The 55,845-nt window shown below is 60.8% G+C and carries 59 protein-coding genes, 2 tRNA genes and 1 pseudogene (2 of these 62 running past the window's edge); 37 read left to right on the plus strand and 25 right to left on the minus strand.

What is annotated here, in order from left to right:
• Positions 1–43, plus strand: partial view of a TMEM165/GDT1 family protein gene (locus AC1RT4_RS28050; RefSeq protein ID WP_007956837.1) — the 3' end only. 542 nt of this gene lie to the left of the window's left edge; only the last 43 of its 585 coding nucleotides appear in the window; its start codon lies off the left edge, out of view; its stop codon occupies positions 41–43.
• A 44-nt stretch (positions 44–87) separates the two neighbouring features.
• Here AC1RT4_RS28050 and AC1RT4_RS28055 read toward each other — a convergent pair whose 3' ends face one another.
• Positions 88–906 carry a M48 family metallopeptidase gene (locus AC1RT4_RS28055; RefSeq protein ID WP_007956847.1) on the minus strand — a complete coding sequence of 273 codons (819 nt, stop codon included), beginning with the start codon at positions 904–906 and terminating at the stop codon, positions 88–90.
• 263 nt (positions 907–1,169) lie between these two features.
• Between AC1RT4_RS28055 and AC1RT4_RS28060 the strand changes: the two genes are divergently transcribed.
• Complete coding sequence (locus tag AC1RT4_RS28060; protein WP_493089355.1) at positions 1,170–3,311, plus strand: methyl-accepting chemotaxis protein; 2,142 nt, start codon at positions 1,170–1,172, stop codon at positions 3,309–3,311.
• A 4-nt stretch (positions 3,312–3,315) separates the two neighbouring features.
• Here AC1RT4_RS28060 and AC1RT4_RS28065 read toward each other — a convergent pair whose 3' ends face one another.
• From AC1RT4_RS28065 to AC1RT4_RS28075, 3 genes are read right to left on the minus strand one after another with little or no spacing between them, the layout of a single operon-like run.
• Positions 3,316–3,939: an SOS response-associated peptidase gene (locus AC1RT4_RS28065; RefSeq protein ID WP_493089357.1), complete on the minus strand. Its 624-nt coding sequence runs from the start codon at positions 3,937–3,939 to the stop codon at positions 3,316–3,318.
• A gap of 36 nt (positions 3,940–3,975) precedes the next feature.
• Complete coding sequence (locus AC1RT4_RS28070; protein ID WP_011335895.1) at positions 3,976–4,236, minus strand: putative signal transducing protein; 261 nt, start codon at positions 4,234–4,236, stop codon at positions 3,976–3,978.
• Between the two features lie 9 nt (positions 4,237–4,245).
• Positions 4,246–4,428 carry a CPXCG motif-containing cysteine-rich protein gene (locus AC1RT4_RS28075; RefSeq protein ID WP_493089359.1) on the minus strand — a complete coding sequence of 61 codons (183 nt, stop codon included), beginning with the start codon at positions 4,426–4,428 and terminating at the stop codon, positions 4,246–4,248.
• Positions 4,429–4,570: 142 nt separating this feature from the next.
• Between AC1RT4_RS28075 and AC1RT4_RS28080 the strand changes: the two genes are divergently transcribed.
• Complete coding sequence (locus tag AC1RT4_RS28080; protein ID WP_170929378.1) at positions 4,571–5,734, plus strand: 1-acyl-sn-glycerol-3-phosphate acyltransferase; 1,164 nt, start codon at positions 4,571–4,573, stop codon at positions 5,732–5,734.
• A gap of 49 nt (positions 5,735–5,783) precedes the next feature.
• Here AC1RT4_RS28080 and AC1RT4_RS28085 read toward each other — a convergent pair whose 3' ends face one another.
• Entirely contained in the window at positions 5,784–6,062 is a 279-nt protein-coding gene (locus tag AC1RT4_RS28085) for a hypothetical protein (protein WP_007951673.1), read from the minus strand.
• A 193-nt stretch (positions 6,063–6,255) separates the two neighbouring features.
• On the opposite strand from AC1RT4_RS28085, the gene AC1RT4_RS28090 reads away from it, so the two are divergent.
• Entirely contained in the window at positions 6,256–6,462 is a 207-nt protein-coding gene (locus AC1RT4_RS28090) for a hypothetical protein (protein WP_039766399.1), read from the plus strand.
• A gap of 55 nt (positions 6,463–6,517) precedes the next feature.
• Here AC1RT4_RS28090 and AC1RT4_RS28095 read toward each other — a convergent pair whose 3' ends face one another.
• Complete coding sequence (locus tag AC1RT4_RS28095; protein WP_011335900.1) at positions 6,518–7,102, minus strand: YajG family lipoprotein; 585 nt, start codon at positions 7,100–7,102, stop codon at positions 6,518–6,520.
• Positions 7,103–7,292: 190 nt separating this feature from the next.
• Between AC1RT4_RS28095 and AC1RT4_RS28100 the strand changes: the two genes are divergently transcribed.
• A complete protein-coding gene (locus AC1RT4_RS28100) occupies positions 7,293–7,526 on the plus strand; it encodes a hypothetical protein (RefSeq protein WP_039766297.1) in 234 nt (77 codons plus the stop codon).
• 700 nt (positions 7,527–8,226) lie between these two features.
• On the plus strand, positions 8,227–9,735 hold the full coding sequence (mqo, locus tag AC1RT4_RS28105) for a malate dehydrogenase (quinone) (RefSeq protein WP_115079176.1): 1,509 nt from the start codon (positions 8,227–8,229) through the stop codon (positions 9,733–9,735).
• Between the two features lie 75 nt (positions 9,736–9,810).
• Here mqo and AC1RT4_RS28110 read toward each other — a convergent pair whose 3' ends face one another.
• From AC1RT4_RS28110 to AC1RT4_RS28120, 3 genes are all read right to left on the minus strand, one after another.
• Positions 9,811–10,098, minus strand: a complete 288-nt coding sequence (locus AC1RT4_RS28110) for a PA4642 family protein (protein WP_007951679.1) — start codon at positions 10,096–10,098, stop codon at positions 9,811–9,813.
• A 63-nt stretch (positions 10,099–10,161) separates the two neighbouring features.
• Positions 10,162–10,641 carry a hypothetical protein gene (locus AC1RT4_RS28115; protein WP_493089363.1) on the minus strand — a complete coding sequence of 160 codons (480 nt, stop codon included), beginning with the start codon at positions 10,639–10,641 and terminating at the stop codon, positions 10,162–10,164.
• Between the two features lie 86 nt (positions 10,642–10,727).
• Complete coding sequence (locus AC1RT4_RS28120; RefSeq protein WP_007951681.1) at positions 10,728–11,285, minus strand: hypoxanthine-guanine phosphoribosyltransferase; 558 nt, start codon at positions 11,283–11,285, stop codon at positions 10,728–10,730.
• Between the two features lie 165 nt (positions 11,286–11,450).
• Here AC1RT4_RS28120 and upp point away from each other — a divergent pair, with 165 nt between their 5' ends.
• Together upp and AC1RT4_RS28130 are read left to right on the plus strand one after the other, a co-directional pair.
• Entirely contained in the window at positions 11,451–12,089 is a 639-nt protein-coding gene (gene upp, locus AC1RT4_RS28125; protein ID WP_007951682.1) for a uracil phosphoribosyltransferase, read from the plus strand.
• 2 nt (positions 12,090–12,091) lie between these two features.
• On the plus strand, positions 12,092–13,366 hold the full coding sequence (locus AC1RT4_RS28130) for a uracil-xanthine permease family protein (RefSeq protein WP_007951684.1): 1,275 nt from the start codon (positions 12,092–12,094) through the stop codon (positions 13,364–13,366).
• Positions 13,367–13,525: 159 nt separating this feature from the next.
• Here the strand turns inward: AC1RT4_RS28130 and hemH are convergent, their stop codons facing one another.
• Together hemH and AC1RT4_RS28140 are read right to left on the minus strand one after the other, a co-directional pair.
• The gene (gene hemH, locus AC1RT4_RS28135; RefSeq protein ID WP_493089366.1) at positions 13,526–14,548 is read right to left on the minus strand and encodes a ferrochelatase; all 1,023 of its coding nucleotides are present in this window, start codon (positions 14,546–14,548) and stop codon (positions 13,526–13,528) included.
• Positions 14,549–14,561: 13 nt separating this feature from the next.
• Positions 14,562–15,464, minus strand: a complete 903-nt coding sequence (locus AC1RT4_RS28140) for a TIGR01777 family oxidoreductase (RefSeq protein ID WP_493089368.1) — start codon at positions 15,462–15,464, stop codon at positions 14,562–14,564.
• Positions 15,465–15,661: 197 nt separating this feature from the next.
• On the opposite strand from AC1RT4_RS28140, the gene AC1RT4_RS28145 reads away from it, so the two are divergent.
• The 12 genes from AC1RT4_RS28145 to AC1RT4_RS28200 all read left to right on the plus strand — a co-directional run bounded on the left by AC1RT4_RS28145 (position 15,662) and on the right by AC1RT4_RS28200 (position 25,688).
• A complete protein-coding gene (locus tag AC1RT4_RS28145) occupies positions 15,662–16,648 on the plus strand; it encodes an NAD(P)/FAD-dependent oxidoreductase (RefSeq protein ID WP_493089370.1) in 987 nt (328 codons plus the stop codon).
• Positions 16,645–16,860 carry a TIGR02450 family Trp-rich protein gene (locus tag AC1RT4_RS28150; protein WP_493089372.1) on the plus strand — a complete coding sequence of 72 codons (216 nt, stop codon included), beginning with the start codon at positions 16,645–16,647 and terminating at the stop codon, positions 16,858–16,860. Before AC1RT4_RS28145 ends, AC1RT4_RS28150 begins: the two co-directional genes overlap by 4 nt.
• Positions 16,861–16,971: 111 nt before the next feature.
• A complete protein-coding gene (locus tag AC1RT4_RS28155) occupies positions 16,972–17,931 on the plus strand; it encodes a YbgA family protein (protein ID WP_493089374.1) in 960 nt (319 codons plus the stop codon).
• Positions 17,931–18,872, plus strand: a complete 942-nt coding sequence (locus AC1RT4_RS28160) for a MerR family transcriptional regulator (protein WP_493089376.1) — start codon at positions 17,931–17,933, stop codon at positions 18,870–18,872. Before AC1RT4_RS28155 ends, AC1RT4_RS28160 begins: the two co-directional genes overlap by 1 nt.
• Before the next feature lie 20 nt (positions 18,873–18,892).
• Positions 18,893–20,338 (plus strand): deoxyribodipyrimidine photo-lyase, encoded by a 1,446-nt coding sequence (phrB, locus tag AC1RT4_RS28165; protein ID WP_493089378.1) that lies wholly within the window; start codon positions 18,893–18,895, stop codon positions 20,336–20,338.
• Entirely contained in the window at positions 20,331–20,753 is a 423-nt protein-coding gene (locus tag AC1RT4_RS28170) for a nuclear transport factor 2 family protein (RefSeq protein WP_493089380.1), read from the plus strand. Before phrB ends, AC1RT4_RS28170 begins: the two co-directional genes overlap by 8 nt.
• Positions 20,750–21,532, plus strand: coding sequence for an SDR family NAD(P)-dependent oxidoreductase (locus AC1RT4_RS28175; RefSeq protein ID WP_493089382.1), 783 nt, complete (start codon positions 20,750–20,752; stop codon positions 21,530–21,532). The genes AC1RT4_RS28170 and AC1RT4_RS28175 overlap by 4 nt, the downstream gene beginning before the upstream one ends.
• A complete protein-coding gene (locus tag AC1RT4_RS28180) occupies positions 21,529–22,776 on the plus strand; it encodes an NAD(P)/FAD-dependent oxidoreductase (protein ID WP_493089384.1) in 1,248 nt (415 codons plus the stop codon). Before AC1RT4_RS28175 ends, AC1RT4_RS28180 begins: the two co-directional genes overlap by 4 nt.
• Complete coding sequence (locus AC1RT4_RS28185; RefSeq protein ID WP_493089386.1) at positions 22,773–23,588, plus strand: DUF1365 domain-containing protein; 816 nt, start codon at positions 22,773–22,775, stop codon at positions 23,586–23,588. The genes AC1RT4_RS28180 and AC1RT4_RS28185 overlap by 4 nt, the downstream gene beginning before the upstream one ends.
• Entirely contained in the window at positions 23,575–24,846 is a 1,272-nt protein-coding gene (locus AC1RT4_RS28190; protein WP_493089388.1) for a class I SAM-dependent methyltransferase, read from the plus strand. The genes AC1RT4_RS28185 and AC1RT4_RS28190 overlap by 14 nt, the downstream gene beginning before the upstream one ends.
• A complete protein-coding gene (locus AC1RT4_RS28195; protein ID WP_493089390.1) occupies positions 24,839–25,330 on the plus strand; it encodes a DUF2878 domain-containing protein in 492 nt (163 codons plus the stop codon). The genes AC1RT4_RS28190 and AC1RT4_RS28195 overlap by 8 nt, the downstream gene beginning before the upstream one ends.
• A 52-nt stretch (positions 25,331–25,382) precedes the next feature.
• Positions 25,383–25,688, plus strand: coding sequence for a YkgJ family cysteine cluster protein (locus tag AC1RT4_RS28200; RefSeq protein WP_007951707.1), 306 nt, complete (start codon positions 25,383–25,385; stop codon positions 25,686–25,688).
• Between the two features lie 41 nt (positions 25,689–25,729).
• Here the strand turns inward: AC1RT4_RS28200 and AC1RT4_RS28205 are convergent, their stop codons facing one another.
• The 6 genes from AC1RT4_RS28205 to hemA form a co-directional block, all read right to left on the minus strand.
• Positions 25,730–26,248: an acyloxyacyl hydrolase gene (locus AC1RT4_RS28205; protein WP_007951709.1), complete on the minus strand. Its 519-nt coding sequence runs from the start codon at positions 26,246–26,248 to the stop codon at positions 25,730–25,732.
• A gap of 112 nt (positions 26,249–26,360) precedes the next feature.
• Positions 26,361–27,152 carry a glutamate racemase gene (murI, locus tag AC1RT4_RS28210; protein ID WP_493089392.1) on the minus strand — a complete coding sequence of 264 codons (792 nt, stop codon included), beginning with the start codon at positions 27,150–27,152 and terminating at the stop codon, positions 26,361–26,363.
• Complete coding sequence (locus AC1RT4_RS28215) at positions 27,145–27,900, minus strand: molybdopterin-synthase adenylyltransferase MoeB (RefSeq protein ID WP_007951711.1); 756 nt, start codon at positions 27,898–27,900, stop codon at positions 27,145–27,147. The genes murI and AC1RT4_RS28215 overlap by 8 nt, the downstream gene beginning before the upstream one ends.
• A complete protein-coding gene (gene prmC / locus AC1RT4_RS28220) occupies positions 27,894–28,724 on the minus strand; it encodes a peptide chain release factor N(5)-glutamine methyltransferase (protein WP_273898659.1) in 831 nt (276 codons plus the stop codon). Before prmC ends, AC1RT4_RS28215 begins: the two co-directional genes overlap by 7 nt.
• Positions 28,725–29,807: a peptide chain release factor 1 gene (prfA, locus tag AC1RT4_RS28225; protein ID WP_007951714.1), complete on the minus strand. Its 1,083-nt coding sequence runs from the start codon at positions 29,805–29,807 to the stop codon at positions 28,725–28,727.
• Entirely contained in the window at positions 29,804–31,090 is a 1,287-nt protein-coding gene (gene hemA, locus AC1RT4_RS28230; RefSeq protein ID WP_007951716.1) for a glutamyl-tRNA reductase, read from the minus strand. Before hemA ends, prfA begins: the two co-directional genes overlap by 4 nt.
• Positions 31,091–31,272: 182 nt before the next feature.
• Between hemA and AC1RT4_RS28235 the strand changes: the two genes are divergently transcribed.
• From AC1RT4_RS28235 to ychF, 8 genes are all read left to right on the plus strand, one after another.
• A complete protein-coding gene (locus AC1RT4_RS28235) occupies positions 31,273–32,997 on the plus strand; it encodes a tetratricopeptide repeat protein (protein WP_085606997.1) in 1,725 nt (574 codons plus the stop codon).
• 3 nt (positions 32,998–33,000) lie between these two features.
• The gene (lolB, locus tag AC1RT4_RS28240) at positions 33,001–33,618 is read left to right on the plus strand and encodes a lipoprotein insertase outer membrane protein LolB (protein WP_007951721.1); all 618 of its coding nucleotides are present in this window, start codon (positions 33,001–33,003) and stop codon (positions 33,616–33,618) included.
• Between the two features lie 3 nt (positions 33,619–33,621).
• Positions 33,622–34,473, plus strand: coding sequence for a 4-(cytidine 5'-diphospho)-2-C-methyl-D-erythritol kinase (gene ispE, locus AC1RT4_RS28245; RefSeq protein ID WP_493089396.1), 852 nt, complete (start codon positions 33,622–33,624; stop codon positions 34,471–34,473).
• A gap of 37 nt (positions 34,474–34,510) precedes the next feature.
• Positions 34,511–34,585 (plus strand) — tRNA-Gln (locus tag AC1RT4_RS28250).
• A gap of 47 nt (positions 34,586–34,632) precedes the next feature.
• Positions 34,633–35,574 carry a ribose-phosphate pyrophosphokinase gene (locus tag AC1RT4_RS28255; protein ID WP_003171603.1) on the plus strand — a complete coding sequence of 314 codons (942 nt, stop codon included), beginning with the start codon at positions 34,633–34,635 and terminating at the stop codon, positions 35,572–35,574.
• A gap of 141 nt (positions 35,575–35,715) precedes the next feature.
• The gene (locus AC1RT4_RS28260; protein ID WP_230733491.1) at positions 35,716–36,318 is read left to right on the plus strand and encodes a 50S ribosomal protein L25/general stress protein Ctc; all 603 of its coding nucleotides are present in this window, start codon (positions 35,716–35,718) and stop codon (positions 36,316–36,318) included.
• A 171-nt stretch (positions 36,319–36,489) separates the two neighbouring features.
• Positions 36,490–37,074, plus strand: a complete 585-nt coding sequence (gene pth, locus AC1RT4_RS28265; protein WP_007951726.1) for an aminoacyl-tRNA hydrolase — start codon at positions 36,490–36,492, stop codon at positions 37,072–37,074.
• Positions 37,075–37,096: 22 nt separating this feature from the next.
• On the plus strand, positions 37,097–38,197 hold the full coding sequence (gene ychF, locus AC1RT4_RS28270) for a redox-regulated ATPase YchF (protein ID WP_007951727.1): 1,101 nt from the start codon (positions 37,097–37,099) through the stop codon (positions 38,195–38,197).
• A gap of 63 nt (positions 38,198–38,260) precedes the next feature.
• On the opposite strand, the gene AC1RT4_RS28275 is transcribed toward ychF, so the two are convergent.
• The gene (locus AC1RT4_RS28275; protein WP_493089398.1) at positions 38,261–39,478 is read right to left on the minus strand and encodes an MFS transporter; all 1,218 of its coding nucleotides are present in this window, start codon (positions 39,476–39,478) and stop codon (positions 38,261–38,263) included.
• 333 nt (positions 39,479–39,811) lie between these two features.
• Here AC1RT4_RS28275 and AC1RT4_RS28280 point away from each other — a divergent pair, with 333 nt between their 5' ends.
• The 4 genes from AC1RT4_RS28280 to AC1RT4_RS28295 all read left to right on the plus strand — a co-directional run bounded on the left by AC1RT4_RS28280 (position 39,812) and on the right by AC1RT4_RS28295 (position 43,812).
• Entirely contained in the window at positions 39,812–41,869 is a 2,058-nt protein-coding gene (locus tag AC1RT4_RS28280) for a methyl-accepting chemotaxis protein (protein ID WP_493089400.1), read from the plus strand.
• A 115-nt stretch (positions 41,870–41,984) separates the two neighbouring features.
• Positions 41,985–42,061, plus strand: a tRNA-Met gene (locus AC1RT4_RS28285).
• Between the two features lie 224 nt (positions 42,062–42,285).
• A complete protein-coding gene (locus AC1RT4_RS28290; protein WP_493089402.1) occupies positions 42,286–43,533 on the plus strand; it encodes an S-type pyocin domain-containing protein in 1,248 nt (415 codons plus the stop codon).
• Positions 43,534–43,542: 9 nt separating this feature from the next.
• A complete protein-coding gene (locus tag AC1RT4_RS28295; RefSeq protein WP_410239182.1) occupies positions 43,543–43,812 on the plus strand; it encodes a bacteriocin immunity protein in 270 nt (89 codons plus the stop codon).
• Between the two features lie 121 nt (positions 43,813–43,933).
• Here the strand turns inward: AC1RT4_RS28295 and AC1RT4_RS28300 are convergent, their stop codons facing one another.
• Positions 43,934–45,037, minus strand: a complete 1,104-nt coding sequence (locus AC1RT4_RS28300) for a M14 family metallopeptidase (RefSeq protein WP_493089403.1) — start codon at positions 45,035–45,037, stop codon at positions 43,934–43,936.
• 155 nt (positions 45,038–45,192) lie between these two features.
• Here AC1RT4_RS28300 and ggt point away from each other — a divergent pair, with 155 nt between their 5' ends.
• A complete protein-coding gene (gene ggt / locus AC1RT4_RS28305; protein WP_493089404.1) occupies positions 45,193–47,025 on the plus strand; it encodes a gamma-glutamyltransferase in 1,833 nt (610 codons plus the stop codon).
• Positions 47,026–47,212: 187 nt separating this feature from the next.
• The gene (locus tag AC1RT4_RS28310; protein WP_074692315.1) at positions 47,213–47,584 is read left to right on the plus strand and encodes a helix-turn-helix domain-containing protein; all 372 of its coding nucleotides are present in this window, start codon (positions 47,213–47,215) and stop codon (positions 47,582–47,584) included.
• Positions 47,585–47,718: 134 nt separating this feature from the next.
• Here the strand turns inward: AC1RT4_RS28310 and AC1RT4_RS28315 are convergent, their stop codons facing one another.
• From AC1RT4_RS28315 to AC1RT4_RS28340, 6 genes and pseudogenes are all read right to left on the minus strand, one after another.
• Positions 47,719–47,940, minus strand: a complete 222-nt coding sequence (locus AC1RT4_RS28315) for a helix-turn-helix domain-containing protein (RefSeq protein ID WP_007951734.1) — start codon at positions 47,938–47,940, stop codon at positions 47,719–47,721.
• Positions 47,941–47,947: 7 nt separating this feature from the next.
• Entirely contained in the window at positions 47,948–48,508 is a 561-nt protein-coding gene (locus tag AC1RT4_RS28320; RefSeq protein ID WP_493089406.1) for a DUF2975 domain-containing protein, read from the minus strand.
• A gap of 92 nt (positions 48,509–48,600) precedes the next feature.
• Positions 48,601–49,200 (minus strand): flavin reductase family protein, encoded by a 600-nt coding sequence (locus tag AC1RT4_RS28325; protein ID WP_493089408.1) that lies wholly within the window; start codon positions 49,198–49,200, stop codon positions 48,601–48,603.
• An 87-nt stretch (positions 49,201–49,287) separates the two neighbouring features.
• Positions 49,288–49,719, minus strand: a complete 432-nt coding sequence (locus AC1RT4_RS28330; protein WP_371857323.1) for a methyl-accepting chemotaxis protein — start codon at positions 49,717–49,719, stop codon at positions 49,288–49,290.
• Positions 49,720–49,875: 156 nt separating this feature from the next.
• Positions 49,876–50,604: pseudogene (locus AC1RT4_RS28335) on the minus strand (PAS domain-containing protein); the annotation flags it as partial.
• Positions 50,605–50,721: 117 nt separating this feature from the next.
• Positions 50,722–52,035, minus strand: a complete 1,314-nt coding sequence (locus AC1RT4_RS28340) for an MFS transporter (protein ID WP_493089410.1) — start codon at positions 52,033–52,035, stop codon at positions 50,722–50,724.
• Positions 52,036–52,234: 199 nt separating this feature from the next.
• Here AC1RT4_RS28340 and AC1RT4_RS28345 point away from each other — a divergent pair, with 199 nt between their 5' ends.
• The 3 genes from AC1RT4_RS28345 to AC1RT4_RS28355 all read left to right on the plus strand — a co-directional run.
• The gene (locus AC1RT4_RS28345; protein WP_007951749.1) at positions 52,235–53,653 is read left to right on the plus strand and encodes a short-chain fatty acid transporter; all 1,419 of its coding nucleotides are present in this window, start codon (positions 52,235–52,237) and stop codon (positions 53,651–53,653) included.
• A 211-nt stretch (positions 53,654–53,864) separates the two neighbouring features.
• Positions 53,865–55,562, plus strand: coding sequence for a molecular chaperone HscC (locus tag AC1RT4_RS28350; RefSeq protein WP_493089413.1), 1,698 nt, complete (start codon positions 53,865–53,867; stop codon positions 55,560–55,562).
• An 11-nt stretch (positions 55,563–55,573) separates the two neighbouring features.
• Positions 55,574–55,845, plus strand: the beginning of a protein-coding gene (locus AC1RT4_RS28355; protein ID WP_493089415.1) for a J domain-containing protein. Its footprint extends 1,456 nt past the window's final position; the window shows 272 of its 1,728 coding nt (coding positions 1–272); it begins with the start codon at positions 55,574–55,576; the stop codon falls past the right edge of the window.

The raw sequence follows: 55,845 nt of genomic DNA on the forward strand, positions 1-55,845 counted from the left end.
CGTCGCGGTGTACAAGGCGATGCAGAGCAGCGGCTGGGTTTGATCCGGCAGATCGCTCCCGCACTGAGTGCGGGAGCGATCATGGCTTCAGGACTTGGGCGCTTTCTCGTAAAGCGGCATGACCTTCGGAATCGCCGCCTGCAACGCAGCCGTACGGCTGCTGGAAGACGGGTGAGTGCTCATGAACTCCGGCGGTGCGCCTTCAGAGGCCTTGCTCATCTTCTCCCACAGAGTGATGGCGGCATTCGGGTTGTACCCGGCACGCGCGGCGAGTTCCAGACCGATCAGGTCGGCCTCGTTCTCGTTGGCGCGGCTGTTGGGCAGCGTCATGCCATAGTTGGCCACGGTGTCGGCCAGCGCCAGGCTGTCCTGACCCAGGCCGAGCAACGCACCGGCGCCCTGCTTGGCCATTTCGATGCCATAAGCCTTGGACATTGCTTCACGACCGTGCTCGCGCAGGGCGTGGGCGATTTCATGGCCCATGACCGCGGCGATTTCATCGTCGGTGAGCTTCAGGCTGTCGATCAGCCCGGTGTAGAAAATGATCTTGCCGCCAGGACCGCAGTTGGCGTTGAGCTCGTCGCTCTTGATCAGGTTCACTTCCCACTTCCACTGCGCCGAATCCGGACGGAAGTTCGGTGCCTGGGCGATCAGCCGGTTGGCGATGGCCTGAATGCGTTTGGCGTCATTGCTGGTCTTGTCCAGCACGCCTTTGCTGGACGCTTCGCCCACGGTCTTCTGATAGGACTGGGCATACATCTGGTCGACCTCTTGCGAGGACAGCATGCTGAACATGTACTGCTTGCGCTCCACGCCCACGGCACCGCCGCTGGTGGTGTTGACCGACTGACAGCCGGCCAGCAACAGCGCCGCGCTCAGTGCACTTACAACCAATGTCTTGTTCATTCAAAAGCTCCCTGAAAACCTGCCGCGTATCCTAGGCGGGTAATTGTATCGACGCCAGATACACCGGACGTGTTGCACACACTTTCAGAAGCCGCCCGCCAGACCTGTAGGAAAAAATTCACATCCGCCACCACGCCCGCTGCAACTGCGTCGCGCACTGATCCATTTGCGACATTCGGCGGCAATTACTCGCGCCGTGCCTCATGGCGCAATCGTGGCTGCCGATACAGCAGCGCAGACGTCCTCTCGCGTGCGGAGCTCCCATGAAGTTCAAGTCGATCCAGTTTTCCGTGGCCGCCCTGGCCGGCGCCATCGTACTCAGCGTAGTCGCCGCGCTGGTGCTGTATGCGCTGTTCTCCGGTGCCCGCACCCAGGAGATGGTCCAGCAACGGACCCAGGCCCAGTTCGAGCAAGTCATCGAACAGCGCCTGACGTCGCTGGCACAGACCCAGGTCAGCCAGATCCAGCGCGAACTGGAAGCGCCGCTGTTGATTGCCGGCGGACTGGTACGCGTCAACGCCCTCCTCGGCACGCCGGGCGCCGATGGTCAACCGCGACTGACCGTCAGCCGTGAGCAACTGATCAGCCTGATCAAGGAAAACGTCGAGAAGAACCCGAAGATTCTCGGCACCTACATCGGTTGGGAAAAGAACGCACTGGATCACAACGATGCGGCCTACGTCGGCACCAGTGTGGTCGGCATCGACGCCGCCAACGGGCGTTTCCTGCCGTGGTGGTTCCGCAACGACGACGGCACCCTCGGTCTGGACAAACTGGTGGACGTCGACGACCAGAAAGTCCTGTCCACCGGCGTGCGCGCCAGCGAGTACTACCTGTGCTCGAAAGAAACCAAAAAATCCTGCGTGATCGATCCCGCCCCGTACAAGGTCGGCGACAAGATCGTCATGCTCGCCTCCTTTATTGAACCGATCATGCTCAACGGCGCCTTCCAGGGCATCGTCGGCGCCGACCTGTCGGTGAACTTCATCCAGGAAATGCTCCTGGGCGCCAACCAGAAACTGTACAGCGGCGCCGGGCAAATGGCCCTGATCGGCGGCAACGGCCGGATCGTTGCCTACACCAAGGACCCGAGCAAATTCGGCGAGAAAGTCAGCGACATCCTCGACGCCCAGCAGATTGCCAACATGGCCAATCTCAAGCGCGGCGAAGTGACCTACACCGTCAATAAAGAGCAAGGCCGGATCGAGTTGTACCTGCCGTTCGGCATCGGCCAGACCGACGCGCGCTGGACGCTGATGCTGCAACTGCCGCTCGACGCCGTGATGGCAGATCTGCAAAAGCTGCAAGGCGACCTCGACGCCCAGCGTAAATCCGACACCTTCGGCATGGCCATGGTCGGCCTGATCATTGCCGGCCTCGGCCTGCTGGTGATCTGGCTGGTGGGCCATGGCATCGCCCGCCCGCTCAAACAGATGGTGACCATGCTCGATGACATCGCCCAGGGCGAAGGTGATCTGACCCGTCGCTTGAGCAGTGATCGCAAAGACGAACTCGGCTCCATCGCCAAAGGCTTCAATACCTTCCTCGCCAAGTTGCAGGGGATGATCACGCAGGTGGTGTCGTCGGTACAGAGCGTCAGCGATTCCTCGGAGCACACGGCGGACATCGCGATCCGGACCAATATCGGCATTCAGAAGCAGATGGCCGAGATCGATCAGGTCGCCACCGCCGTGCAGGAAATGACCGCCACCGCGCAAGACGTGGCGCGTAACGCGACCCAGGCCGCGCAAGCGGCCAGCCACGCCGATCAGGCCGCCAGCCAAGGCATGCAAATCGTGCGCGATACGTCGAATTCGATCGGCGTGCTGGCCGTGGAAATCGGCAAGGCCGTGGACGTGGTGCAGACCCTGGCCAAGGACAGCGAAAACATCAACGCGATCCTCATCGCCATTCGCGGGATCGCCGAGCAGACCAACCTGCTGGCCCTCAACGCGGCGATCGAAGCGGCCCGCGCTGGTGAACAAGGACGCGGTTTTGCGGTGGTGGCCGACGAGGTGCGCAACCTCGCGCAGAAAACCCAGAAGGCCACCGAAGAAATCCAGAGCATGATCCAGCAACTGCAACAGGGCACCCGCGATGTGGTGCGGGTCATGGAAGACAGCCAGAACCGCACCGACGAAAGCGTGCAACACGCGGCCAAGGCGGCCGAAGCGCTGGAGACCATTACTCAGGCGGTATCGGTGATCAACGACATGAACACCCAGATCGCCAGCGCCGCCGAAGAACAGAGCGCGGTGGCCGACGACATCAACCGCAACGTGATCAACATCGGTCAGGTGGCCAATGAGGTGGCCGGTGGTGCGGACGAATCGAGTTCGGCGAGTGCCGATCTGACCAAACTGGCGGAGCAGCAGCGGCGGTTGATCAACCAGTTCAAGGTCTGACAGATCAGGCCGGAGTCAGGCACTCCGGCCCATTGAGCTTCGGATCATTGACCAGGTTCGCCAGCACCCGCTCGCGCAAGGCGGCGGGTTCGCTGGCGAGCAAACCCTGCAGGACATGCAGCGGCGTCTCGGGATCAAGCCACGCCGCCTGCCCCGCCTCATCGAGAATCAACGGCCGACGCTGACTGGCTGCAGGCTGGGTAATCACCGCCGTGCTCAGCCAGACTTGTTCCTGCACCGGATACGCTTCCCAGATCGCCGCAAAAAACAACGAAGCACCTTCCCCCGGCGTCAGCCAGTACGGGCGTTTGCGCGTGGTGCCGCGCCATTCGTAGAAACCGTTGGCCGGCAGCAGACAACGGCGCAGGCGCAGGGCTTCGCGGAACATCGGCTGTTCGGCGACGGTTTCGGCCCGGGCATGGGCCGGCGTGCGCGACATGTCGGTCAGCCACGGCGGTGTCAGCCCCCAACGGGCACGGGCCAGCGTGCGCTGACCGTCGGGTTCGGCGCGCAGCATCAACACCGAATCGTTGGGGGAAATGTTCCACTGCGCCTGCTGATCGGCAGGAAAACCGGGCAGGCTCGCGAAATCGCGGTTCCAGCGAAACAGGGCATAACGTCCACACATGGGGCAGCACGACTCACAAATAAAACGAACGCCAGCCTAACAGACCAGCGTCCCGGGATAGCTGTCCGGTTCATCGCCGGGCAGCGGCAGCGCGGCATTGTACGCACTGATCAGCTCGCGGGCGTATTCGGCCTGGTCGTTATCGACCGACAGGCCCAGCAGTCCGAAGATCGGCAATTCCCCCGTGCCGCCCAGCAGATCGCGCCCGACCAGATGCGCCTCGATACCTTCGCTGGCGAGCATGCCCTTGAGCATCTCGCCTTCCATCAGGTTTTCCGGCTCGTAGATTCGCTGCATGGGCGCGCCTCACTCGTTTTCGCTATGAACATCGAGCATCCATTCATGGCCATCGGTTTGCAGTTTGAAGGTAATCGGCTTGCAACAGACTGGGCAGTCCTCTGTGTACTCCTGGTCTCCTGCGGAAAGATCCAGAACGGCTTCGCATTTTTCCCCACAATATGGACATTGATAATGCTCGGTTTCCAGCATCGCGGTCTCCCGGGTGACTTGTGCGTATAATCGCCGGTCTATTTGCAGGGCTATTTTTGTCTGGCTACTTTTTCAGACCGTGCCCCGTTGGTTTTCGATCAAAACCTTTACTTACCCTAGCCGTTTCCAACAAGAGAGCATGATGGGCGAATTCGATGCCATCCGACCTTACGACGACAGCGAAGTACCTGCGGTACTGGCGCGACTGCTCGGCGACAAGGCGTTTCTAGATATCCTCACCCACTTCCGCTTCCCGCGTTTTGCCGGTGCCTTCGGCTGGATGCTCAAACCACTTATAGCCCATCGGCTGCGTCGTGAGTTTGCCGACGTGACCTCCGTGGCCACTTTGCAGGACAAGGTCGAGTTCTACGTCGACCACACCATCGAGCGCGCCACCGACGGCGTGACCTACACCGGTGTCGAGCAATTCAAGTCCGGCAGCGCTTATCTGTTCATCGCCAACCACCGCGACATCGTGATGGACCCGGCCTTCGTCAACTACGCCGTGTACCACGCCGGCCTGCCGACGCCGCGCATCGCGATTGGCGACAACCTGCTGCAAAAGCCGTTCGTCAGCGACCTGATGCGTTTGAACAAGAGCTTCATCGTGCATCGCTCGATCACCGGGCGCCGCGAGAAAATGGCCGCTTACCAACTGCTGTCGGCCTACATCAACCACTCGATCCGCAATGACTGCGCCTCGATCTGGATCGCCCAGGCCGAAGGCCGCGCGAAGGACGGCGACGACCGTACCGAGTCGGCGATCCTCAAGATGTTCCACATGAGCCGCAAGGACGAGCCGTTCGGCGAAGTCATTCAGTCGCTGAACCTGACCCCGGTGTCGATCAGCTACGAATACGACCCGTGCGACCAGGCCAAGGCCCGCGAGTTGTACATCCGCGCCACCACCGGCACCTACAGCAAGGCGCCGGGCGAGGATGACGTGAGCATCGCCAAGGGCATCACCGGCTACAAGGGCCGGGTCCACGTGAACTTCGCCGCGCCGATCACCGAGCTGTTCGAGGACACCAAGCAATTGGCGGTCGAAATGGACAAGCAGATTCTCGGCGGCTACCGGTTGTTCCCGGTGCATTACCTGGCGTACGCGCAGTGGGCCGATGCCGATCCGCAACTGAACGTGCCGAAGGCTGCCGAGGTGTTTGGTGCCGAGGAACTGGCCAAGGCCCAGGAAGAATGGCAAAACCGTCTGGACGCCTGCCCCGAGGAGCATCGTCCGTATCTGGTGCTGCAATATGCGACGCCGGTACGCAATCAGTACCGGGTCAAGGCTGGACTGCCGCTGTAAGCGGTGTCGGCTGGATACAAGAACGGCGCCTTCGGGCGCCGTTTTTCGTTCAGAAGCGGGTACTGATCCAGGACACCAGCAACGCCAGGCCCAGGCAGGCAAAACCGAAGCGGTAGAAGAAGCGGTTCATGCGCAGGGTCGCCCAATCGAGCACCGGCTCCTGATTCGGCTGACTCTGACGCTGGGCCGCAATACTGGCCATCGCCCGTTGTTCACGGCGGCGGGTCGCGTGCAGCAGCCAACTGCCGGGGAAGGCCAACAGCAGGGCCAGCAGGTTGATCAGTTTGGCGGGATGGGCGGTAAACAGCGTCATCAAGTGCAGCGACATCACAGACCTCAATCTAGACCGGTATGGCGAACGCCAGACCGACGACCGCGGCGCGGATTCTACCGAAACCCTCCCCGACTGCCCTAGCCTTTGCGACAAATAACCCATCAATCGACCGATGGCTGTCCTGTGTCACGGCATCGTCATTTGTTTCAGTCACCCTGCGCGCCTCGAAACCGACACGGAACGCGACATGCTTCACGCTGAAAACCAGGATCGCCTGTACCTCATCTCCCCGTCCGACGAACAGCAGACCCTCGTCGGCAGCCTGGCCTTCAATGTTCAGGACCGTCACTGGCTGGTGTATTGCGCCCTCGGCGGGCACCAGCATGCGGACTTGCCCGAGACCGATCTGCTGACCGGCGTCAGCGTCCTCGACTTCTATTCGCAAGCCGCCTGAACGAAAAAGCCCGGAGCCATCACTGGCCCCGGGCTTTTTCACATCAACCGAACACTTACTCGGCGAGAACCTGACCCACGGTCGGATCCTTGAACAGACGGGTCAGTGCATCGCTCAGCACGTCGCTGACCAGTTTGGTGTTGGTTTCCTGGTTCGGCGCCATGCCGAAACGCTGGTCCAGCGAGGCACCGTAACGGCCGCTGTAGCGACGGTTGCCGCTCTGTACGTCGGAACGGAAGGTCGCGCCGATGGTGGCCTCGGTCACGTACATGCCTTCTTTCGGCGACTGGTATTTCAGCTCAGTCAGGGTCACGGTCAGTTGTGGAGCGTTCATCGCGCCGTTGGACGGAGTGAAGCCCAGCAGACGCACGGCCGCTTCGGCCTGGGCCTGCAACTTCGGCAGGATCTGCTCGCGCTGCACGGTGATGGCGCTGGTTTCCGGGTACAGGCCGCCACGGGTGCCGAGGGTTGGCGACGGACGACCGTCGACCACGCGGACCACGACAGGCTGGCCATGGCCGACCGGTGCCAGCTGAGTGGTCAGCTTCGGTTCCGGGCTCAGTTGTTGCGGGCTGTGGGCGCAGCCAACCAGGGTCAAACTGGTCACAGTGATCAAACCGAACAACAGGCGTTGCAACATGCTCTTCTCTCCAGAATCAGGCACAGACAGGCCGGCAGTATAGCGGTGGGCCACTGTGGGTCACCAGCACTGAAATGTCAGACAAACCCCGCCGCCAGCGGTTCCTGTCACACATTCTTCACCCCCCATACACGTTCGCTTCACGTTCCTTTGACAATCTTCGCCACAGATCCCCAAAAGGAACACTGCCATGCGCTATCTGATCTCGTTGTTCGCCCCACGCCCGCTGCACCGCAGCTTCGCCCTGCTCGACCGCAACGGCCATTGCCAGGCCTTCAAGCAATGCAGCCTGCAGCCAATGGGTGACGGCTGGGTGGAAATCGAGGAAATCCGCCTCAACTGGTTGCACCAGCCTCTGCCCGCCAGCGCCCGGGTCGAACAGCAACGCCCACGCGCACGTGCTCAGGCGATGTTGAGCATCTGACCGGATGCCTAATAAAAGTCATTAAACTCGACCAACTCCCCGCATTTCTTCGATACAATCTCCCCCCGATTATAAGGACGTCTCCTGATCGGGCCCCGCAACAGCGTCAATGCGCTTGCATTGGCATCCAAATCGCCCACAGAGAGCCGCCCACACAGATCGAGTGAAGCTGGCGTGCTTGCTGTTTCCCTGGCAAATCCCGCTTTTCGCGAATCTGCAGAGCTGTCATGACGCTCGGCCACTGAGTTGTTTGCCCCTTCGGGCACGGTGCCAGCCCCGGACAGCCCTTTTTGAGGTTCACGTCTTCAAAAGAGCGTGAAAAAAACGGGTTTTCACAACTTCACAAGAGTGTGGCGAGCAAATGAATAGTTTTGCGTCTGAACATGCACCATTAGCGTCTGAAACAGCCCAACGACACAGGAACGGGAACGCCTCGAATACCGGAGCCTGAAGCCTGTCCGCTACGGATTTGGTTGCACAAACGGATGTCTCGACCATAAGTCGAATTGCCAGCCCCGTGCCGAAATGAGTTCATGGGACTCTTGAAGCCAGGCCGCACGCATCCGTCGAAGTTGCGAAAAATTGCGAAGATTCGGACATGGCACACCTGACCAAGGATACCCGGGGCTCAACTGACCTGCCCTGGACGCCTGGCAGCCATGCCGACAATTTGGTGCTGCAGATTTTGGAGACGCGTTAAATGGCGCATAACGAAGCAGTCGACGTAGTTCTGGTTGGGGCCGGCATCATGAGTGCCACCCTCGCAGTACTGCTCAAAGAGCTCGACCCGGCGATCAAGCTGGAAGTCGTCGAGCTGATGGATTCCGGTGCCGCGGAGAGTTCCAACCCATGGAACAACGCCGGTACCGGCCACGCCGGCCTGTGCGAGCTGAACTACACGCCGCAGGCTGCCGACGGCACCGTCGACATCAAGAAAGCCGTGCACATCAACACCCAGTTCGAGGTGTCGAAGCAGTTCTGGTCGTACCTGACCAAGAAAGGCACGTTCGGCTCGTGCAAATCCTTCATCAGCCCGGTTCCACACCTGAGCTACGTCGAAGGCGAAAAAGGCGTTTCATTCCTCAAGGAACGCTTCAACGTGCTGCACAAGCACCACGCTTTCGCCGACATGGAATATACCGAAGACAAGGCGAAGATGGCCGAGTGGATGCCGCTGATGATGCCGGGTCGTCCAAAAGACCAGGTGCTCGCCGCCACCCGCGTGATCAACGGCACCGACGTCAACTTCGGCGCCCTGACCAATCAGCTGCTCAAGCACCTGACCAGCGCACCCGATGCCCAGGTCAAGTACTGCAAGCGCGTGACCGGCCTCAAGCGTAACGCCAACGGCTGGACCGTGAGCATCAAGGACGTCAACAGCGGCAGCAGCCGTGAAGTCGACGCCAAGTTCGTATTCCTCGGCGCCGGTGGCGCGGCCCTGCCGCTGCTGCAAGCTTCGGGCATCGAAGAAAGCAAAGGCTTCGGCGGCTTCCCGATCAGCGGCCAGTGGCTGCGTTGCGACAACCCGGAAGTGGTCAAGCATCACCAGGCCAAGGTTTACAGCCAGGCTGCCGTTGGTTCGCCACCGATGTCCGTGCCGCACCTGGACACCCGCGTGGTCGACGGCAAGAAATCCCTGCTGTTCGGGCCATACGCCGGTTTCACCACCAAGTTCCTCAAGCACGGCTCCTTCATGGACCTGCCGATGTCGGTTCGCGCCGGCAACATCGGGCCGATGCTGGCCGTGGCGAAAAACAACATGGACCTGACCAAGTACCTGGTCAGCGAAGTGATGCAGTCGATGGAACAGCGCCTGGAATCCCTGCGCCGTTTCTACCCCGAGGCGAAAGCCGAAGACTGGCGCCTGGAAGTGGCCGGCCAACGGGTGCAGATCATCAAGAAAGACCCGAAAAAAGGTGGCATCCTGCAGTTCGGTACCGAACTGGTCGCTGCGAAGGACGGCTCCCTCGCCGCCCTGCTCGGCGCTTCGCCAGGTGCTTCGGTGACCGTTTCAATCATGCTGGAACTGATCGAGAAGTGCTTCCCGGCCAAGGCCAAGGGTGAGTGGGCTGCCAAACTGGCGGAAATCTTCCCGGCCCGTGAAAAGGTCCTGGAAACCGACGCTGCGCTGTATCGCAAGATCAACACGCAGAACAACGTCGCGCTGGAACTGGTTGAAGCCAGCAACGAGACCGAAAGCTACGCCTGATTCGGCTCCATGAAAAACGCCCCGCACTCGGTGAGTGCGGGGCGTTTTTTTATGCCTGTGGAAAACTTCGGGCGATCAGCCGCGTGCTTTCTCGATCAGCTCGATGTATTCCGGGGCGTTGCGCTGATCGCGGATCTGGTCGACGAAGGTCTTGCCGTGCTCGTCCTTGCCGTCCACGTCATAACCGGCTGCCACGAAGAACGTCAGGAAACGCTCGAAATCGTCGATGCGCAGGCCACGGTAAGCCTTGACCAGTTTGTGCAGCGACGGCGAGGTGGCATCGACCGGCTCAAAATCGAGGAACAGCTTGATCTGCTCATCGCCGATCTCGTCACCAATCACTTGCTTCTTATCTTTACGCATTGCCGACTCCAGCTCGCAGACATTTCACGGGGCGGGCAGTTTACCCCCGCCCGGGCACAAGGCTCAACGCGAGCGCGTGCTGCCGGTGTGCAAATCGGCCCAGATATGGCCATTGGCGTAGGTCAGAAACTGCACGTACACCGTTTCGTTGCGCAACAGATCGATCACCACACGGTACTGGGCCAGCGGATAAAAGAGCGTCAGCGTCTTGCTCTTGTCGTCATACACCGGTTTTTTCAGGCTTTTGCTTTCGCCATCGAAGTTGACCAGCACCTGATTGATCGTCGCGCCCTTGTTCAGGGATTTGCCCTTGAGGCGGATCATCAATGGCGAGGTCACCGGGATCGGCTGCTGATTGGACTGGCGCTGGGCCCCCACGACGACAGAATAGTCGGTGACCTGCAGCAGTTGCTGCTGCTCGGGTTCGGCATCACGCAGGGTCAGGTCGTCCGGCGGCAGGAATTGACTGTGCATCGGGGCGGCGGCCAGGGGCAGGCTGAGGGTCAGCAACAGGGCGGCGCAGCTGCGGATCAAGAGGCTCATGACAGGCTCCGGGGGCAGGGCCGAGCACTTTAGCAGTCTTTAAAAGCAAAAGATCGCAGCCTGGGGCTGCGATCTTTCAGGGGGTCTTACATGCCTTTGACGGCGAAGATCCCGTTGGCGTTGCGCCAGTAGCCTTTGTAGTCCATGCCGTAACCGAAGATGTAACGGTCGATGCACGGCAGACCGACGAAGTCGGCTTTCAGGTCAGGACGGGCCTTGCGGTCGTGATCCTTGTCGATCAGCACGGCGGTGTGCACTTTACGTGCGCCGGCGTGACGGCAGAAGTCGATGATCGCGCCCAGGGTGTGACCTTCGTCGAGGATGTCGTCGATGATCAGCACGTCGCGGTCGATGAACGAGACTTCAGGCTTGGCTTTCCAGAACAGGTCGCCGCCGCTGGTTTCGTTGCGATAACGGGTGGCGTGCAGGTAGGACGCTTCCAGCGGGAACTGCAGATGAGTCAGCAGTTTGCCGGAGAAGATCAGGCCGCCGTTCATCACGCAGAACACCACCGGGTTGCTGTCGGCCAGTTGTTCGTTGATTTGTGCACCGACGCGGGCAATGGCAGCCTCGACTTCAGCTTCGGTGTACAGGCAGTCAGCCTCTCGCATGATTTGACGGATATGCTCGAGATCAGCGGACATGGCGCTCTCCAAGGGGGGTCTGTTTCGGAAAAGCGGGCAAAGGTACGCATCCCGCACGGCCGAATCAAGCATTTGTGGACTAACGTACTGTATGTCCTATAGGACATCACCCTCGGATAGATTAATCTAGGCCGGTTTTTTTGCCCGCCGCCGGAGCCTTTCCCCATGTCCATCCAAGAGATCCGCCATCCGCTGATCCGTCACAAACTTGGCCTTATGCGCCGTGCAGACATCAGCACCAAGAATTTCCGTGAGCTCGCTCAGGAAGTCGGTGCCCTGTTGACCTATGAAGCTACAAAAGACTTGCCGCTGGAAACCTACGACATCGAAGGTTGGTGCGGCACCGTGTCGGTCGAGAAAATCGCCGGCAAGAAGATTACCGTCGTGCCTATCCTGCGTGCCGGCATCGGCATGCTCGAAGGCGTGCTGAGCCTGATCCCGGGCGCGAAAGTCAGCGCCGTCGGCGTTGCCCGTAACGAAGAAACCCTGCAGGCCCACACCTATCTGGAAAAACTGGTTCCGGAAATCGACGAACGCCTGGCGATGATCATCGACCCGATGCTCGCCACCGGCAGCTCCATGGTTGCGACCATCGACCTGCTGAAGAAGGCCGGTTGCAAGGACATCCGCGCGATGGTGCTGGTTGCCGCGCCGGAAGGCATTGCCGCTGTCGAGAAAGCACACCCGGACGTGATCATCTACACCGCGTCCATCGATCAGAAACTCAACGAGCACGGTTACATCATTCCTGGGCTTGGCGATGCCGGTGACAAGATCTTCGGCACCAAGCAGAAGGACGCGTAAGCATGCAGCAAGAGTTCAACGATCCGCTCTGGCGCACGGTGCTGTCCGGCGCACAGATGCTGTTCGTGGCTTTCGGCGCCCTGGTGCTGATGCCACTGATCACGGGCCTGGACCCGAACGTGGCACTGTTCACCGCGGGTCTGGGCACGATTCTGTTCCAGATCGTCACCGGGCGTCAGGTGCCGGTGTTCCTGGCATCGAGCTTCGCCTTCATCACCCCGATCATTCTCGCCAAGGGCCAGTTCGGCCTGGCGGCGACCATGGGCGGCGTGATGGCGGCCGGTTTCGTCTACACCTTCCTCGGCCTGGCCGTGAAGATCAAAGGCACCGGCTTCATCGACCGTCTGCTGCCACCGGTGGTGATTGGTCCGGTGATCATCTCCATCGGCCTGGCCATGGCGCCGATTGCCGCGAACATGGCGATGGGCAAGGCCGGCGACGGTTCGGAGCTGATCCATTACCAGACCGCGATGATGATCTCGATGCCGGCGCTGCTGACCACGTTGATCGTGGCGGTGTTCGGAAAAGGCATTTTCCGTCTGGTGCCGATCATTTCCGGCGTGCTGGTGGGTTTCGCCATGTCCTTCTATTTCGGTGTCGTCGACACCGCGAAGATTGCGGCGGCCCCATGGTTTGCACTTCCTCATTTCACCGCGCCGGAGTTCAACTGGCAGGCGATCCTGTTCATCGTCCCGGTGGCGCTGGCCCCGGCCATCGAGCACATCGGCGGCGTGATTGCAGTCGGCAGCGTGACCGGTCGCGACTACTTGAAGAAGCCGGGCCTGCATCGCACCCTGCTCGGTGACGGTATCGCCACCACCGCAGCCGGCCTGTTCGGCGGTCCGCCCAACACGACCTACGCGGAAGTGACTGGCGCGGTGATGCTGACCAAGAACTACAACCCGAAAATCATGACCTGGGCGGCGATCTTCGCCATCACCCTGGCGTTCATCGGCAAGTTCGGCGCCCTGCTGCAAAGCATTCCGGTGCCGGTGATGGGCGGGATTCTGTGCCTGTTGTTCGGTTCGATCGCGGCGGTGGGGATGAACACCCTGATCCGTCACAAGATCGACCTGGGCGAGGCGCGCAATCTGGTGATCGTTTCGGTGACCCTGGTGTTCGGTATCGGTGGCGTGCTGGTCGGTACCGGCACAGGTCCCGACGACTTCGGCCTCAAAGGCATCGCGCTGTGCGCGGTGGTGGCGATTGCGCTGAACCTGATCCTGCCGGGCAATGACAGCTGGAAACACAAGAAGGCGGATGAGCCGCTGATCTAAGCCTTGGCTTCAAGATCGTTCCCACGCGGATCACCCCACACTGATCGTTCCCACGCTCTGCGTGGGAATGCCTCTGGGGACGCTCCGCGTCCAGTGACGCGGAGCGTCACGGGCTGCACTCCCACGCGGAGCGTGGGAACGATCAATCATCGACGATCATCAAAGGGCCAGTGGCGCCCGCTCACACAACGTTGCCAACGCCTTCGCCCATTGCGGGTCGTCATTCAGGCACGGCACCAGCACCAGCTCCTCTCCCCCCGCCTCGCGGAACTGTTCCTTGCCGCGATCGCCGATCTCCTCCAGGGTCTCGATGCAATCGGCGACAAACGCCGGGCACATCACCAGAATCTTTTTCACGCCGCTTTTGGCCAGTTCATCCAGCCGCGCTTCGGTGTAGGGTTCGATCCACTTCGCCCGGCCCAGTCTTGACTGAAACGACACCGACCATTTGCCGTCCGGGATGCCCATGCGCTTGGCAAACTCGGCCGCCGTGCGCAGGCACTGGCCGCGATAACAGGTCGCAACGACTTCCGGCGGCGCACCGGCGCAGCAATCGCCGCCGCCCTCAAAACTGTGCCCCGGATTGAGTTTTTTCAGGTGCCGCTCCGGCAAACCGTGGAAGCTCAGCAACAGGTGATCGTAATCCTGCTGCAAATGCGGTTTGGCGCTCGCCACCAGTGCGTCGAGGTATTCCGGCTGATCGTAGAACGGCTGCAACACCGACAGCTGCACATCGAGCTTCTTCTCGCGCAGCACCCGTTTGGCTTCTTCAATCACCGTGGTGGTGGTGCTGTCGGCGAACTGTGGATAAAGCGGCGCGAGGGTGATGCGTTTGTGCCCCGCCGCGACCAGCTTCAACAGGCTGGTCTCGATCGACGGCTCGCCGTAACGCATGGCCAGCTCCACCGGGCCGTGAGTCCACTGCGCCTTCATCTGCTGTTGCAGACGACGACTGAGCACCACCAGCGGCGAACCTTCGTCCCACCAGATCGAGGCGTAGGCATGGGCCGACTGCTCCGGACGCTTGATCAGGATCAGCGACACCAGCAGACGCCGTACCGGCCACGGCAGGTCGATCACGTACGGGTCCATCAGGAATTGATTGAGGTAGCTGCGCACGTCGGCCACCGAAGTGGAGGCCGGCGAACCCAGGTTGACCAGAAGCAAGGCGTGATCGGTCATGCAACGTCCTATTTCAGAGGCGGCTGGAGAGATCGTCCAGGGCCGCGCGTAAATCCGTGAACCGGAAAGTGAATCCCGCTTCCAGCAAGCGTTTCGGCGTGGCCCGTTGGCCACCCAGCAACAGCAATGACATCTCGCCGAGCCCGACCTTCAACGCGAGGGCCGGCATCGGCATGAACGCCGGGCGGTGCAGCACGCTGCCCAGCGTCTTGGCGAATTCGCGATTGCGCACAGGTTTCGGCGCGCACGCATTATAAGGACCGCTCGCCTGATTGCGGTGCAGAAGAAAATCAATCAGGGCGATTTGGTCATCGATATGAATCCACGGCATCCACTGCCGACCATTGCCCAAAGGCCCGCCCAGCCCGAGCTTGAACGGCAGCAGCAGGCGTGACAAAAAGCCGCCCTCGGCCGACAGCACCAGCCCGGTGCGCACCAGCACCACACGAATATCCATCGCTTCGGCGCGTTGCGCGGTTTCCTCCCAGGCGATGCACAACTGGCTGGCGAAATCGTCGATCACCGGCGGCGAGTCTTCGGTCAACTCGCGCTCGCCGCCGTCACCGTACCAACCCACGGCCGAACCCGAGATCAGCAGCGACGGTTTCTGCCCGCGTTTTTCCAGCCACGCCAGCAACGATTCGGTCAGCGTGATCCGGCTGCTCCACAACAGCGCCTTGCGCCGATGGGTCCACGGCCGGTCGGCAATCGGCGCGCCGGCGAGGTTGACGATCACGTCGACCGGCTCGTCGCCAAGGTCCTCCAGACGCGCGATTCCACGCACCTGGGCGCCACAGATTTTCGCGACCTTTTCCGGACGACGACTCCACACCGTCAGGCGATGCCCCTGCCCGGACCAGTGCCGGCAAAGCTGACGTCCGATCAATCCAGTACCGCCGGTCAGCAATATGTGCATGACTTCTACCTCGCGTGGCGTTTTACCCCGATCACTAGTCTATTTTTATAAACAGGGATCTTTTCTATCGGGCAGGCTCTATTGTTTAACCATAGGCCAAGCTGTCAGAACGAGAACGCTGGAAGTTATACCAAAAAACAAAATTGTACAGGTTTCATCCACGGCGTAGTCTGTACAGAAAGGTAAACGAGGCCCCTATGACTGTACCTATCGCAATCATTGGCACCGGCATCGCCGGACTCTCCGCCGCCCAGGCCCTGACGGATGCCGGGCATACCGTTCAGTTGTTCGATAAAAGCCGCGGCAGCGGCGGGCGCATGTCGAGCAAGCGCAGCGATGCCGGCTCGCTGGACATGGGCGCGCAATATTTCACCGCCCGTGACCGACGCTTCGTGACCGAAGTCCAGCGCTGGCAAAGCAAAGGCTGGGTCGCCGAATGGGCACCACAGCTCTACACCTATCATGGCGGGCAATTGAACCTGTCGCCGGACGAACAGACCCGCTGGGTCGGCACGCCACGCATGAGCGCCATCACCCGAGGCCTGCTCGACGGCCTGGAAGTGCACTTCGCCTGCCGCATCACCGAGGTCTATCGCGGTGAAGAACACTGGCACCTGCAGGACGCCGAAGGCTTCACCCACGGGCCCTTCAGCCATGTCGTGATCGCCACGCCAGCGCCCCAGGCCACCGCGTTGCTGGCCGCCGCGCCGAAACTTGCCGGTGCCGCCGCCGGGGTGAAAATGGACCCGACCTGGGCCGTCGCCCTCGCCTTCGACACCCCGCTGGATACGCCGATCGAAGGCTGCTTCGTCCAGGACAGCGCCCTCGACTGGCTGGCCCGCAACCGCAGCAAACCGGGACGTGACACCACTTGCGACACTTGGGTCCTGCATGCCACCAGTGCCTGGAGCCGGCAGCACATCGACCTGCCCAAGGAAGCGGTGATCGAACAATTGCACGGCGCCTTCGCGGAATTGCTGCACAGCGCCATGCCGGCCCCGACCTTCAGCCTCGCCCACCGCTGGCTCTATGCCCGCCCGGCCAGCAGCCATGAATGGGGCACCCTGGCCGACGCCGATCTGGGCCTGTATGCCTGTGGCGACTGGTGCCTGTCGGGTCGGGTCGAAGGGGCGTGGCTCAGTGGTCAGGAGGCTGCTCGCCGATTGCATGAGCATCTGCAGTGAACCGCATCAACCCGCGCAAATTGCTGCTGTCGAAATGGACAGCAGCCCAGCCGCAAAATCGTGAAAAACATTTTCTGGTGACCGAACTGTTCCGCAACGAGGACGGCACGGTGCTGACGATCGAATTGCAGGCGGTGCTGACCCGGCGTACCGAGCAATGCGACTGGCATGCCCTGCAGGATGATTTACGCTGGAAAATGGGCTGGCGCTGAAAACCTCAAAAAACTTGTACAAACAATTTGACTTGTACACCTTTGAATCTATGCTGAAAGAATGTTGTACAGATCTATTCCTCTGTACAGTTTCAGATTCGAGGTTGCTGCATGTCCGACTCATCGACGTCCCCTCCGAAAATCGCCATCAGCGCCTGCCTGATGGGCGCCGAAGTGCGTTACAACGGTGGGCACAAGGAGTCGCGGCTGTGCACCCGCACCCTCAGCGAACATTTCGAATTCGTCCCGGTGTGCCCGGAAGTCGCGATCGGCCTGGGCATTCCTCGCGAGCCAATCCGCCTGGTCGGTGACCCGGAACAGCCCGAAGCCCTCGGCACCGTCGACCGGGAGATCAATGTCACCACACCGCTGGCAGAATACGGCCAGAAAATGGCCACCGAACTGCACGACATCTGCGGCTACATCTTCATGCAGCAATCGCCGTCCTGCGGACTGGAGCGGGTCAAGGTCTACCACCCCAACGGCGCGCCACTGGGCAACGGTCGCGGGATCTACGCCCAGGCGTTCTGTGCAGCGCACCCCGAATTGCCGGTGGAAGAAGCCGGACGCCTGAACGATCCGGTGCTGCGGGAAAACTTCATCACCCGAGTGTTCGCCTACAGCGACTGGCAGCAAGTTCTGCGCAAAGGCCTGAGCCGCCGCGCCCTCACCGACTTCCACTCGCGCTACAAATACCTGCTGATGGCCCACAACCCGGTGCAATACAAGGCGCTGGGCAATCTGCTGGGCAACATGGGCCGGCTTGATCCCGAAGAACTCGGCCCGCGCTATTTCAGTGAACTGATGGCGGCGCTGAAAAAATGCGCCACCCGCCGCACCCACAGCAATGTCCTGCAGCACATCAGTGGTTACCTGAAACAGGTCATCACCCCCGAAGACAAACAGGAAGTGCAGCACATCATCGGCCAGTACCGGCACGGCATCGTGCCGCTGGTGGTACCGCTGACGCTGCTCAAGCATCACTTTCGCCTCCACCCGGATCCCTACATTGCGCAGCAGGTATACCTGCAACCGCATCCGGAAAACCTCAGCCTGCGAAACGCCATTTGATGAACGACTCACCCGACACCAGCGCCCGTGAAGACCTCGGCGCCGACTTCAAGAAAGCCCTCGACGAAGGCTGGCTGCCGATCCGCGAAGTCGCGCGCCAGACCGGCGTGAATGCCGTCACCCTGCGCGCCTGGGAACGCCGCTACGGGCTGATCGTTCCGCAGCGCACGCCCAAGGGCCATCGTCTTTACAGCGCCGAGCATGTGCAACGCATCCAGAACATCCTCACCTGGCTCAACCGCGGCGTTGCGGTGAGCCAGGTCAAACCGCTGCTCGACACGGCGCAGGCGCTCAACGAGCCGGTGGAAGACGAATGGCATCCGCTGCGCCAGGCCGCCCTGCTGGCGGTCACTCACCTGAACGAGCGCAGCCTCGACGACAGCATCAACCAGGCGATGGCGCTGTACCCGCCGCGCACACTCTGCGAGCAATTGCTGCTGCCGCTGCTGAGCGATCTCGAACAGCGCTGGCAAGGCCAGTTCGGCGCGCAGATGGAGCGGGTGTTTTTTCATGGTTGGTTACGCAGCAAATTCGGCGCGCGCATCTACCATAACAATCGTCAGCTGCGCACAGCGCCGCTGTTGCTGGTCAATCAGTCGGATTTGCCGCTGGAGCCGCACCTGTGGCTCTGCGCCTGGCTGATCAGCAGCGCCGATTGCCCGGTGCAGGTGTTCGACTGGCCGCTGCCGGCCGGAGAGCTGGCGCTGGCAACCGATACCCTGCAAGCTCGCGGCGTACTGCTGTATTCCAGCAAAGCCATGAACCTGTCGCAGCTGTCGAAACTTTTGAACAGCGTCAGCTGCCCAAAACTGATTGCCGGACCCACGGTGTGCATTCACCACGCCGAGTTGTCCGCAAGAACTTCCGAGATCGCTGATCTGCTCCTGGCCGAAGATCCTCTTTCGGCGCATCGGGTACTCGTTCAGCGTGGGTTGATTTAATGATTCAGACCGAGACCGACATGCAATTGATCTGGCTGCGCAGCGACCTGCGCCAACATGACAACACTGCCCTCGCGGCCGCCGCCGAGCGTGGCCCGACCGTGGCTGTGTACCTGTTGAGCCCGCTGCAATGGCAGGAACATGACGACGCGCCGTGCAAGATCGATTTCTGGTTGCGCAACCTGCGCGAATTGAGCAAAAGCCTTGGTGCCCTGAACATCCCGCTCTTGATCCGCACCGCGCCTCACTGGGATCAGGCACCCGCCGTGCTGCTCGAACTGTGCCGGCAACTGAAGATCGAGGTCGTGCACGTCAACGAGGAATACGGCATCAACGAAAGCCGTCGCGACGAGGCAGTTGCCGAGGCGCTGCAAGCCGACGGCATAACCTTCCACAGCTACCTCGACCAATTGCTGTTCAAGCCCGGTAGTGTGCTGACCAAAACCGACACTTACTTTCAGGTGTTCAGCCAGTTCCGCAAGGTCTGCTACGAACGCCTGCACCGCTCGATGCCGTCGCTGAAACAGGCGCCGGGCAAACAGCAAGCGCTGAACATCGCCAGCGATCCCGTTCCAGCCGCCATCGAAGGTTTTCCGACACCCGACGAATCCCTGCGCGCCCTGTGGCCCGCCGGTGAAACCGAGGCCCGGCGCCGCCTCGATACGTTCGCCGATGCACAGATCGACTACTACAAGAGCGAACGCGACTTCCCGGCCAAACCCGGCACCAGCCAGCTCTCGGCCTATCTGGCCGCCGGCGTGATCTCGCCGCGCCAATGCCTGCACGCCGCCTTGCAAAGCAATCAGGGCGAATTCGAAAGCGGCAAGGTCGGAGCCGTCACCTGGATCAACGAACTGCTGTGGCGCGAGTTCTACAAACACATCCTGGTCGGTTATCCACGGGTTTCACGGCATCGCGCATTCCGCCCGGAAACCGAAGCCCTGGCCTGGCGTGACGCCCCCGAGGACCTGGCCGCCTGGCAGGAAGCCCGTACCGGCTTGCCGATCATCGACGCGGCCATGCGCCAACTGCTGGAAACCGGCTGGATGCACAACCGTCTGCGGATGGTGGTGGCGATGTTTCTGACCAAAAACCTGTTGATCGACTGGCGCGAAGGCGAGCGTTTCTTCATGCGCCACCTGATCGACGGCGACCTGGCCGCGAACAACGGCGGCTGGCAGTGGAGTTCCTCGACCGGCACCGATTCGGCGCCGTACTTCCGGATCTTCAACCCGGTCAGCCAGTCGGAAAAATTCGACAGCGAAGGGCTGTTCATCAAGCACTGGCTGCCGGAACTGGCCGGACTGAACAAGAAAGAAGTCCACAACCCGGTCAGTGCCGGCGGGCTGTTCGGCGTGGCGGACTATCCGGCGCCGATCGTCAATCTGAGTGCATCACGGGAACGGGCGCTGGCAGCGTTCAAGAACCTGCCGTCGCGTTCGTCTCAAGGAATGAGCGATGAGTGAATTTCTGCGCGGTTTCGCCCAGCGGTTTGCACAGGTGAATAAAGACAACCTGCGCAATCTGGACGAACTGTACAGCGACGACATTCATTTCACCGATCCACTGCACGAGGTGCAGGGGCTGACGAACCTGCGCGCTTACTTCAGTGAGTTGTACGCCAACGTCAACGAACTGCGCTTCGATTTCCACGGCTTCGACCAGATCGGCGACGGCGAAGGCTATTTGCGTTGGGTCATGAGCTACCGCCACCCGCGTCTGAGCGGTGGACAAATGATCCGCGTCGCCGGCTGCTCGCACCTGCTCTGGCGCGACAAGGTTTACCGCCACCGGGACTACTTCGATGCCGGGGCGCTACTTTATGAACATTTACCCGTATTGGGCCGGGTGATCGCCTGGCTGAAAAGGAGATTGGGATGAGTCGTACAGCTCCACGGCGTTATTGGCTGACCGGTGCCAGCAGTGGCATTGGTGCAGCATTGGCAGAAGAGATCCTCAAGACCGGTGCACATCTGGCGGTCAGTTCCCGCCAGGTCGCACCGCTCAAGGTCCTGTCGCAACGTTATCCGGGACAAGTGCTGGTGGTGGCCGGCGATCTGACCAACAGCCAGACCGTGCGTGAAATCGGCGAACAAATCGCAGCGGACTGGGGGTCGCTGGATACGGTGATCCTCAACGCTGGCACCTGTGAGTACGTCGATGCACGGCAGTTCGACGCCACAATCGTCGAGCATGTGGTGCGCACCAACCTGCTCGCCAGCAGCTATTGCATCGAAGCCGCTCTACCCTTGCTACGCAAAGGGACTGCGCCGCATCTGGTGGGAATGGCCAGCTCCGTCACCTACGTGCCGCTGCCACGAGCCGAAGCTTATGGTGCGTCAAAAGCCGGCTTGCGCTACCTGTTCGAATCCCTGCGCATCGATCTGGCCGACGAAGGCATCGAAGTTACCGTGATCAGCCCAGGCTTTGTCGAGACGCCACTGACCGAGAAAAACGATTTCCCGATGCCATTGAGCTGGCCGGCAGATAAAGCCGCGCGGCACATTTTCACCAGGCTCAAGGAGCGACCGCTGGAAATCGCCTTCCCGGCGCTGTTCATGGCGGCGCTCTGGCCCTTGTCAATCATGCCGGCACGGGTGCAACTGGCAATCGGCAAACGCATGGTGCGCAGCAACCCGCCGCTCAGAGACGCGACATGAAAATCGCCATCGTCGGCGGCGGCATCGCGGGTTTGACCTGCGCGCATCTGCTCGCTCGCCGACATGACATCACCGTGTTCGAAGCCGACGCCCGGATCGGTGGCCACACGCACACCGTGCCGGTGACCGTGGACGGGCGCGAGTACGCGGTGGACACCGGGTTCATCGTGTTCAACAACTGGACGTATCCGAACTTCATTCGTTTGCTCGGCCAGTTGGGCGTGGCCTTCAAGCCCACCGAGATGAGTTTTTCGGTCAACGATCCGGACACCGGCCTGGAATACAACGGCAATAACCTCAACAGCCTGTTCGCCCAGCGCAGCAATCTGTTGTCGCCCGGATTCTGGGGCATGTTGCGCGACATCCTGCGGTTCAATAAAGAGGCCCGGCGCGACCTTGCCGAACAGCGAATCGCCGCCGACACCACCCTCGACGATTACTTGAAGGCCGGCGGTTACGGCGAGCGTTTCATCCTGCATTACATCGTGCCGATGGGCGCGGCGATCTGGTCGATGCCGATGGCCGAGATGCTCAATTTTCCGTTGCAGTTCTTCGTGCGTTTTTTCGAGAATCACGGGTTGCTGTCGATCAGCAATCGGCCGCAGTGGCAGGTGATCAAGGGCGGCTCCAGCGCCTACATCGCGCCGCTGACGGAGTCGTTCAAGGAGCGCATCCGCCTGAACTGCCCGGTGGGCCGGATCGATCGCAACGCGCACGGCGTGGTTATCCACAGCCCCGCCGGCATCGAACGTTTCGACAAAGTGGTGCTGGCCTGTCACAGCGATCAGGCCCTTCGATTGCTGGGCAATCCCGGTCATGCCGAACGGGAAATCCTCGGCGCCCTGCCCTACGCCGACAACGAAGTGGTGCTGCACACCGACACCCGCCTGCTGCCCGCACGCAAACGGGCCTGGGCCAGCTGGAATTATCGCCTCGGCGGCGCCGGACATACTCAGGCCGCCGTGACCTACGACATGAACATTCTGCAAGGCATCCAGAGCGACACCACGTTCTGCGTCAGCCTCAACCAGAGCGCCGGCATCAGCCCGTCCAAAGTGCTCGCGCGCTTCACCTACGCCCACCCGCAATTCAGCCTTGCGGCGGTGGCGGCGCAGCAGCGCTGGGCCGAACTCGACGGCGAGCAGCACACGCATTATTGCGGCGCCTATTGGGCCAACGGCTTCCATGAGGACGGCGTGGTCAGCGCTTTGCGCGTGGCCGCGTCCTTCGGGGAAAGCCTGTGAACAGCGCGCTCTACAGTGGCTGGATCGCCCACCGGCGATTTGCCCCGCGCCGTCATGAATTCCGTTACCGGATCGGCATGCTGTACCTCGATCTGGCTGAACAGGAGGCGGTGCTGGGCCTGTCCCGGCTGGCAGGCGCCAGTCGCTTTGCGCCATTTTCATTTCGCGAAACCGACTACCTGAAAACCTTCACCGGCCGCGGTGTGCGCCTGAGCGATGCGGTGCGCCAGTTGGTGGGCGAAGCCCTGGGCCATGCGCCGCAAGGTTCGATCTGCCTGCTGACCCAGCCGCGCAGCTGGGGCCTGGCGTTCAACCCGGTGAGTTTTTTCTATTGCCATGAGGCCGACGGCCAACTGGCGGCGATTCTCTGCGAAGTCAGCAACACCCCGTGGCGCGAGCGTTTTCACTACGTGTTGCCGGCCCGAGCGCCGACCAACCTGCAGGACTTTCACCAGCATTTTGCCGTGGCCAAGGCGTTTCATGTGTCGCCATTCCTGCCGCCGGATCTGGAATACCGCATGAGTTTCAGCCCTGCCGCGCAGATCCTCGGCGTGCACATGGCCGACTGGCAAGGCGAGCAAAAACTGTTCGACGCCACCCTCGACCTGCGACGCGAACCCCTTGATCGGCGCCACCTTCACCGGCACCTGCGGCGCTTTCCCTGGATGACCGCCAAGACCGCGCTGGCAATCTATTGGCAGGCGCTGCGCCTGTTGCTCAAGCGCACCCCGGTGTTTGCCCACCAGCGCGCCGACGACCGTTTTCGAACCGCCACCGTACCGCCCGAGGAACGCCATCATGAAATCCACTAGCGTCTCGGCAAAGCCCAGCCTGCTCAGCCCCCACGGCCTGAGCGGTTCGCTGCTGCGCCGGGGAGTACTGCGCCAGCTGGAGCAGCTCAAACAGGGCCAACTGATCGTCATCGAGGACGGCGAACGCCACGTCTTCGGTACGCCGGGCAGTGCTTTGGTGGGGGAAATTCAGGTCATGGATCCGGCCGCCTGGGGGCTGGTCGCCGGCAATGGTTCGATCGGTGCCGGTGAGGCTTTCATTCATGGCTACTGGCGTTCGCCGGATCTGACGGCGGTGGTGCGGGTCTTCGTCAGCAACCTTGAAGTGCTCGACGGAATGGAAGGTGGCCTGGCCAGGCTCGGTCGGCCATTGGTGCGCGGGCTGCACTGGCTCAACCGCAATACGCGCAAGGGCTCACAGAAAAACATCGCCGCGCATTACGACCTTGGCAATGACCTGTTTGAACAGTTTCTCGACCCGACCATGATGTATTCGGCCGCGCAGTTTCTAAGCCCCGATGACAGCCTGGAGCAGGCGCAACTGAACAAACTGGAACGGATCTGCCAGAAACTCGCGCTCAAGCCCGGCGACCACCTGCTGGAAATCGGCACCGGCTGGGGCAGCATGGCGCTTTACGCAGCGCAGCATTACGGCTGCAAAGTCACCACCACCACGCTGTCGAAGGAGCAGTTCGCCTTTACCGCCGCGCGCATCGAACGCCTCGGTTTGCAGGACCAGGTGACGCTGCTGCTCAAGGACTACCGCGACCTCACCGGCCAGTACGACAAACTGGTGTCGATCGAAATGATCGAGGCGGTCGGCCACCGTTTCCTGCCGACCTACTTCAAGCAATGCGCACACCTGCTCAAAAGCAACGGCCTGATGCTGCTGCAAGCAATCACCATCCGCGAACAGCGCTACGAGCAGGCGCGTCGTGGCGTGGACTTCATCCAGCGCTACATTTTCCCCGGCGGCGCCCTGCCCTGCGTGCAGAAAATGCTCGAGATCGTCAGCCGCGACACCGACATGAACCTGTTGCACATGGAAGATTTCGGCCTGCACTACGCCCGCACCCTGCGTTTGTGGCACGAGAACTTTCGGCATGCTCAGGGTCGCCTGACCGAACTGGGCTATGACGATTACTTCCTCAGGCTGTGGGAGTTCTACCTGTGTTATTGCGAGGGCGGATTCCTCGAACGCACCATCGGCACCGCACAACTGTTGCTGGCCAAACCGGCAGCGATGACTGCGCCTTTGCTGGGCCGGTTCGATGCTTGAGCGGTTGGCCAACGCGGTCCTGTTCCAGATCGGCTGGCTGGCCTGCGTACTCGGCGGCAACAGTTTGTGGTTGCTGCTGGCGCTGGCGGTGCTGGTGATTCATCTGCGCTGGATCAGCAGTTGGGCGCAGGAAGGCCGATTGATCCTCAGCGTGGTGATTATCGGCACGGCGGTGGACAGCGTGTTGCGCGGCCTCGGGGTTTTCGATTTCAAGGATCTGTCGCCGCTGATTCCACTGTGGCTGATGTTGCTGTGGGCGTTGTTTGCCACGACATTGCGTCATTGCCTGCAATGGAGCGCACGGCCGTGGTGGCTGGCCAGCCTGCTAGGCGCGGCAGGTGGCGCGCTGTCCTATGGCGCCGGCGGACGACTGGCCGGCGTGCAGTTTCCGTTCGGAGAGCTTGCGACCCTGATCGGCATCGCGCTGCTGTGGGCGTTGCTGTTTCCGCTGCTGCACCAATTGTCCCGACGGCTGTCACGCTAAACGCCTGTCAGGCCTTTCACACGGTCATCGGCCACTGCCGTACACTGGCGCCATGAAAACCATTCCCCATCGGCAAATCGCCGAACCCGAGGTCACGTGTTCGACCTGTGCAGCCTGCTGCTGTCAGCTTGAAGTGATGCTGATCACCGACACCGGCGTACCCGAGCGTTTTATCGATACCGACGATTGGGGTGGTGAGGTGATGCTGCGTCTGGACGACGGCTGGTGCGCGGCACTGGATCGCGACACGATGATGTGCACGATCTACGAGAAACGTCCGTTGATCTGCCGCGAGTTCGAAATGGGCGCGCCGGAATGCATCGACGAACGCCAGGGGATTGCCACGGCGTATCGCTGAATACAAAAAAAGGAGCGCGAGGCGCTCCTTTTTCATGGAGGTTACAGCGGCATCGTGTAATGCAGCGAGTAACTTTCGACCCCGTCGTTGTTGCTGCTCAGGCCGGCGTTGGAATAGTGCGTCGCACGAATCCCGACTTCATGCCCGCCATTGAAGCGCAGGCCGAAACCGAAACGGTCTTCAAACTGGAAGGCGCCACCCAGCTTGTTGTCTTCGTACTCGGTGTTGGAGAACAGCGCCACACCGATCCCCGCCTCGACATACGGTTTGACCGACTGACCGGCAAACTCGTAAACAAACACTGGTGAGAAGGACAGGCTGTTGTTGCTGGAGGTCTTGTCGCCCTCCCAATAGGTGTAAGCACCGCTCCAGTAACCGGTCAGGCGACCAACATCACTTTGCAGCCAGCTCTTGTCCCAATCGAAATTCATGCCCAGGCGATAAGTCATCGTCGAATCGCTGGTGGCCCCCACTGCAAACTCGACGCCAGCAGCTTGTGCGGTAAAACTTTGCCCCATCAGTGCAGCCGCAATCGCGGCCAAGCAGAATAGTCGCTTCACGTTGAAACTTCCTTTTCCGGAACGATCGTTTGGTTTTCTAGGTCACTCTGCGCTATAGAAATCTGCGCTTGGTCAGAAGTTCAGCTGACTTTTTAGATATTTCACATTTTTTTTACAAGGTGAATTTTTCGACGTCGCCATCGACTTGGCCCAGCAGGACCAGGGTCTTGCGCAAAGACGCGGGATCGGCGCTGGTCCAGAATCTGACCGGTCGGTTCGGCCCTTCGGCGAGCAGATCACGCTCGGCCAGCAGCCGCTGCAATTGGCGTGCTACCGCCGCGCCCGTGTCGATCAGGCTGATGCTCTCGGGGATCATCGACTTGAGCATCGGCTTGAGAAACGGATAGTGCGTGCAGCCCAGAATGATCGTGTCGCAACCGTTGGCCAGTAGCGGATCGACGTAGTGCTTGAGCAATGCACGCAACTCGGGGCTGTGCAGGTCGCCGATTTCAATCCGCTCGACCAGTCCGGGGCACGGTTGAGTGATGACCCGCACATCGGTGGCAAAACGATCGAGCAGCGCTGCAAACTTCGCACTCTGCAAGGTGCCGGTGGTGGCGAGTACGCCCACTACGCCGCTGCGGGTGGCGGCGGCGGCAGGCTTGACCGCCGGCTCCATGCCGACAATCGGCCACTCGGGAAAGTCCCGGCGCAGATCGGCGACGCCGGCCACGGTCGCGGTGTTGCACGCGATCACCAGCGCCTTGGCGCCCTGCTCGCGGAAAAACCCGGCCATCACGCTGCAACGCTGGCGGATGAATTCCGGGGTTTTCTCGCCATAAGGAATGTGACCGCAATCGCCGAGGTACAGCAGCGATTCATTCGGTAGCAGTTGCTGGATTTCCGCCAGCACCGACAGACCGCCGACGCCGGAATCGAAGACGGCAATCGGCGCTTCACGCATGCTGCGAACCACAGACACTGCAACCCGGGTCGCGTTTGACCCGCAGCTCACGGAATCGCGAACCCAGCGCATCGATCAACAGCAGACGACCCACCAGTGGCTCGCCAAAACCCGCCAGCAACTTCAAGGCTTCCAGCGCTTGCAGGCTGCCGACCAGACCGACCAGCGGCCCGACCACGCCGGCTTCGCTGCAAGTCAGTTCGGCTTCGCTGCCGTGACCGTACAGGCAGTGGTAGCACGGGCTCTCGGCGCGACGTGGATCGAACACCGAAAGCTGTCCTTCAAGGCGAATCGCCGCGCCGCTGACCAAGGGCTTGCGCGCCGCCACGCACGCAGCGTTGACCGCTTCGCGGGTGGAGAAATTGTCCGAGCAGTCGAGAACCAGATCCACCGCCGCCACGGCGGCGGCGAGGGAATCCTCGTCCAGTGCCTGACGATGGGGCACCAGTTTGATTTCAGGGTTGATCGCGCTCAGGCGCTTGAGCGCCGAGTCGACCTTGGTCATGCCGACGCTGTCGGTGTCGTGGATGATCTGGCGTTGCAGGTTGGTCAGGTCGACCGTGTCGAAATCCGCCAGATGCAATTCACCGACACCCGCCGCCGCCAGATACAAGGCAACCGGCGCACCGAGACCACCGAGGCCGACGATCAATACCCGGCTGTCCTTGAGCTTCAACTGGCCATCGATGTCGATGTGTTGCAGCAGGATCTGCCGACTGTAGCGCAACAATTCCTGATCATTCAGCACGGCAGGCGCCCCAGGCTGATCCGTTGATGGCCGCCCAGATCGGTGCGGCTGTGGACTTCTTCGAAACCTTGCGTCAGCAGCAGATCGCGCACGGCTTCGGCTTGATCATAGCCGTGTTCGAGCATCAGCCAGCCACCGGCTTCCAGATGCCCCGGCGCCTGGGCAATGATCAGACGCAGATCGTCGAGCCCGTCGATGCCGGCCACCAAGGCGCTTTCCGGCTCGAAACGCACATCGCCTTCCACCAGATGCGGATCGGCGGCGCGAATATACGGCGGGTTGCTGATGATCAGCTCGAAACGCTTGCCTTCGAGGGCGCTGAACCAGTGACTGCTCAGCACCGTGGCGTTGTTCAAGTGCAGGCGCTGGCGATTGCGCTCGGCCAGGGCCACGGCTTCCAGCACGCGATCCACGGCGGTGACTTTCCACGCCGGGCGTTCGCTGGCCAGAGCCAGGGCAATCGCCCCGCTGCCGGTGCCGAGGTCGAGAACTTTGGCCGGGGTCGCCGGCAACAATTCCAGTGCGGCTTCCACCAGCAGTTCGGTGTCCGGACGCGGGATCAGCGTGTGCGGCGCGACTTCCAGATCCAGCTTCCAGAAACCCTGCTGGCCCAGAATGTAGGCGACCGGCTCGCCGCTGCGACGACGTTGCAGGTACTCGGCGAAGACCAGTGCGGCTTCGCTGGGCACGATGCGCTCGGGCCAGGTGTGGAGAAAACTGCGCGACTTGCCCAGTGCGGCAGCCAGAAGCAATTCGGCGTCCAGACGCGCGGTGGGCGAATCCGGCAGTTCGGCGGCGCGCAACAGGCTGGCGATGATGGTCATTTACTCACCTATCGCTGCGAGCTGGTCGGCCTGGTATTCGGCCAGCAACGGCTCGATCACCGCTTCGACGCCACCGGCGAGGATTTCGTCGAGGGAATACAGGGTCAGATTGACGCGGTGGTCGGTAACCCGGCCCTGGGCAAAGTTGTAGGTGCGAATGCGCTCGGAGCGGTCACCGGAACCCACCAGCAATTTACGTTCGCTGGCGATGGCATTGGCCGCCGCAGCCGTCTGCTGGTCGTTGAGCTTGGCCGCCAGCCAGGCCATCGCCCGGGCACGGTTCTTGTGCTGGGAACGTTCTTCCTGGCACTCGACAACGGTGCCGGTCGGGATGTGGGTGATGCGGATCGCCGAATCGGTGGTGTTGACGTGCTGACCACCGGCCCCGGAGGAGCGGTAAGTGTCGACGCGCAAATCCGCCGGGTTGATCTCGATGGCTTCACGCTCGTCCGGCTCGGGCAATACCGCCACGGTGCAGGCCGAGGTGTGGATACGGCCCTGGGATTCGGTGGCGGGTACACGCTGTACGCGGTGCGCGCCGGATTCGAATTTCAGCTTGCCGTAAACGTTGTCGCCTTCGATGCGGGCGATGACTTCTTTATAGCCACCGTGTTCGCCTTCGTTTTCCGAAAGGATCTCCACCCGCCAGCCACGCCGTTCGGCGTAACGCGAGTACATGCGGAACAGGTCGCCGGAGAAGATCGCCGCCTCGTCGCCACCGGTGCCGGCGCGGATTTCGAGAAACACGTTGCGCCCGTCGTTGGGATCCTTGGGCAGCAACATGCGTTGCAGGTCGGATTCCAGCGTGATCAGCAATTCCTTGGCTTCGCGGACTTCTTCCACGGCCATCTCACGCATGTCCGGGTCGCTGTCCTTGAGCAGCGCCTGTGCGCCTTCAAGATCGCTTTGTACGCCAAGCAGCTTTTTATAGCCTTGTACCACCGGCTCAAGTTCGGCGTATTCCTTGGAATAGGCGCGGAATTTGGTCTGGTCGGAAATGACTTCGCCGTCGCCAAGCAGCGCGGTCAGTTCCTCGAAACGGTCCTGGAGAATGTCCAGCTTATTGAGCAGTGACGCTTTCATTGCGGTTTTTTATCCGAAAAGCTATCCGGTGAGCCCTCGAGGGCAAAGAGTTCCTGAGCCATGGCCAGCGCATCGAGGCGGCCTTCGGCAGAAAGCTTTTTCAACTGCACGCTCGGGGCGTGCAGGAGTTTGTTGGTCAGGCCACGGGCCAGTTGCCCGAGCACGTCTTCGGCGTTGCCGCCGTTGGCCAGCAGGCGCAAGGCCTTTTGCAGTTCTTCGTCGCGCAGGCGTTCGCTCTGTTGACGATAGGCCTTGAGTACATCGACCGCTGCCAGCTCGCGCAGGCGCACCATGAAATCATCGGCGCCGACCGAGACCATCTCTTCGGCAGCCTGCGCTGCGCCCTGACGGCTCTTGAGGTTTTCGGCGACCACTTCGTGCAGATCGTCAACGCTATAGAGGTAAACGTCGTCGAGTTCGCCGACTTCTGGCTCGATGTCACGGGGAACGGCGATGTCGACCATGAAGATCGGCTTGTGCTTGCGCAGCTTCAGCGCACTTTCTACCGCGCCTTTACCGAGGATCGGCAACTGACTGGCGGTAGAACTGATGACGATGTCGCTGCGCACCAGTTCGGCCGGAATATCCGAGAGCAGCACCGCGTGGGCACCGAACTGCTCGGCCAGCAGGCTGGCGCGTTCCAGGGTCCGGTTGGCGACCACGATGCGCTTGACGCCCAGCTCATGCAGATGGCGGGCGACCAGAGTGATGGTCTCGCCGGCGCCGATCAGCAGGGCCTGGCTGCGTTGCAGGTCGCTGAAAATCTGTTTGGCCAGGCTGACGGCGGCAAACGCCACGGACACCGGGTTTTCACCGATGGCGGTGTCGGTACGCACTTGCTTGGCGGCATTGAAGGTCGCCTGGAACAGTCGCCCGAGCAGCGGCCCGATGGTGCCGGCCTCACGGGCCACGGCGTAGGCCGATTTCATCTGGCCGAGAATCTGCGGTTCGCCCAGCACCAGCGAGTCGAGCCCGGAGGCGACGCGCATCATGTGACGAACTGCCGCATCATCTTCATGCACATAAGCACTCGCGCGCAGCTCATCGAGGCTTAAATGGTGATAGTCGGCCAGCCAGCGCAGCACGATATCGGCCGAAAGCTGATCCTGTTCTATATACAGCTCACTGCGATTGCAGGTGGAGAGGATCGCAGCTTCGCGGCTGTCGGTGAGTCGGCAGAGCTGCTGCAAGGCCTCCACCAGCTGCTCAGGGGTAAAGGCCACGCGCTCGCGGACGTCTACTGAAGCAGTCTTGTGGTTGATACCGAGTGCAAGGAAGGCCATTCAAGGTCGCTGATGGTGACGTGAAGCCGGCAATTGTCCTACTTCGTCAGATTCAGAACAACTACCGCTGACTATTGTCCCAATTGTCGGCCCCTATAATGGCCACAATCGAGACTCGGTTATGTTTGGCCGAAGGCTTGTGTCATGATGATCCGACCGCAGGTTAGTCGTCCTCTTCCTATATGAATAGATCTTCCGCGTTGCTCCTCGCTTTTGTCTTCCTCAGCGGCTGCCAGGCCTTGGCCCCCGTTTCGCAGGACGGTGCCTCACCGGTCGAAGACACCACGCCGGCCCCTGAAAAGCCCAAGGTTTACAGCTCGTTCAGCCAGGAAACGGTGTTCAGCCTGCTGAGCGCCGAGCTCGCTGGCCAGCGCAATCGTTTCGATATTGCCCTGGACAACTACGTGACCCAGGCCATCAACACCCAGGATCCGGGCGTTTCCGAGCGTGCCTTCCGCATCGCCGAGTACCTGGGCGCCGACCAGCCGGCCCTCGATACCGCGCTGATCTGGGCGAAAAACGCCCCGGACGATCTCGAAGCGCAACGCGCCGCCGCCGTGCAACTGGCTCGCGCCGGGCGTTATGACGACTCGATGGTCTACATGGAGAAAGTCCTGCAGGGCAAGGGCGACACCCATTTCGACTTCCTCGCGCTGTCGGCCGCCGACACCGATCAGGAAACCCGCAACGGCCTGATGAAAAGTTTCGACCGCCTGTTGCAGCGTCACCCGAACAACAATCAGCTGATTTTCGGCAAGGCCCTGCTGATGCAGCAGGATGGCGACACCAAAGGTGCGCTGACCCTGCTCGAAGACAATCCGCCGGAAGACGGCGAAATCGCCCCGATTCTGCTGCGTGCACGCCTGCTGCAAGGGCTGAATCGCGGCGACGAAGCCTTGCCACTGCTGCAAAAGAGCATCAAGAAATACCCGGACGACAAGCGCCTGCGCCTGACTTACGCGCGGATGCTGGTAGAACAGGACCGGATGGACGACGCCAAGGTCGAGTTCTCCACCCTGGTTCAGCAATACCCGGAAGACGACGAACTGCGTTACTCGCTGGCGCTGGTCTGCCTGGAAGCCAAGGCCTGGGACGAGGCCAAGGGGTATCTGGAAGACCTGATCGCCCGGGAAAGCCATGTCGACTCGGCGCACCTGAACCTGGGCCGCATCGCCGAAGAACGCAACGACCCGCAAGGCGCGCTCATCGAGTACGCCCAGGTCGGCCCGGGCAACGACTATCTGCCGGCGCAACTGCGTCAGGCCGATATTCTGATGAACAACGGCAAGACCGCCGAAGCCCAGAGCAAACTGGCCGCCGAACGTGACGAGCAGCCGGATTACGCGATTCAGTTGTACCTGATCGAAGCCGAAACCCTGTCCGCCAACAATCAGGGCGACAAGGCCTGGAAAGTCCTGCAACAAGCCTTGCAGCAGTACCCGGACGATCTGAACCTGCTTTACACCCGCGCGATGCAGGCGGAAAAACGCAATGATCTGGCGCAGATGGAAAAAGACCTGCGCCTGATCATCAAGCGCGATCCGGACAACGCCATGGCCCTCAACGCCCTCGGCTACACCCTGTCCGACCGCACCACCCGCTACGCAGAAGCCAAGGCGCTGATCGAGCAGGCGCACCAGATCAACCCGGAAGACCCGGCGGTTCTCGACAGCCTCGGCTGGGTGAACTTCCGCATGGGCAATCTGGAAGACGCCGAGAAATATCTGCGTCAGGCCCTCGAGCGCTTCCCCGATCACGAAGTCGCGGCGCACCTGGGCGAAGTGCTGTGGGCCAAGGGCAAGCAGCGCGAAGCGAAACAAATCTGGGGCAAGTTCCTCAAGGACCAGCCTGACAGCACCATCCTGCGCAGCACCATCAAGCGCCTGACCGGATCCGAGACTCTTTAACTCATGTTTTTGCGCCACGTCATAGTTTTCAGCTTCATCGCCCTGCTCGCCGGTTGCGCGGGCTTCGGCGCCCGTGAATCGGTCGAAGGCCACGGCAATCCGGCACAGTGGGCCGCGAACAAACAACACCTGACCGGCCTCGACGGCTGGCAGATCGACGGCAAGATCGGCATCCGTGCCCCGAAAGACTCGGGCAGCGGCACGCTGTTCTGGCTGCAACGTCAGGATTACTACGACATCCGTCTGTCCGGCCCGCTGGGTCGTGGCGCGGCGCGACTGACCGGTCGCCCGGGTGCGGTGTCGCTGGAAGTGGCGAATCAGGGCCGTTATGAAGCGCCGACTCCGGAAGCGCTGGTCGAAGAGCAACTGGGCTGGAAACTGCCGGTCTCGCATCTGGCCTGGTGGGTTCGCGGCCTCCCGGCACCGGACAGCAAAAGCCGTCTGACCCTGGACGGCAACAGCCGTCTGGCCAATCTGGATCAGGATGGCTGGCAGGTCGAATACCTCAGCTATGCCGAGCAGAACGGTTATTGGCTGCCCGAGCGAATCAAGCTGCACGGCACCGATCTGGACGTGACGCTGGTGATCAAGACCTGGCAACCGCGCAAATTGGGGCAATAACGCATGACCGCTCCATGCCTGACGCTGCCCTCGCCGGCCAAACTCAACCTGATGCTGCACATTCTCGGTCGCCGTGAAGACGGTTATCACGAGTTGCAGACGCTTTTTCAGTTCCTCGACTACGGCGACGAAATCACCTTCGCCGTGCGTGACGACGGCGTGATTCGCCTGCACACCGAATTCGACGGTGTGCCTCACGAAAGCAACCTGATCGTGCGCGCGGCGAAAAAACTGCAGGAACAATCCGGCTGCTCGCTCGGCATCGACATCTGGATCGACAAGATCCTGCCGATGGGCGGCGGCATCGGGGGCGGCAGTTCAAACGCGGCCACCACCCTGCTCGGCCTCAATCATTTGTGGCAACTGGGTTGGGATGAAGATCGCCTGGCTGCACTGGGCCTGACACTGGGTGCCGACGTGCCGGTGTTCGTGCGTGGCCATGCGGCTTTCGCCGAAGGTGTCGGCGAGAAACTGACCCCGGTCGAGCCCGCCGAACCGTGGTATGTCGTGCTCGTTCCGCAAGTCTCTGTTAGTACGGCAGAAATTTTTTCAGATCCATTGTTGACACGTAACACGCCGCCCATTAAAGTGCGCCCCGTTCCCGAGGGAAACAGTCGAAATGACTGCTTGCCGGTGGTATCAAGGCGTTATCCAGAAGTACGTAACGCATTGAATTTGTTAGGTAATTTTACCGACGCAAAACTCACCGGAACTGGAAGTTGTGTGTTTGGGGGCTTCCCAAGCAAAGCTGAAGCTGATAAAGTCTCGGCCCTTCTGACAGAGACCCTTACAGGGTTTGTAGCGAAAGGAAGCAACGTTTCGATGTTGCATCGCAAGCTGCAAAGTCTGCTCTAAAGGAACCAAGTGCCCGGCACTTGCAAGCAACAGATACAGGGGCGTCGCCAAGCGGTAAGGCAGCAGGTTTTGATCCTGCCATGCGTTGGTTCGAATCCAGCCGCCCCTGCCATTTTCCTATACTCATCCAGGTATACCCTCAGCCTTCAGGTACTGCGCGTGTCCAAGATGATGGTCTTTACGGGGAACGCTAACCCCGATCTGGCTCGGCGTGTCGTACGTCAGCTGCATATCCCTCTCGGTGACATCTCTGTCGGTAAGTTTTCCGACGGCGAAATTACAGCCGAGATCAATGAAAACGTTCGTGGTAAAGACGTCTTCATTATTCAGCCGACTTGCGCTCCGACCAACGATAACCTGATGGAACTGGTAGTGATGGCTGATGCCTTCCGCCGCTCCTCGGCTACTCGTATCACTGCTGTTATTCCTTATTTTGGTTATGCCCGTCAGGATCGCCGTCCGCGTTCCGCACGTGTGGCTATCAGCGCGAAAGTCGTTGCTGACATGCTCACCGTAGTCGGCATCGACCGTGTTCTCACGGTTGATCTGCATGCTGACCAGATTCAGGGTTTCTTCGATATTCCGGTAGATAACATCTACGGCTCCCCGGTTCTGGTGGATGACATCGAAGATCAGCGCTTCGAGAACCTGATGATCGTGTCCCCGGACATTGGTGGCGTCGTGCGTGCACGTGCCGTTGCCAAGTCCCTGGGCGTGGATCTCGGGATCATCGACAAACGCCGTGAGAAAGCCAATCACTCTGAAGTGATGCATATCATCGGTGATGTCGAAGGGCGTACCTGCATTCTGGTCGATGACATGGTCGATACCGCCGGCACTCTGTGCCACGCGGCCAAGGCCCTGAAAGAGCATGGCGCAGCCAAGGTCTTTGCCTACTGCACACACCCTGTGCTGTCGGGTCGGGCCATCGAGAATATCGAAAATTCCGTGCTGGACGAGCTGGTGGTCACTAACACCATCCCGCTGTCCGCTGCAGCACAAGCCTGTGCACGTATCCGTCAACTGGATATCGCACCGGTTGTTGCCGAAGCGGTTCGCCGCATCAGCAATGAAGAATCGATCAGCGCGATGTTCCGTTAAGGGCCCTGCCCTTCTCGAAATGTCTCGTTGACGAAAAGCGCCCCGCCCCGGCATTCCTGCCGGGGCGGGGCTTTTTTGCCCATACCGTGTTCGGCGCTGGTCGCAAACGCCACTCGGTCATGGCTATTTTGGAGATACAAAATGAACGATTTTACTCTGAATGCTGAAGCGCGTTCCGACCTGGGGAAAGGTGCGAGCCGCCGCCTGCGTCGTCTCGCCGCCCTGGTTCCAGCTGTTGTTTACGGTGGCGACAAAGCCCCTGAATCCATCAGCATGCTGGCCAAAGAAGTTGCCAAACTGCTCGAAAACGAAGCTGCCTACAGCCACGTTATCGAACTGAACGTTGGTGGCACCAAGCAAAACGTGATCATCAAGGCTCTGCAACGTCACCCGGCCAAAGGCCACGTGATGCACGCTGACTTCGTCCGCGTTGTTGCCGGCAAGAAACTGACCGCTATCGTTCCTGTGCACTTCATCAACGAAGCTGCTCCAGTGAAGAAAGGCGGCGAGATCTCGCACGTTGTTGCTGAAATCGAAGTTTCCTGCGAAGCCAAAGACCTGCCTGAGTTCATCGAAGTCGACCTGGCTAACGCTGAAATCGGCACCATCGTTCACCTGTCGGACCTCAAAGCTCCTAAAGGTGTCGAGTTCGTTGCTCTGGCACACGGCGATGACAAGGCTGTTGCCAACGTCCACGCTCCACGTGTTGCTCCAGAAGCTACCGAAGAAGGCGCAGCAGAGTAATTCACTCTGTCATGCCTGAGTGAGCAGGTAACATCGCGGACTGGAACGTAGCGAGAAAGCGGGCGGGAACGCGGAGTTTACATCCATGGTAAATGAGCATTTTTCGTCCACTTTCGTCGCCTTCCCTGATCGCGGCGATGTTATCCACCACTCAAAGGAAGGGCCCCTATCGTGACTGCCATCAAACTGATCGTTGGCCTGGGAAATCCAGGCGCTGAATACGAGCAGACCCGGCATAACGCAGGGGCCCTTTTTGTTGAGCGCATCGCCCACGCACAGAACGTGAATCTCGTGGCCGATCGCAAGTATTTCGGCCTGACCGGGCGTTTTTCGCATCAGGGTCAGGATGTTCGTCTGCTGATTCCCACCACCTACATGAACCGCAGCGGCCAGGCCGTGGCGGCACTCGCCGGTTTCTTCCGCATCAAGCCTGAAGAAATCCTGGTGGCGCACGACGAACTCGATCTGCCTCCGGGCGTCGCCAAACTCAAGGTTGGCGGCGGCCATGGCGGTCACAACGGGTTGCGCGACATCATTGCGCAATTGGGCAATCAGAATACGTTCCACCGCCTGCGGCTTGGCATCGGCCACCCGGGCGTCGCCAGTATGGTTTCAAATTTCGTCCTGGGTCGTGCGCCACGCGCCGAACAGGAAAAACTCGATGCCAGCATCGACTTTGCCCTCGGCGTGCTGCCGGATATCCTCGCCGGTGAATGGAACCGCGCGATGAAAAACCTGCACAGCCAGAAGGCCTGACTCTAATCCGAGGGGAAACACCATGGGATTCAATTGCGGCATCGTCGGCCTGCCTAACGTCGGCAAGTCCACCCTGTTCAACGCCCTGACCAAATCCGGGATCGCGGCCGAGAACTTCCCCTTCTGCACCATCGAGCCGAACAGCGGCATCGTGCCGATGCCGGATCCGCGTCTGGATGCTCTGGCGGCCATCGTCAATCCGAAGCGCATCCTGCCGACCACCATGGAATTCGTCGACATCGCAGGCCTGGTTGCCGGCGCGTCGAAAGGTGAAGGTCTGGGCAACAAGTTCCTGGCCAACATCCGCGAAACCGACGCGATCGCTCACGTCGTGCGCTGCTTCGAAGACGAGAACGTGATCCACGTTTCCAACAGCGTCGACCCGAAGCGCGACATCGAAATCATCGACCTGGAACTGATCTTCGCCGACCTCGACAGCTGCGAGAAGCAACTGCAGAAAGTCGCGCGCAACGCCAAGGGTGGTGACAAGGACGCAGTGGCCCAGAAGGCCCTGCTCGAGCAACTGATCCCGCACTTCAGCGAAGGCAAGCCTGCACGCAGCCTGATGAAGAACATGAGCGCCGACGAAAAGGCGATCATCAAGGGCTTCCACCTGCTGACCACCAAGCCGGTCATGTACATCGCCAACGTCGCTGAAGACGGTTTCGAGAACAACCCGCACCTGGACGTGGTCAAGGCCATCGCCGAAGAAGAAGGCGCGATGGTCGTTCCGGTCTGCAACAAGATCGAAGCGGAAATCGCCGAGCTGGACGACGGTGAAGAGAAAGACATGTTCCTCGAGGCCCTGGGCCTGGAAGAGCCTGGCCTGAACCGCGTGATCCGCGCCGGCTACGAAATGCTGCACCTGCAGACCTACTTCACCGCCGGTGTCGAAGAAGTCCGCGCCTGGACCGTCCGCGTCGGTGCCACCGCACCACAAGCCGCTGGCGTGATCCACACCGACTTCGAGAAAGGCTTCATCCGCGCCGAAGTGATCGCCTACAACGACTTCATCCAGTACAAGGGCGAAGCGGGCACGAAGGAAGCCGGTAAATGGCGTCTGGAAGGCAAGGACTACATCGTCAAGGACGGCGACGTGATGCACTTCCGCTTCAACGTGTAAAAGCTGCACCCATGAAAAAGCCGCGTTTGATACGCGGCTTTTTTGTGCCTGAAATTCAATCCGTCAGGCCTTCTTGGTTCTCGGCAGGAAAATCGCCAGCACCCCGAACAGCGGCAGGAACGAGCACAGGAAGTACACGTACTCGATGCCGTGAATGTCCGCGAGATGACCGAGCAACGCAGCACCGATCCCGCCAAAGCCGAACATCAGACCAAAGAACACCCCGGCAATCATCCCGACATTGCCCGGCACCAGTTCCTGCGCGTACACCACGATCGCCGAGAACGCCGAAGCGAGGATGAAACCGATCACCACGCTCAGGACGCTGGTCCAGAACAGGTCGACATGCGGCATCAGCAGGGTGAATGGCGCAACACCAAGGATCGAGAACCAGATCACCGCCTTACGCCCGATCTTGTCGCCAATCGGCCCGCCGAAGAACGTGCCCGCCGCCACCGCGCCGAGGAACAGGAACAGATGCAGCTGGGAACTGGCCACCGACAGGTCGAACTTCTCGATCAAGTAGAAGGTGAAGTAACTGGTCAGGCTGGCCATGTAGAAATACTTGGAGAACACCAGCAGCCCGAGCACCACCAGCGCGCTGGTCACCCTGCCCTTCGACAGTCCGTGAGTGGCGGCCTGACCGGCCTTGAGCTTGAACAGGTTCAGGTGATGGGCGTACCAGCGGCTGATGCGATAGAGCACGAACAGCGCAAACACCGCGAACAGCCCGAACCACGCCACGTTGCCTTGGCCGAAAGGAATGATGATCGCCGCTGCCAGCAACGGGCCGAATGCCGAACCGGCATTACCACCGACCTGGAAGGTCGATTGCGCCAGGCCGAAACGTCCGCCCGACGCCAGACGCGCGATACGAGACGCTTCAGGGTGGAAGGTCGAAGAGCCGATACCGATCAACGCCGCCGCCAGCAAGATAAGCGGGAAGCTGCCAACCATCGACATCATCGCAATCCCGATCAGCGTGCACACGGAACCGGCCGGCAGCAGCCACGGTTTCGGATGCCGGTCGGTGTGATAACCGACCCACGGCTGCAACAGCGAAGCAGTCAACTGAAAGGTCAGGGTAATCAGGCCGACCTGGGTGAAACTCAGGCCATAGTTGGCCTTGAGCATCGGATAGATCGACGGCAGCACTGACTGGATCAGGTCATTGATCAAATGCGCCAGCGCCACCGCGCCGATGATGCGCATCACCAAAGGGCTGCTTTGTGGAGGAGCGGACGCCGAGGCAGCGGCGGTCTGAACGTTGCTGATAGCCATGGGAGTTTCCGGACTGCAGATGGGTGCACGCGGGCAGGTGCGTCAATGTGCCATTTTTCGGTGCGCCAGCGCCATCCCCTTAGCCAGCTAACGAACTATTCAGTCGTCGCGCCGCAAGTGATAGCGCAACGCCATGGTCTGAATCTTGCCTTGCTTATCCGCTTGAACGCGGCGCCCTTACAAAGGGCATCGAGAATGGGAAGTTTCGCTACAGAGCCGGCCTACAGAGCGGGCAAGGGTGAACTTTCGAGGCCTTTTAGCAGGGCACCAATCCCGGTCGCAACGACCGCGATGCACGCCGATGGTGCGTGGTGTCCAGAGGAGTCATGGGGCATGCAGGCTTTTTTATCACCGGGGATCGGATTGCTGGGGCGGTTTGGCTTCGCGCGAAAATTCCAGTTGTTGTTTCTGCTGTTTATCCTGCCGTTGGCCGGCAGCCTGTTGATGATCGGCCAGGACTATCGCGACAAACTCAACCTGATCGCTGGCGAACGTGCCGGTGTGCGGCAGTTGCTCGCCCTCGATGCACTCGACAACCTGCTCGCCGCCCAGCGCGACCGCGCCGCCCGCTGGCGCGCCACGGAAACCAACCGCCAGCCGACGCCCGCGACCCTCGCCGCCATGGCCGCCTTCGATGGCGTGCAACCAGCCGTTGCCCAGGCGACGCTGGAGCTGGGCAATGCCTTGCAGGCCGAAGGTGCGGAAGGTGAAACCCTGACTCGCTATCAGGCCCTGCAAGCCGCGCTCAATGGTCTGGACTCGAAAAGCCTTTCCGGTGTCGGTTGGTGGCCGGACGGTTACGACCGCTTCACCAACGCCCTCAGCGCGCTGCAAGCTTTGCGCGAACAGATCGCGATGGACAACCGTCTGATCCTTGCACCGTGGCTGGAAACCTATCTGCTGACGCAGATTTCCACCCAGCACGCACCGGACTTGATCGAACGCGTCGGTCGGCTGGCAGCCGTCGGCCAGGCGTCCGTGGTATCCGGTCAGTTCACCCTGCAAAGCCGTCTGCAACTGCGTGACCTGCGCAGCCGCATCGGCGATGCCCGCGAGCAGCTGGTGAAAACCGCTGGCCTGCTCGAAGCGCGTCTGCCGCCAGCCCTGCAAGGCTGGGCCGGGCAATATCATGACAGCCTCAAACAGCTGGACGTCGGGTTGAAAGTGCTGGATGACGGCGTGTTCGGCGGCAGCATCAATCTCAAGCCTGAAGAATTCGAGCGCACTCTCGATGCCCTGCTCGGCAACCTCGCCACGCTGCGCCAGCAATCACTGATGTCGCTGGATCAGCGGCTGGATGACTACCACGGATCGGCAATTCGTCAATTCATCATTGTCGCGGCTGTGTTCGGTTTCCTGTTGCTGGCGGCGCTGTATCTGTTCGTCTGCCTGCAAGCCTCGATCCGTCGGAGCGCCAGCGGCATCACGCTGCTGGCCGAAGCCCTGCGCGACGGCAATCTGAGCCTGCAAGTGCCGGTCGTGGGCCGTGATGAACTGGCGTCGATCAGCACCGCGCTCAACGTGGCCGTGGTGCAGTTGCGCACCAGCCTGCTGGGTGTCGATCACGAGACTTCGCAACTGAGCAACGCGGTGCGCAGTCTCAACGATCACTCCAGCGGCGCCCTCAGCGAAGTCGAGGCCCAGCAATTGCAAATCAGCCAGATCGCCGCAGCGGCCACGCAACTGGCGGCGACGTCTCAAGGCGTGGCACAGAGTTGTGAGCAGGCTTCCGGCAGCGCTCAGCACACCCGGCGCATTGCCGCCGACAGTAGCCGTGACAGTCAACGGACCACGGCGAGCATCCAGCAGCTCAATCAGCGTCTGAACGAAACTGCAGCAGCGCTCGGCCGGGTCAGCGAGCAAGGGCAGCAGATTCAACTGGTGGTCGATACCATTCGCGGCGTCGCCGAGCAGACCAACCTGCTCGCACTCAACGCCGCTATCGAGGCCGCTCGCGCCGGGGAACAGGGTCGCGGTTTTGCCGTGGTGGCCGACGAGGTGCGCAGCCTGTCGCAACGTACGCAATCGTCCACGGCACAGATTGCCGGAACGGTCGACAGCCTGCGCAATACGGTCAATGAAGCCGTGAGCCTGATGGAGGCTGCGTGCGGCCAGGCGCAATCGGACGCGGAAGCGGTCACGGGGCTTGGCGAACGCCTGGGGGAAATCGCCAGCGCCGTGCAGAGCGTCACCGACACCCTCGCGCAAATCGCCACGGCGGTCGAAGAACAGGCCAGCACCGCCGATGAGGTCAGCGGCAATATCCAGCAGGTGGATCAGGCGGCGGTTCGCCTGCTCGAAGGCGCGCGGGCCGTGAACCTGGCGGCGGACACCTTGAGCCAGGGCAGCCATGCCTTGAGTGCCAACACCGGAAGATTTCAGCTGCGTTGAAAGCCCCTTCCGCCCCGATTTTCGGCGCGGGAGGATAAGCGGTTGAAAATAAGAAGAAATATTTTGAATTTACGCTTGACGCTTTTCCATTTCAGGGGAATAATGCGCGCCACTTGGCTACATAGCTCAGTTGGTTAGAGCATAGCATTCATAATGCTGGGGTCCGGGGTTCAAGTCCCTGTGTAGCCACCAAGTACTAAAAACGGCTTACCGAAAGGTAGGCCGTTTTTTTATGCCTCGAGAAAAGTGCCCCACATCGGTGGCCGACCTGATTCCGTAGGAACAGAGCGCGAAAGGCGTACGAAGAGGATTATTCATTCGATCAGGCCACGATATCTCGGCAAGTCGGTTTGATCGCTCTCCCGATTGAACGACAAGCTCCCCTGTCTCGATCCCAAGACAGACAGGGAGTTGTCATGGACCTGGACAGGTACCTTTTCGACGATGAATGGTATCGAAAACGTCCGAACGGCGGCGCTTCATGGGCCGCGTGGAATCCGCCCCGAGAGCCGGAACCCGTCTACGTTCCGACGGACGAATGGCCAACCCCAAAACCCCGCGACGATCTGGTATTCGCCAAGTCCTGCACACCGGAAAACTGGTGCCGGACGGATGCCGGCACAACATCTGAGCCCGCCTCCAGTTTCGGCAAGGTCATGGTGGCAGGCGCCATGCTCTTTCCCTCTGCCAGCACCGCTGTTGCGACTGCTATAGGTGCCGACCTGGCGTTGGGGCGCATGGCCGGCGGCGGAATCCTGCAACAGCGCCTCAATTGGGCAGTACGTGGTGCAGGCGGGCCGGCGAGTGTGTTCCTCCTCGGGATGCTCCCGACCAGAATGGGCGACGGCACGCTTCACACCGACGAACAGTTACGCAACATGAGTCGCGCCACCACTCGCGTGCGCTTCCAGTTCCGGCGCGATGCCAAAGGGGTCATGCAGGTCTACGGCATCCACACCGGCGCTTCGGGCGATGACTCGGTGCGTACCGTAAAAGTCGAGTGGAACAGTGACAAGACTGCGATGGAGGCCAAGCTCAACGGCATCACGATTTTGTGGACACCACAACGCGGTCCGCTCGGTTCAATGCCACCGCTGGTTTATCCAGAACACGGCGAGCCACTCAGCACGATCCTCGTGCATCCAATCCCCGAGAACACCGATAGCCAGATAGAAGGCCTGCCCGGCGAAGACATCACCGCCGAGGATTGCATTCTGGTGTTTCCGGCGGAGACCGGACTCAAGTCGTTGTATGTGGTGTTTTCGAAGCCGGCGAGATTGATGCCGGGAACGGTAACGGGGATTGGTGAGGATGTTTCCGGGGTATGGCTTGACCATGCCCGGGGGGGGTCTGGCGCGCCAATCCCAACCAGCATTGCCGATTCACTAAGAGGGCGTGAATATTCCAGCTTTGATTCATTCAGGCGCGCCTTCTGGGCCGAAGCATCAAAAGATGCCAGGCTAGCCGGGCAACTCAGCGAAGATAGCCTGGAGCGTATGCGCAACGGAAAGGCGCCTCGCGCCCGATTAGCTGATGCGGCTGGTAAGAGAATCTCTCACGAAATTCATCATGTGGAACTGATATCTCAAGGCGGCGAGGTCTATAACGTTGACAACATGAGGGTCCACACTCCTAAAAATCACGTCGAAACACACCAGGATTGAGGCAACTGCATGAGCGACCCCTTCATCAAAAGCAATTTCTCTGATTACACCGAACAAGACTTCGTTGAGTTCATTGACGAGATCAGAAAGGAAGACAAGGCACCTACAGATGACCGTGCAGATATTTTATTGCTGCACTTCAACAAGATTGTTGGGCATCCGAGCAAGATGGATCTTATCTACTACCCTGAGCCGGGTGCTGACACGTCGTCCTCTGGCATAGCCCGTACAGTCGCTGCATGGCATGAAGCAAACGGACTGCCAGGATTCAAGAAGTGAAGATCTATGAAAAAACATTCTGACTACACAGAAGCTGAGTTCATTCTGACATCCACAGTCAAAACCGCTGCGTATAATCAAGCAGTCAAAACGGCTTACCGAAAAGTAAGCCGTTTGTTTATCACTCGCCCACCAAGGCCACCAGCCCCTTCGCCCAGATCTGCCGCGTGCGCAAACCGACCATCGCCCGCCAGTCCGGATCGGCCGGATAGAACTGCTCCAGCAGATTCAGTTTGATCTCGCGCCCCGTCGCATCCAGTGGATCGCCATGCAGATGCAGCCAGTGATCGTCGCGCAGGTAACGATGCACGTCCGGCCCCGGATAAGTCCCGCACTCGATCACGAACGGCATCAGTTGCAGATTCGGCAAAGCGCTGAGCAGTGCCTGCGAGGTGTAGCCGGTAGCGGTCGCGGCAACGCCGGTTTCACTCAAGGTTTCGGCACCGGTGTGCAGCGTGTAGAGCCACGGGCCGTAAATCGACTGCGCCTTTGCCAGCGCCGGATAAGGCGCCTGGGTAATCGTCAGCAGCATCGGATGCCCGTACTCGCCGGCGCCGGTGTGCAGGTCGAAACACATCACGGTTTCAGCACCGGCCAGATGATTCTCGATGATTGAATGCAACGTGCGATTCGACCAACTCGGCGCGAGCCCTCCAAAGAACAATCCGTCGGGATGACTGTGCTGCCCGCCCTCGACAATTGACATGACTGCCGGCCAGCCATGCTCGGCGATTTGCGCATCCAGCAAGGCATCAGCCTTCTGCCGCTCGGGGCCGTTCAAATCGGTGCAGGCGTAAATTTCATGCAGAGCGGCGTAAGCCTGGTTGTCCGGAAGCGGTCGGTTGAAGTCCAGGTGATTGCGGTTGAGGTCGATATTGTCTTCATTGACCCGCCGCAGCCATGCCGTGCCCCACGGGTTGATCAGGTGAATCATCACCACCGCGACATCTTTCGGCAGCGAGTCCGGCGTGAAATGCTTCAGCCAGTCGATCTGGCACTCCGAACCGTAATAACCCTCAACCCCGTGGGTGCCGCTGAGCACCACCAGGCGCCGTTTGGCCGCTGGATTCCCCAGCACCGCCACATCGGTACTCAAAGGCTCGCCAAACGGCCCATTGAGCGGATGCGCGTACGAAGAGAGCGTTGCACCCGCCACCTTCGCGGCGGCTAGAAAGCGCTCGCGCTGTTCGTGATAGCTGGGCTGTGTCGGAAACTCGTTGTGCATGGCGGCCTCTTGTTGATTGTTCTGGCTTCACGTTTGCCCCAGACCCTACAGAAAATCCGCCAAGGCATGAAGGACAAAGATACCTTCGGTTTGCGTCGTACACGGTCGGCCGATACAGTCCGTCAGACTTTTATCCCACGGACGGAGAGCCCCGCGTGCTTCCAGCCCTGCCCCTGAACCGTTTTCGCCTGCCCGCCCTGACGCTGATCGTCAGCGCCATCGCCCTCACGGCCTGCAACGCACCGCCCTCCTCGACCCTGCCGCTGGCACCGGAAGCCGCCTCCGGCTACCGCACCGGCCTGCAAGCCAGCCACGCCGAAAAACACATGGCCGCCGCTGCCAATCCGCTGGCCGCCGAGGCCGGTCGCGAGATGTTGCGTAAAGGTGGATCGGCCATCGATGCCGCCATCGCGATGCAAGCCGTGTTGACCCTGGTCGAACCGCAATCCTCCGGGATCGGTGGTGGCGCGATGATCGTGCTGTGGGACGGCAAACAGGTGCGCACCTACGACGGCCGCGAAACCGCACCGGCCGGCGCGACCGAGAAGCTGTTTCTCCAGGCCGACGGCAAACCGATGCCGTTCCCGCAGGCGCAGATCGGTGGACGCTCTGTCGGCACGCCGGGCGTGATGCGTGCATTGGAACTGGCGCACAAAAAGCACGGCCGCTTGCCGTGGGCGACATTGTTCGATCCGGCGATCAAACTGGCCGAGCAGGGTTTTGCGATCTCCCCGCGCCTGCATTCGCTGCTGGAGTCGGATCCGGTGATTCGCCGCTCGCCGGACATGGCCAGGTACTTTCTGAACAGCGATGGCAGCGTCAAAGCCGTCGGCACGCGACTGCAAAACCCGGCGCTGGCCGCCGTGCTCAAACGCATCGCCAACGAAGGTGCGGACGCACTTTACAAAGGCCCGATCGCCGAAGAGATCGTGGCCAAGGTTCAGGGCCACGCCAACCCCGGCAGCCTGTCGCTGAACGACCTTCAGCACTATCAGGCCAAGGAGCGCGCGCCCCTGTGCACCGACTACAAGCGCTGGCAGGTTTGCGGGATGCCGCCGCCATCATCGGGCGGGATTGCGGTGGCGCAGATTCTCGGCACCTTGCAGGCGCTGGAAACCCGCGATCCGCGTCTGGCCCTGACGCCGCTCAAGCCAGTGAAAACCGATAAACCCGCCGGCATCGAACCTGCGCCGCAAGCCGTGCACCTGATCGCCGAAGCCGAGCGCCTGGCCTACGCCGACCGCGCGCAATACGTAGCCGATACCGACTTCGTGCCGGTGCCGGTCAAAGGTTTGGTCGACCCAGGTTACCTGGCCAGCCGCGCCAGCCTGATCGGCGAACGCAGCATGGGCAGCGCCAAACCCGGCACACCGCCGGGCGTGCAGGTTGCCTACGCGCCGGATCGTTCGCCGTTGCGCATTTCCACCTCGCAAGTGGTGGCGGTCGATGACTTCGGTGGCGCAGTGTCGATGACCACCACCATCGAAGCCGCGTTCGGCTCGCACCTGATGGTTCAGGGCTTCTTGCTCAACAATCAGATGACCGACTTCTCGTTCATCCCGGAAGAGAACGGACAGAAAGTCGCCAACCGCGTAGAGCCCGGCAAACGCCCGCGCTCATCGATGGCGCCGACCCTGATCTTCGACCGCAACAGCGGCGAGTTCGTCGCCACCGTCGGCTCTCCGGGCGGTTCGCAGATCATCGAATACGTGGCCAAAACCACCGTCGGCCTGCTCGACTGGAACCTCGACCCGCAAAGCGCCATCAGCCTGCCCAACTTCGGCAGCCGCAACGGCCCGACGGAACTGGAACAGGGCCAGTTCAGCCCGACGCTGATCCAGGCACTCAAGGACAAGGGCCACACCGTCAACGAAATCGACATGACCAGCGGCACCCAGGCCATCGTGCGGGTCAAGGATGCTCAGGGGAAGGCAACGCTGTCAGGTGGGGCAGATCCTCGGCGTGAAGGGGTAGCGTTGGGGGATTGAATCAGCACTGCCAACTGAAAAAGGCTTACCGAGAGGTAAGCCTTTTTTGTAGGTCCATGAATCCAATTCGGCTAAATCACGCTGCCTTTTCCTACACCGGAAAAATGCTGTCCGGGATAGAGTGCTGCAGAGTTCTCACAAACAGTACGACGCAATCGACGCTGATACCGTCGAAATGGAGTAACCCATGAACATACGTCCGATTCATACCGAAGAAGACTACCGTGCGGCGCTCAAAGACGTGTCCGCTCTTTTCGAGAATGAGCCAGAACCCGGTACGCCTGAAGGTGATTACTTCGACATCATGATCACCCTTATCGAGGCCTATGAGGCCAGACATTTCCCACTTGACCTGCCCAACCCGATTGATGCCATAAGGTTTCGGATGGAGCAGTCCGGGCTGTCAGCAGCCGATCTCGCTCCTGCAATTGGCCGGACAAACCGCGTTTATGAGGTTCTGAATGGCAAACGCGCGCTGACGCTTCCGATGATCTGGAAGCTTCACGAATTGTTCGGTATTCCGGCAGAAAGTCTGATCAAACCCATGAAATCGGTCTGATAAAAAACAGCCGTGCAGGCACCTCAATATGTATTGCCTACCCTGAATTCCCCACCCACCCACTGAAAAAGGCTTACCGAGAGGTAAGCCTTTTTTGTATGTCCATGAATCCAATTTGCCAGCAACCGAAACCCTCAGGCGTCACCCTCCTCCCCCGCCACCCGAACCAGCAGATCCCCGGGCTGACAGTTGAGGTACTCGCAGATGGCATCCAGTGTCGCCAGGCGCAGCCCTTTGACCTTGCCCTGTTTGAGCAGCGACAGGTTGGCCTCGGTGATGCCGATGGCGGCTGCAAGGTCTTTGGATTTGACCTTGCGCAGCGCGAGCATCACATCCAGTTGAATCACGATAGGCATGAGGACCTCAAATAAACGTACGGTTTTCCCGATCCACTTCGCTGGCCTGCGCCAGAATCCGCGCGATGATCGAAATGCACGCGGCCAGAAACAACGCGACGAACGAGGCCGCCGTGATGCTCAGGGTAAACAGCCGCTCACCGACCGGCGCATTCTGGGTGACCCACAGGCTGAGCATCGGCTCACAGAGGAAATCCAGCAGCACCCAGATCGCCACCGCTCGCCCGACCTTGCCCAGATGCTCCGCCGTTTCCCGGGCGAAATACTCACCTCGTGCATAGCTCTGAAACAACCGGCGCAAATGGTTCAGGCCCGACGCCAGTGCCAGCAGGGGAATGCTCGACAGCACGATCCCGCCCAGCTTCTGCCACCACGGAAACAGCGTGGCGGTGTCGGCCATGTGTGACAGCTGGCGCTCGGTCAGCGCAAACCCCAACCCCCAGCCTTCCTGTTCCGCCAACGGTGGGTAAGCCCATATGACAGCATTGAGCAGCAGCATCACGACGATCAGGATCAACGTTATCGTCGCCATGCGCCGACTGAATTGCACGAGCCAGTGGGTGGTCATGGGAAAGCCTCACAAGAATGAATGTGAGCGCCACCCTAACGATTAAAATTATCGAATAACAATAATTAATTGCTGCAAAACATTAATAACCGTCAGGAGTCCAGACTTTTACCGACCACCGGATCACCGATCTTCAGAAAGTTGCCGCCGGCCACGTGATGCAGCGTGCGCAGCTCATCGTGCCCTTCAAAATGCCAGCGTCCATCGCTGAACACCCGCGAATCAGCCTGCGCCGCGATCACCTCGGCCAGGAACAGATCGTATTGCTCGTGATTGCGCGGCTCAGGCAACAACCGGCATTCGAGCCAGGCCACGCAACCGTCCAGCATCGGTGCCTCGACCTGCTCGCCAGCGAAGCTCTGCAAGCCGTACGCTTGGAACTTGTCCTGACCTTGATCGCGATTGATTTCCAGGCCTGAAGTCGAGCCGACGGTCTGCACGATGTCAGCCTGATTCACACAAGGAACGTTGAGAACGAAGGTGCCCGACGCCTCGAGCAGTTGCCGGGTCCAGGTGGATTTGTCGAGGACCACCGCGACTTTCGGCGGTTCGAAATCCAGCGGCATGGCCCACGCAGCGGCCATGATGTTACGCTGCCCGTCATGGGCGGCGCTGACCAGCACGGTCGGCCCGTGATTGAGCAAGCGGTAGGCTTTGTTCAGGGTAACCGGGCGACGGAAGGACTCGCTCATGGGATCTGCTCCGGGAAAAAGAGCCGATTGTAGCGGGATAAAAAAAACGAAGGGATTGCCGTGGGCAATCCCTTCGCCTGACAGGCATCAGCTGGATAGCTGGTTGGCGAACTGGCCGACTGCATCCACCACTTTCTGCGCGCCGTCCTGGATCTCGACGATCACCGTACCGGCCTCCGCCGCCAGCGCCAGCCCTTGTTCGGCCTGTTGCTTGCCGTCGGTCATCAGGGCCACGGCGTTGCGCGCCATGTCCTGGTTCTGGCGCACCACGCCGACGATTTCTTCGGTCGCCTGGCTGGTGCGTGAAGCCAGTTGCCGCACTTCGTCGGCCACCACCGCAAAGCCTCGGCCTTGCTCACCGGCCCGGGCGGCTTCGATAGCGGCGTTGAGCGCCAGCAGGTTGGTCTGTTCGGCAATGCCGCTGATGGTCTTGACGATGGTGCCGATCACCTGGGATTGCTCGTTCAGCGCCTCGATGCCCTCGCCGGCGGTCTGCATGTGCTTCGACAGATCGCGCATCACGTTGACCGCTTCAGTCACCACACGGGTGCCACGCTGGGCGGTGCTGTCGGTTTGCAGGGACGTGCTGTAGGCGATGTTGGCGGCGTCGGCGACGGCCTGTTCCTGATTGACCTGATCGGTGATCACCGTGGCGAACTTCACCACTTTGTAGAGCTTTTCGTTGGCGTCGAGCACCGGGTTGTAGGACGCCTCCAGCCAGACGGTCCGGCCATGGCTGTCGATCCGCTTGAAACGGCCGGCGACAAATTCGCCGTTGTTCAGGCGACGCCAGAAGTTCTGGTACTCGGCGCTGTTGGCTTCACCCGATTCGCAGAACATCCGGTGATGTTTGCCCTTGATCTGCGCCAGGCTGTAACCCATGCCTTGGAGGAACCGTTCGTTGGCGCTCAGCACGTTACCGCTGAGGTCGAACTCGATCACGGCAGTCGAACGCACCAGCGCGCCGATCAGGTTTTCGTGTTCGCGGGAGGCCTCGATGGTGCGGGTCAGGTCGCTGGAGAAAATCGAGAAATGCTTTATCCGGCCATCCGAAGAGCGAATCGGCTGAACGATAGAGCGCAACCACGCCTCTTCGCCATTACCGCGTGAAAGGCGCACGGCGCCGGCGAAATGCTCGCCACGGGTCAGAGCGGCCTTGAAGCGGTGATGAAACTCGTCGGACTTCACATGGGCCGGCACGATGTCTTCGATGGCGCGACCGATCAGGTCGTGGCTCTTGTAGAGCATTTCATTGAGGAAGTTCTGGTTGACCGACTGAATCCGTCCGTCGGGCTCAAGGGTGAGCACCAGCATCTCGCTTTCCAGGCTCTCCTTCACTTGCAGAAGGCTGGAGAGTTCTTCACGAAGAGCCGCCAGCTCTTGCTTCAGGCGTTTGTTGAACATGGGAAAGCACCGATGGACTGGATGGATAGCGGGTATGCAGCCTAACCATCGGCCTTGGAAATCTTTTCTGAAGAGCGCTTGAGGCGTGCCCTACAAAAATAGTTACGCCTCGACAATTCAGGCGGTGCCGGCCACCGGACACTGTTCTGCGCGCGGCATCCGCGAGCCGAAATACGCCGCGCTGGCGACGCCTACCGCGCCCATCACCGCGCAGAACATCACGCAGATCCACGGACTCCACGGCATCAGACCGATCAGCAGCAACGGTGTGACACTGGCCCAGGCGGCGTAGGCAATGTTGTAGGTGAAGGAGATCCCGGAAACGCAGATCCGCGCCGGGAACAGGCTGACCATCACCGACGGCACCGCACCGACCACGCCACAGCACAACCCGGCGATGGCGTAGGCCACACCGACCCAATCCCCGCCGCTGATCAGGCAGGTGTAAAGCAGGCCGATGCCCAGCGGCAGCAGCAGGCTGTAGAGCATGACCGTACGCCAGGCGCCGATGCGATCGACCAGCCGGCCGGCGATCACGCAGCCGATGTTCAGGAAAACAATGCCCAGCGCACTGAGCGCGAAGGTGTGGCCGGCAGTCATGCCGAAGGTTTTTTGCATCATGGTCGGGGTGATGACCACGAACACCACCACCGCCGAAGTCAGCACGCAGGTCAGAAGCATCGCCGGCAACATGGCCAGCCGATGATCGCGCAGCACGGTGCGCAGCGGCAGTTCGACCCGCGCCTCGCGCTGCGCTTCCATGGCCATGAACACCGGGGTTTCGCTCAGCCAGCGGCGCAACCAGACACCGATCACGCCAAACACACCGCCGAGCAGGAACGGATAACGCCACGCGTAATCGAGCACTTCGGCCGGGGTGAACACTTGTGCCAGGAAGGTCGCGGTCAACGCGCCGATCAGATAACCAAAGGTCAGCCCGGCCTGCAGGAAGCCCAGGGCATAACCGCGATGCCCGGCCGGCGCGTGCTCGGCCACGAACACCCAGGCGCTCGGCACTTCGCCGCCCACCGCCGCGCCTTGCAGGATACGCAGCGCCAGCAGCAACAGCGGTGCGAAATAACCGATCTGCGCGTAGGTCGGCATGATCCCGATCAGCAGGCACGGCAGCGCCATCATCAGGATGCTCAGGCTGAAGACCTTCTTGCGTCCCAGCCGGTCGGCGAAATGCGCCATCAGGATCCCGCCCAGCGGGCGCGCCAGATAGCCGGTAACGAAGATCCCGAAGCTTTGCAGCAGGCGCAGCCACTCGGGCATTTCCGGCGGGAAGAACAGCTGGCTGAGGGTCAGGGCGAAGAACACGAAAATGATGAAATCGTAGATCTCCAGCGCCCCGCCCAGGGCCGCGAGGCCGAGGGTTTTGTAGTCGGAACGGCTGAACGGCGCCGGTCGGGCAGTGGAATGGGCAGTCATGGCAAAGAACTCTGGCAGGCAAAAAACCAAGGCGCCCATGGTCTACGCAAACGGGCCGCCGGACAACCCGTTAGACCATAGTCTGATTCGGTAAAACACGGTCACAAAAATCCGCCGGTTGATTTACTGTTGGCACCTGTCCAGACGGGCCGGCCAAGCCCCGAAGACCACAATAAACATAAAAATCCGAGGTACTCCCGTGGCCGTTGATATCGAAGATAGCCGCTCTGCGCGCTTTGCCTTGCGCTGTTCAAGTTTCGCCGAACGCTGGTTTCCCGACTCCTGGGTATTCGCCGCGCTGGCGGTGATCATCGTCGCGCTGGCGACCCTGGCCATGGGCGCCAAACCCACAGACGCCGCCATGGCGTTCGGGGACGGATTCTGGAGCCTGATCCCGTTCACCATGCAGATGGCCTTCGTGGTGATCGGCGGTTATGTCGTGGCCAGTTCACCGCCCGCCGTAAAGTTGATCGATCGCCTGGCGCGGATCCCGAAGAACGGCCGCTCGGCCGTGGCCTGGGTCGCGCTGATCTCGATGGTCGCGTCCTTGCTCAACTGGGGCCTGTCGCTGGTGTTCGGCGGTCTGCTGGTGCGCGCCCTCGCTCGCCGCACCGATCTGAAAATGGACTATCGCGCCGCCGGTGCCGCCGCCTACCTTGGCCTCGGCGCCGTGTGGGCGTTGGGCCTGTCGTCGTCCGCCGCGCAGTTGCAGGCCAACCCGGCCAGCCTGCCGCCGTCGATCCTGTCGATCACCGGGGTGATTCCGTTCACCCAGACGATTTTCCTCTGGCAGTCGGGAGTCATGCTGCTGGCGCTGATCGTGATTTCGATCATCATCGCCTACGCCACCGCGCCCGGCCCGAACTCGGCGCGTGACGCCAAGGCCTGCGGCATCGACCCGGCCTTCAACCTGCCGCCGCTGCAACCGCGCACCCGCCCTGGCGAATGGCTGGAACACAGCCCGCTGCTGATCATCCTGCTGGTGCTGCTGGCGGCCGGATGGCTGTTCCACGAGTTCTCGACCAAACCGGCAATCACCGCGATTTCCGGGCTCAACACCTACAACTTCCTGTTCATCATGCTCGGCGCGTTGTTGCACTGGCGCCCGCGCAGTTTCCTCGATGCGGTGTCCCGCGCCGTGCCGACCACCACCGGGGTGCTGATCCAGTTCCCGCTGTACGGTTCGATCGCCGCGCTGATGACCACGGTCAAAGGCACTGATGCTCAGACCCTGGCTCATCACATCTCGACGTTCTTCGTCAGCATCGCTTCCCACGACACCTATGCGCTGCTGATGGGTGTGTACTCGGCGATTCTCGGTTTCTTCATTCCGTCCGGCGGCGGCAAGTGGATCATCGAGGCGCCGTACGTGATGCAAGTGGCCAACGATCTCAACTATCACCTCGGCTGGGCGGTGCAGATCTACAACGCCGCCGAAGCCCTGCCGAACCTGATCAACCCGTTCTACATGCTGCCGCTGCTGGGCGTGCTGGGGCTGAAGGCGCGGGATCTGATCGGTTTCTCGTTCGTGCAATTGCTGGTGCATACGCCGTTGGTGCTGGTGCTGCTGTGGGCGCTGGGTACGACGCTTTCGTACCTGCCGCCCGTCATGCCTTAAACGATGACGACAGGGTGTCGGCTCCGGCGCCCTGTCTTTCCCTTCGACCCCTCCGACAAACAGCGGCCCGAACGATCCTTCCTGCGGTTGCCTGTCTTAAATAATGGCTCAGAGCCATCATCTTTCTTTACCGCGCCACTGCCTCGGTAATATTCTTGCGCGCCCAATATCTGTTTCATTTTTTGTCTGAGCGTAAAGGGAGTTCGTTGCAATGATCGTCGGGATTGACCTGGGAACCACCAACAGCCTTGTTGCCGTATGGCGCGGCGATGCCACTGAGTTGGTGCCTAACGCCCTGGGGCAGTTCCTGACACCCAGCGTGGTGGGTCTGGACGATCAGGGCCGGATTCTGGTCGGGCAAGCTGCCCGCGAACGCCTGCACACTCATCCGCGTCTGACCGCGTCGCTGTTCAAGCGCCATATGGGCAGCGCGACGGAGGTCTACCTCGGGGATAAAAAATTCCGTCCGGAAGAGCTGTCGGCGCTGGTGCTCAAAAGCCTGAAAGAAGACGTCGAGCGCACCTACGGCCAAACCGTCACGGAAGCCGTGATCAGTGTTCCGGCCTATTTCAGCGATGCCCAGCGCAAGGCCACTCGCATCGCCGGTGAACTGGCGGGCCTGAAAGTCGAAAAGCTGATCAACGAACCCACCGCCGCCGCACTCGCCTACGGTCTGCACCAACGGGACAAGGAAACTTCGTTCCTGGTGTTCGACCTGGGCGGCGGTACGTTCGACGTGTCGATTCTCGAACTCTTCGAAGGCGTCATGGAAGTGCGCGCCAGCGCCGGTGACAACTTCCTCGGCGGCGAGGATTTCGACAACGTGCTGCTTGAGCACTTTATCGATCAGCATCGCAACGTGTCGGACTTCCCCGAGCGCTCCACCATCCTCCAGCCGCTGCGCCGCGAGGCAGAACGTGTACGCCGCGCATTGGGCCAGGACGCCAGCGCCGAATTCAGATTGCAGGTTGGCGAAAAGCAATGGACCCATACCATCACTCAGGCGCAAATGGCGACGCTGTACATGCCGCTGCTCGAACGCCTGCGTGCGCCAATCGAACGGGCCCTGCGCGATGCACGTATCCGCGTCAGCGACCTTGATGAAATCCTGCTGGTCGGCGGCACCACCCGCATGCCGCTGGTGCGCAAACTGGCTGCCGGGCTGTTCGGCCGCTTCCCGTCGATCAGCCTCGATCCGGATCAGGTGGTAGCCCAAGGCGCTGCGATTCAGGCAGCGCTCAAGGCCCGTTCGGCAGCCCTGGAAGAAGTGGTGCTCACCGATGTCTGCTCCTACACCCTGGGGATCGAGACCTCCACCCAAGTCGGTCGTCAGTATGAAAGCGGTCACTACCTTCCGATCATCGAGCGCAACAGCATCGTCCCGGTCAGCCGGGTGAAAACCGTGCAGACCCTTCACGACAATCAGGAACAGGTGGTCGTAAAAATCTTTCAGGGCGAAAGCCGCCTGGTCAAAGACAACGTGGCGCTCGGCCAACTGGACATCAAGGTGCCCAAGCGCAAGGCCGGCGAAGTCGAACTGGATGTGCGCTTCACCTATGACAACAACGGCTTGCTCGAAGCCCAGGTCAGCATTCCCCTGACCGGTCAGCAACACTCGCTGGTCATCGAAAACAACCCCGGCGTGCTGACACCCGAGGAAATCCAGCAGCGTCTGCAAGCCCTGGCGCAATTGAAGATCCATCCGCGCGAGCAACAGGTGAACACCCTGCTCAGTGCACGGCTGGAACGTCTGTATCAGGAAAGCCTGGGCGACCTGCGCGATCAGATCGGCTACTGGGCCAAGCAATTCCAGCAGGCGCTGGATTCCCAGGACGAGCGGCAGATCCGTGAAACCCGTACCGAACTGAGCAAGCAGTTGAGCGCACTCGACCGTAACCCCTGGCAGTAAGGAAGCACGACATGGAATGCTGGTCTGTCCTGCAACTGCCCGAAGACGCCGGGCTGCGTGATATCAAGCGCAGCTATGCGCGTCTGCTGAAAGTTTTCCGGCCCGATGAAGATGCCGCAGGTTTTCAGCGCCTGCGCGAGGCTTATGAGCGCGCATTGTCGATTGCCCAATGGCGCCTTGAAAACGAAGAGACCGAGGAGCACGGCGACGTCATGCTGGCTCCGGGGATCGCCGCGCTGGCGGTACAGGAGCAATCCATGGCTCAGCCGCTGCAGAAGACCGG

Source organism: Pseudomonas sp. GW821-FHT11D10, assembly GCF_058808435.1.

Coding starts and splice junctions, on each gene's coding strand:
- prfA (WP_007951714.1), bottom strand. CDS start 29,807: ATGAAAGCGTCACTGCTCAATAAGCTGGACATTCTCCAGGACCGTTTC.
- phrB (WP_493089378.1), top strand. CDS start 18,893: ATGCAATTGATCTGGCTGCGCAGCGACCTGCGCCAACATGACAACACT.
- AC1RT4_RS28055 (WP_007956847.1), bottom strand. CDS start 906: ATGAACAAGACATTGGTTGTAAGTGCACTGAGCGCGGCGCTGTTGCTG.
- AC1RT4_RS28195 (WP_493089390.1), top strand. CDS start 24,839: ATGCTTGAGCGGTTGGCCAACGCGGTCCTGTTCCAGATCGGCTGGCTG.
- AC1RT4_RS28075 (WP_493089359.1), bottom strand. CDS start 4,428: ATGCTGGAAACCGAGCATTATCAATGTCCATATTGTGGGGAAAAATGC.
- AC1RT4_RS28260 (WP_230733491.1), top strand. CDS start 35,716: ATGAACGATTTTACTCTGAATGCTGAAGCGCGTTCCGACCTGGGGAAA.
- AC1RT4_RS28175 (WP_493089382.1), top strand. CDS start 20,750: ATGAGTCGTACAGCTCCACGGCGTTATTGGCTGACCGGTGCCAGCAGT.
- AC1RT4_RS28085 (WP_007951673.1), bottom strand. CDS start 6,062: ATGTCGCTGCACTTGATGACGCTGTTTACCGCCCATCCCGCCAAACTG.
- AC1RT4_RS28090 (WP_039766399.1), top strand. CDS start 6,256: ATGCTTCACGCTGAAAACCAGGATCGCCTGTACCTCATCTCCCCGTCC.
- AC1RT4_RS28350 (WP_493089413.1), top strand. CDS start 53,865: ATGATCGTCGGGATTGACCTGGGAACCACCAACAGCCTTGTTGCCGTA.
- AC1RT4_RS28115 (WP_493089363.1), bottom strand. CDS start 10,641: ATGAGCCTCTTGATCCGCAGCTGCGCCGCCCTGTTGCTGACCCTCAGC.
- AC1RT4_RS28065 (WP_493089357.1), bottom strand. CDS start 3,939: ATGTGTGGACGTTATGCCCTGTTTCGCTGGAACCGCGATTTCGCGAGC.
- AC1RT4_RS28295 (WP_410239182.1), top strand. CDS start 43,543: ATGAGCGACCCCTTCATCAAAAGCAATTTCTCTGATTACACCGAACAA.
- ychF (WP_007951727.1), top strand. CDS start 37,097: ATGGGATTCAATTGCGGCATCGTCGGCCTGCCTAACGTCGGCAAGTCC.
- AC1RT4_RS28320 (WP_493089406.1), bottom strand. CDS start 48,508: ATGACCACCCACTGGCTCGTGCAATTCAGTCGGCGCATGGCGACGATA.
- hemA (WP_007951716.1), bottom strand. CDS start 31,090: ATGGCCTTCCTTGCACTCGGTATCAACCACAAGACTGCTTCAGTAGAC.
- mqo (WP_115079176.1), top strand. CDS start 8,227: ATGGCGCATAACGAAGCAGTCGACGTAGTTCTGGTTGGGGCCGGCATC.
- AC1RT4_RS28330 (WP_371857323.1), bottom strand. CDS start 49,719: ATGCGCGATCTGTCGAAGCACATGCAGACCGCCGGCGAGGGCATCGAG.
- AC1RT4_RS28095 (WP_011335900.1), bottom strand. CDS start 7,102: ATGTTGCAACGCCTGTTGTTCGGTTTGATCACTGTGACCAGTTTGACC.
- AC1RT4_RS28140 (WP_493089368.1), bottom strand. CDS start 15,464: ATGCACATATTGCTGACCGGCGGTACTGGATTGATCGGACGTCAGCTT.
- AC1RT4_RS28190 (WP_493089388.1), top strand. CDS start 23,575: ATGAAATCCACTAGCGTCTCGGCAAAGCCCAGCCTGCTCAGCCCCCAC.
- AC1RT4_RS28340 (WP_493089410.1), bottom strand. CDS start 52,035: ATGACTGCCCATTCCACTGCCCGACCGGCGCCGTTCAGCCGTTCCGAC.
- AC1RT4_RS28145 (WP_493089370.1), top strand. CDS start 15,662: ATGACTGTACCTATCGCAATCATTGGCACCGGCATCGCCGGACTCTCC.
- prmC (WP_273898659.1), bottom strand. CDS start 28,724: ATGACCATCATCGCCAGCCTGTTGCGCGCCGCCGAACTGCCGGATTCG.
- AC1RT4_RS28200 (WP_007951707.1), top strand. CDS start 25,383: ATGAAAACCATTCCCCATCGGCAAATCGCCGAACCCGAGGTCACGTGT.
- AC1RT4_RS28180 (WP_493089384.1), top strand. CDS start 21,529: ATGAAAATCGCCATCGTCGGCGGCGGCATCGCGGGTTTGACCTGCGCG.
- AC1RT4_RS28100 (WP_039766297.1), top strand. CDS start 7,293: ATGCGCTATCTGATCTCGTTGTTCGCCCCACGCCCGCTGCACCGCAGC.
- hemH (WP_493089366.1), bottom strand. CDS start 14,548: ATGACCGATCACGCCTTGCTTCTGGTCAACCTGGGTTCGCCGGCCTCC.
- AC1RT4_RS28315 (WP_007951734.1), bottom strand. CDS start 47,940: ATGCCTATCGTGATTCAACTGGATGTGATGCTCGCGCTGCGCAAGGTC.
- AC1RT4_RS28325 (WP_493089408.1), bottom strand. CDS start 49,200: ATGAGCGAGTCCTTCCGTCGCCCGGTTACCCTGAACAAAGCCTACCGC.
- AC1RT4_RS28310 (WP_074692315.1), top strand. CDS start 47,213: ATGAACATACGTCCGATTCATACCGAAGAAGACTACCGTGCGGCGCTC.
- AC1RT4_RS28080 (WP_170929378.1), top strand. CDS start 4,571: ATGGGCGAATTCGATGCCATCCGACCTTACGACGACAGCGAAGTACCT.
- lolB (WP_007951721.1), top strand. CDS start 33,001: ATGTTTTTGCGCCACGTCATAGTTTTCAGCTTCATCGCCCTGCTCGCC.
- AC1RT4_RS28110 (WP_007951679.1), bottom strand. CDS start 10,098: ATGCGTAAAGATAAGAAGCAAGTGATTGGTGACGAGATCGGCGATGAG.
- AC1RT4_RS28170 (WP_493089380.1), top strand. CDS start 20,331: ATGAGTGAATTTCTGCGCGGTTTCGCCCAGCGGTTTGCACAGGTGAAT.
- AC1RT4_RS28155 (WP_493089374.1), top strand. CDS start 16,972: ATGTCCGACTCATCGACGTCCCCTCCGAAAATCGCCATCAGCGCCTGC.
- upp (WP_007951682.1), top strand. CDS start 11,451: ATGTCCATCCAAGAGATCCGCCATCCGCTGATCCGTCACAAACTTGGC.
- AC1RT4_RS28130 (WP_007951684.1), top strand. CDS start 12,092: ATGCAGCAAGAGTTCAACGATCCGCTCTGGCGCACGGTGCTGTCCGGC.
- AC1RT4_RS28235 (WP_085606997.1), top strand. CDS start 31,273: ATGAATAGATCTTCCGCGTTGCTCCTCGCTTTTGTCTTCCTCAGCGGC.
- AC1RT4_RS28070 (WP_011335895.1), bottom strand. CDS start 4,236: ATGCAGCGAATCTACGAGCCGGAAAACCTGATGGAAGGCGAGATGCTC.
- AC1RT4_RS28280 (WP_493089400.1), top strand. CDS start 39,812: ATGCAGGCTTTTTTATCACCGGGGATCGGATTGCTGGGGCGGTTTGGC.
- AC1RT4_RS28300 (WP_493089403.1), bottom strand. CDS start 45,037: ATGCACAACGAGTTTCCGACACAGCCCAGCTATCACGAACAGCGCGAG.
- murI (WP_493089392.1), bottom strand. CDS start 27,152: ATGCGTGAAGCGCCGATTGCCGTCTTCGATTCCGGCGTCGGCGGTCTG.
- ispE (WP_493089396.1), top strand. CDS start 33,622: ATGACCGCTCCATGCCTGACGCTGCCCTCGCCGGCCAAACTCAACCTG.
- AC1RT4_RS28060 (WP_493089355.1), top strand. CDS start 1,170: ATGAAGTTCAAGTCGATCCAGTTTTCCGTGGCCGCCCTGGCCGGCGCC.
- AC1RT4_RS28160 (WP_493089376.1), top strand. CDS start 17,931: ATGAACGACTCACCCGACACCAGCGCCCGTGAAGACCTCGGCGCCGAC.
- AC1RT4_RS28290 (WP_493089402.1), top strand. CDS start 42,286: ATGGACCTGGACAGGTACCTTTTCGACGATGAATGGTATCGAAAACGT.
- AC1RT4_RS28120 (WP_007951681.1), bottom strand. CDS start 11,285: ATGTCCGCTGATCTCGAGCATATCCGTCAAATCATGCGAGAGGCTGAC.
- AC1RT4_RS28275 (WP_493089398.1), bottom strand. CDS start 39,478: ATGGCTATCAGCAACGTTCAGACCGCCGCTGCCTCGGCGTCCGCTCCT.